General features: G+C 46.9%; 52 protein-coding genes and 1 pseudogene (1 of these 53 running past the window's edge). 39 read left to right on the top strand and 14 right to left on the bottom strand.

Annotation, left to right across the window (positions count from 1 at the left end; translation table 11 throughout):
* Positions 1-162: 162 nt before the first annotated feature.
* Positions 163-1,236, top strand: coding sequence for a DUF4037 domain-containing protein (locus ACFQ88_RS07485; protein ID WP_379453467.1), 1,074 nt, complete (start codon positions 163-165; stop codon positions 1,234-1,236).
* A 124-nt stretch (positions 1,237-1,360) separates the two neighbouring features.
* Positions 1,361-1,675 carry a hypothetical protein gene (locus ACFQ88_RS07480; RefSeq protein ID WP_379453465.1) on the top strand — a complete coding sequence of 105 codons (315 nt, stop codon included), beginning with the start codon at positions 1,361-1,363 and terminating at the stop codon, positions 1,673-1,675.
* Positions 1,676-1,829: 154 nt separating this feature from the next.
* Here ACFQ88_RS07480 and ACFQ88_RS07475 read toward each other — a convergent pair whose 3' ends face one another.
* Complete coding sequence (locus tag ACFQ88_RS07475) at positions 1,830-3,146, bottom strand: ABC transporter substrate-binding protein (protein ID WP_379453463.1); 1,317 nt, start codon at positions 3,144-3,146, stop codon at positions 1,830-1,832.
* A gap of 181 nt (positions 3,147-3,327) precedes the next feature.
* On the opposite strand from ACFQ88_RS07475, the gene ACFQ88_RS07470 reads away from it, so the two are divergent.
* The 4 genes from ACFQ88_RS07470 to ACFQ88_RS07455 all read left to right on the top strand — a co-directional run bounded on the left by ACFQ88_RS07470 (position 3,328) and on the right by ACFQ88_RS07455 (position 6,929).
* The gene (locus ACFQ88_RS07470) at positions 3,328-4,191 is read left to right on the top strand and encodes a helix-turn-helix domain-containing protein (RefSeq protein WP_379453461.1); all 864 of its coding nucleotides are present in this window, start codon (positions 3,328-3,330) and stop codon (positions 4,189-4,191) included.
* A 208-nt stretch (positions 4,192-4,399) separates the two neighbouring features.
* Positions 4,400-5,710 (top strand): extracellular solute-binding protein, encoded by a 1,311-nt coding sequence (locus ACFQ88_RS07465; RefSeq protein ID WP_379453459.1) that lies wholly within the window; start codon positions 4,400-4,402, stop codon positions 5,708-5,710.
* A 165-nt stretch (positions 5,711-5,875) separates the two neighbouring features.
* Positions 5,876-6,298, top strand: coding sequence for a DUF4259 domain-containing protein (locus tag ACFQ88_RS07460; protein ID WP_379453457.1), 423 nt, complete (start codon positions 5,876-5,878; stop codon positions 6,296-6,298).
* A gap of 292 nt (positions 6,299-6,590) precedes the next feature.
* Positions 6,591-6,929: a hypothetical protein gene (locus ACFQ88_RS07455; protein ID WP_239625126.1), complete on the top strand. Its 339-nt coding sequence runs from the start codon at positions 6,591-6,593 to the stop codon at positions 6,927-6,929.
* A gap of 121 nt (positions 6,930-7,050) precedes the next feature.
* Here ACFQ88_RS07455 and ACFQ88_RS07450 read toward each other — a convergent pair whose 3' ends face one another.
* Positions 7,051-7,827 carry a helix-turn-helix domain-containing protein gene (locus ACFQ88_RS07450; RefSeq protein WP_379453455.1) on the bottom strand — a complete coding sequence of 259 codons (777 nt, stop codon included), beginning with the start codon at positions 7,825-7,827 and terminating at the stop codon, positions 7,051-7,053.
* A 157-nt stretch (positions 7,828-7,984) separates the two neighbouring features.
* On the opposite strand from ACFQ88_RS07450, the gene ACFQ88_RS07445 reads away from it, so the two are divergent.
* Entirely contained in the window at positions 7,985-8,755 is a 771-nt protein-coding gene (locus tag ACFQ88_RS07445) for a phytanoyl-CoA dioxygenase family protein (protein WP_379453453.1), read from the top strand.
* Between the two features lie 95 nt (positions 8,756-8,850).
* Here ACFQ88_RS07445 and ACFQ88_RS07440 read toward each other — a convergent pair whose 3' ends face one another.
* On the bottom strand, positions 8,851-9,069 hold the full coding sequence (locus ACFQ88_RS07440; protein WP_379453451.1) for a helix-turn-helix domain-containing protein: 219 nt from the start codon (positions 9,067-9,069) through the stop codon (positions 8,851-8,853).
* Between the two features lie 33 nt (positions 9,070-9,102).
* Between ACFQ88_RS07440 and ACFQ88_RS07435 the strand changes: the two genes are divergently transcribed.
* A complete protein-coding gene (locus ACFQ88_RS07435) occupies positions 9,103-9,576 on the top strand; it encodes a type 2 periplasmic-binding domain-containing protein (RefSeq protein ID WP_379453449.1) in 474 nt (157 codons plus the stop codon).
* Between the two features lie 190 nt (positions 9,577-9,766).
* On the opposite strand, the gene ACFQ88_RS07430 is transcribed toward ACFQ88_RS07435, so the two are convergent.
* Both ACFQ88_RS07430 and ACFQ88_RS07425 read right to left on the bottom strand, forming a co-directional pair.
* Positions 9,767-11,641 (bottom strand): FAD-dependent oxidoreductase, encoded by a 1,875-nt coding sequence (locus tag ACFQ88_RS07430; RefSeq protein ID WP_379453447.1) that lies wholly within the window; start codon positions 11,639-11,641, stop codon positions 9,767-9,769.
* Positions 11,619-12,494: a hypothetical protein gene (locus ACFQ88_RS07425; RefSeq protein WP_379453445.1), complete on the bottom strand. Its 876-nt coding sequence runs from the start codon at positions 12,492-12,494 to the stop codon at positions 11,619-11,621. Before ACFQ88_RS07425 ends, ACFQ88_RS07430 begins: the two co-directional genes overlap by 23 nt.
* A 334-nt stretch (positions 12,495-12,828) precedes the next feature.
* Here ACFQ88_RS07425 and ACFQ88_RS07420 point away from each other — a divergent pair, with 334 nt between their 5' ends.
* The 7 genes from ACFQ88_RS07420 to ACFQ88_RS07390 all read left to right on the top strand — a co-directional run bounded on the left by ACFQ88_RS07420 (position 12,829) and on the right by ACFQ88_RS07390 (position 20,959).
* Positions 12,829-14,994: a hypothetical protein gene (locus ACFQ88_RS07420; RefSeq protein ID WP_379453443.1), complete on the top strand. Its 2,166-nt coding sequence runs from the start codon at positions 12,829-12,831 to the stop codon at positions 14,992-14,994.
* A 76-nt stretch (positions 14,995-15,070) separates the two neighbouring features.
* Positions 15,071-16,228, top strand: a complete 1,158-nt coding sequence (locus tag ACFQ88_RS07415; protein ID WP_379453441.1) for an alginate lyase family protein — start codon at positions 15,071-15,073, stop codon at positions 16,226-16,228.
* Between the two features lie 296 nt (positions 16,229-16,524).
* Positions 16,525-17,841, top strand: a complete 1,317-nt coding sequence (locus tag ACFQ88_RS07410) for an ABC transporter substrate-binding protein (RefSeq protein WP_379453439.1) — start codon at positions 16,525-16,527, stop codon at positions 17,839-17,841.
* Between the two features lie 42 nt (positions 17,842-17,883).
* A complete protein-coding gene (locus ACFQ88_RS07405) occupies positions 17,884-18,786 on the top strand; it encodes a helix-turn-helix domain-containing protein (protein WP_379453437.1) in 903 nt (300 codons plus the stop codon).
* A gap of 42 nt (positions 18,787-18,828) precedes the next feature.
* Positions 18,829-19,176, top strand: a complete 348-nt coding sequence (locus tag ACFQ88_RS07400; RefSeq protein WP_239625098.1) for a VOC family protein — start codon at positions 18,829-18,831, stop codon at positions 19,174-19,176.
* A gap of 204 nt (positions 19,177-19,380) precedes the next feature.
* Entirely contained in the window at positions 19,381-19,728 is a 348-nt protein-coding gene (locus tag ACFQ88_RS07395) for a YciI family protein (RefSeq protein ID WP_239625096.1), read from the top strand.
* 7 nt (positions 19,729-19,735) lie between these two features.
* Positions 19,736-20,959: an RNA polymerase sigma factor gene (locus ACFQ88_RS07390; protein WP_379453418.1), complete on the top strand. Its 1,224-nt coding sequence runs from the start codon at positions 19,736-19,738 to the stop codon at positions 20,957-20,959.
* A 158-nt stretch (positions 20,960-21,117) separates the two neighbouring features.
* Here ACFQ88_RS07390 and ACFQ88_RS07385 read toward each other — a convergent pair whose 3' ends face one another.
* Positions 21,118-21,486, bottom strand: a complete 369-nt coding sequence (locus ACFQ88_RS07385) for a winged helix-turn-helix transcriptional regulator (protein WP_239625092.1) — start codon at positions 21,484-21,486, stop codon at positions 21,118-21,120.
* Positions 21,487-21,629: 143 nt separating this feature from the next.
* Here ACFQ88_RS07385 and ACFQ88_RS07380 point away from each other — a divergent pair, with 143 nt between their 5' ends.
* A complete protein-coding gene (locus ACFQ88_RS07380; protein ID WP_379453415.1) occupies positions 21,630-22,307 on the top strand; it encodes an NAD(P)H-dependent oxidoreductase in 678 nt (225 codons plus the stop codon).
* Positions 22,308-22,431: 124 nt separating this feature from the next.
* On the opposite strand, the gene ACFQ88_RS07375 is transcribed toward ACFQ88_RS07380, so the two are convergent.
* Entirely contained in the window at positions 22,432-24,159 is a 1,728-nt protein-coding gene (locus ACFQ88_RS07375) for a SulP family inorganic anion transporter (RefSeq protein ID WP_239625088.1), read from the bottom strand.
* A 175-nt stretch (positions 24,160-24,334) separates the two neighbouring features.
* Positions 24,335-24,664: an ArsR/SmtB family transcription factor gene (locus tag ACFQ88_RS07370; RefSeq protein WP_239625085.1), complete on the bottom strand. Its 330-nt coding sequence runs from the start codon at positions 24,662-24,664 to the stop codon at positions 24,335-24,337.
* Between the two features lie 211 nt (positions 24,665-24,875).
* On the opposite strand from ACFQ88_RS07370, the gene ACFQ88_RS07365 reads away from it, so the two are divergent.
* Positions 24,876-25,460, top strand: a complete 585-nt coding sequence (locus tag ACFQ88_RS07365) for a DUF2269 domain-containing protein (protein ID WP_379453412.1) — start codon at positions 24,876-24,878, stop codon at positions 25,458-25,460.
* A gap of 152 nt (positions 25,461-25,612) precedes the next feature.
* A complete protein-coding gene (locus ACFQ88_RS07360) occupies positions 25,613-26,983 on the top strand; it encodes a flavin monoamine oxidase family protein (RefSeq protein WP_379453394.1) in 1,371 nt (456 codons plus the stop codon).
* 22 nt (positions 26,984-27,005) lie between these two features.
* Here ACFQ88_RS07360 and ACFQ88_RS07355 read toward each other — a convergent pair.
* A pseudogene (locus ACFQ88_RS07355) lies at positions 27,006-27,134 on the bottom strand (IS110 family transposase); the annotation flags it as partial.
* A 190-nt stretch (positions 27,135-27,324) separates the two neighbouring features.
* On the opposite strand from ACFQ88_RS07355, the gene ACFQ88_RS07350 reads away from it, so the two are divergent.
* The 5 genes from ACFQ88_RS07350 to ACFQ88_RS07330 all read left to right on the top strand — a co-directional run bounded on the left by ACFQ88_RS07350 (position 27,325) and on the right by ACFQ88_RS07330 (position 31,558).
* On the top strand, positions 27,325-27,657 hold the full coding sequence (locus ACFQ88_RS07350) for an ArsR/SmtB family transcription factor (RefSeq protein WP_239625079.1): 333 nt from the start codon (positions 27,325-27,327) through the stop codon (positions 27,655-27,657).
* Between the two features lie 106 nt (positions 27,658-27,763).
* Entirely contained in the window at positions 27,764-28,876 is a 1,113-nt protein-coding gene (locus ACFQ88_RS07345) for an NADH:flavin oxidoreductase (RefSeq protein ID WP_379453391.1), read from the top strand.
* A gap of 538 nt (positions 28,877-29,414) precedes the next feature.
* Positions 29,415-29,981: a DUF4871 domain-containing protein gene (locus tag ACFQ88_RS07340; RefSeq protein WP_379453389.1), complete on the top strand. Its 567-nt coding sequence runs from the start codon at positions 29,415-29,417 to the stop codon at positions 29,979-29,981.
* Positions 29,982-30,223: 242 nt separating this feature from the next.
* Positions 30,224-30,487: a hypothetical protein gene (locus ACFQ88_RS07335; RefSeq protein WP_379453387.1), complete on the top strand. Its 264-nt coding sequence runs from the start codon at positions 30,224-30,226 to the stop codon at positions 30,485-30,487.
* 510 nt (positions 30,488-30,997) lie between these two features.
* On the top strand, positions 30,998-31,558 hold the full coding sequence (locus tag ACFQ88_RS07330) for a hypothetical protein (protein WP_379453385.1): 561 nt from the start codon (positions 30,998-31,000) through the stop codon (positions 31,556-31,558).
* A 224-nt stretch (positions 31,559-31,782) separates the two neighbouring features.
* Here the strand turns inward: ACFQ88_RS07330 and ACFQ88_RS07325 are convergent, their stop codons facing one another.
* The 3 genes from ACFQ88_RS07325 to ACFQ88_RS07315 form a co-directional block, all read right to left on the bottom strand.
* The gene (locus tag ACFQ88_RS07325; protein ID WP_379453383.1) at positions 31,783-33,138 is read right to left on the bottom strand and encodes a sedoheptulokinase; all 1,356 of its coding nucleotides are present in this window, start codon (positions 33,136-33,138) and stop codon (positions 31,783-31,785) included.
* Between the two features lie 29 nt (positions 33,139-33,167).
* Positions 33,168-34,373: an ATP-binding protein gene (locus tag ACFQ88_RS07320; RefSeq protein WP_379453381.1), complete on the bottom strand. Its 1,206-nt coding sequence runs from the start codon at positions 34,371-34,373 to the stop codon at positions 33,168-33,170.
* A 474-nt stretch (positions 34,374-34,847) separates the two neighbouring features.
* Positions 34,848-35,021 (bottom strand): DUF3973 domain-containing protein, encoded by a 174-nt coding sequence (locus ACFQ88_RS07315; RefSeq protein WP_379453379.1) that lies wholly within the window; start codon positions 35,019-35,021, stop codon positions 34,848-34,850.
* A gap of 842 nt (positions 35,022-35,863) precedes the next feature.
* On the opposite strand from ACFQ88_RS07315, the gene ACFQ88_RS07310 reads away from it, so the two are divergent.
* The 4 genes from ACFQ88_RS07310 (at position 35,864) to ACFQ88_RS07295 (ending at position 42,289) form a co-directional block, all read left to right on the top strand.
* The gene (locus ACFQ88_RS07310) at positions 35,864-36,043 is read left to right on the top strand and encodes a hypothetical protein (protein ID WP_239625059.1); all 180 of its coding nucleotides are present in this window, start codon (positions 35,864-35,866) and stop codon (positions 36,041-36,043) included.
* A gap of 356 nt (positions 36,044-36,399) precedes the next feature.
* Positions 36,400-37,860 carry a DNA-3-methyladenine glycosylase 2 family protein gene (locus ACFQ88_RS07305; RefSeq protein ID WP_379453377.1) on the top strand — a complete coding sequence of 487 codons (1,461 nt, stop codon included), beginning with the start codon at positions 36,400-36,402 and terminating at the stop codon, positions 37,858-37,860.
* Positions 37,861-37,872: 12 nt separating this feature from the next.
* Positions 37,873-38,412 (top strand): methylated-DNA--[protein]-cysteine S-methyltransferase, encoded by a 540-nt coding sequence (locus tag ACFQ88_RS07300; protein WP_379453375.1) that lies wholly within the window; start codon positions 37,873-37,875, stop codon positions 38,410-38,412.
* 361 nt (positions 38,413-38,773) lie between these two features.
* On the top strand, positions 38,774-42,289 hold the full coding sequence (locus tag ACFQ88_RS07295) for an OmpL47-type beta-barrel domain-containing protein (protein WP_483875128.1): 3,516 nt from the start codon (positions 38,774-38,776) through the stop codon (positions 42,287-42,289).
* A 212-nt stretch (positions 42,290-42,501) separates the two neighbouring features.
* On the opposite strand, the gene ACFQ88_RS07290 is transcribed toward ACFQ88_RS07295, so the two are convergent.
* Positions 42,502-43,737 (bottom strand): multidrug effflux MFS transporter, encoded by a 1,236-nt coding sequence (locus ACFQ88_RS07290; protein ID WP_379453371.1) that lies wholly within the window; start codon positions 43,735-43,737, stop codon positions 42,502-42,504.
* Between the two features lie 223 nt (positions 43,738-43,960).
* Between ACFQ88_RS07290 and ACFQ88_RS07285 the strand changes: the two genes are divergently transcribed.
* The 11 genes from ACFQ88_RS07285 to ACFQ88_RS07235 all read left to right on the top strand — a co-directional run bounded on the left by ACFQ88_RS07285 (position 43,961) and on the right by ACFQ88_RS07235 (position 55,172).
* A complete protein-coding gene (locus ACFQ88_RS07285; RefSeq protein WP_239625053.1) occupies positions 43,961-44,518 on the top strand; it encodes a helix-turn-helix domain-containing protein in 558 nt (185 codons plus the stop codon).
* 311 nt (positions 44,519-44,829) lie between these two features.
* Complete coding sequence (locus tag ACFQ88_RS07280; RefSeq protein ID WP_239625052.1) at positions 44,830-45,831, top strand: Gfo/Idh/MocA family protein; 1,002 nt, start codon at positions 44,830-44,832, stop codon at positions 45,829-45,831.
* Between the two features lie 45 nt (positions 45,832-45,876).
* The gene (locus ACFQ88_RS07275) at positions 45,877-46,845 is read left to right on the top strand and encodes an ABC transporter permease (RefSeq protein WP_239625050.1); all 969 of its coding nucleotides are present in this window, start codon (positions 45,877-45,879) and stop codon (positions 46,843-46,845) included.
* The gene (locus ACFQ88_RS07270) at positions 46,845-47,726 is read left to right on the top strand and encodes a carbohydrate ABC transporter permease (RefSeq protein WP_239625048.1); all 882 of its coding nucleotides are present in this window, start codon (positions 46,845-46,847) and stop codon (positions 47,724-47,726) included. The genes ACFQ88_RS07275 and ACFQ88_RS07270 overlap by 1 nt, the downstream gene beginning before the upstream one ends.
* A gap of 31 nt (positions 47,727-47,757) precedes the next feature.
* A complete protein-coding gene (locus tag ACFQ88_RS07265; RefSeq protein ID WP_379453367.1) occupies positions 47,758-49,266 on the top strand; it encodes an extracellular solute-binding protein in 1,509 nt (502 codons plus the stop codon).
* A 24-nt stretch (positions 49,267-49,290) separates the two neighbouring features.
* Positions 49,291-49,653 (top strand): cupin domain-containing protein, encoded by a 363-nt coding sequence (locus ACFQ88_RS07260; RefSeq protein WP_239625044.1) that lies wholly within the window; start codon positions 49,291-49,293, stop codon positions 49,651-49,653.
* 64 nt (positions 49,654-49,717) lie between these two features.
* Positions 49,718-50,485 carry a sugar phosphate isomerase/epimerase family protein gene (locus tag ACFQ88_RS07255; protein WP_379453365.1) on the top strand — a complete coding sequence of 256 codons (768 nt, stop codon included), beginning with the start codon at positions 49,718-49,720 and terminating at the stop codon, positions 50,483-50,485.
* Between the two features lie 46 nt (positions 50,486-50,531).
* Positions 50,532-51,773, top strand: coding sequence for a Tm-1-like ATP-binding domain-containing protein (locus tag ACFQ88_RS07250; RefSeq protein ID WP_379453363.1), 1,242 nt, complete (start codon positions 50,532-50,534; stop codon positions 51,771-51,773).
* 36 nt (positions 51,774-51,809) lie between these two features.
* Positions 51,810-52,631, top strand: coding sequence for a phosphoenolpyruvate hydrolase family protein (locus ACFQ88_RS07245; protein ID WP_379453361.1), 822 nt, complete (start codon positions 51,810-51,812; stop codon positions 52,629-52,631).
* A 55-nt stretch (positions 52,632-52,686) separates the two neighbouring features.
* Positions 52,687-53,433 (top strand): sulfite exporter TauE/SafE family protein, encoded by a 747-nt coding sequence (locus ACFQ88_RS07240; protein WP_379453359.1) that lies wholly within the window; start codon positions 52,687-52,689, stop codon positions 53,431-53,433.
* Between the two features lie 410 nt (positions 53,434-53,843).
* Positions 53,844-55,172 carry an ABC transporter substrate-binding protein gene (locus ACFQ88_RS07235; RefSeq protein WP_379453357.1) on the top strand — a complete coding sequence of 443 codons (1,329 nt, stop codon included), beginning with the start codon at positions 53,844-53,846 and terminating at the stop codon, positions 55,170-55,172.
* Between the two features lie 49 nt (positions 55,173-55,221).
* Here ACFQ88_RS07235 and ACFQ88_RS07230 read toward each other — a convergent pair whose 3' ends face one another.
* A complete protein-coding gene (locus ACFQ88_RS07230) occupies positions 55,222-56,106 on the bottom strand; it encodes an AraC family transcriptional regulator (RefSeq protein WP_379453354.1) in 885 nt (294 codons plus the stop codon).
* Between the two features lie 161 nt (positions 56,107-56,267).
* Here ACFQ88_RS07230 and ACFQ88_RS07225 point away from each other — a divergent pair, with 161 nt between their 5' ends.
* Positions 56,268-57,671: the 5' portion of a family 78 glycoside hydrolase catalytic domain gene (locus ACFQ88_RS07225; protein ID WP_379453352.1), read on the top strand. Its footprint extends 780 nt past the window's final position; only the first 1,404 of its 2,184 coding nucleotides appear in the window; its start codon is at positions 56,268-56,270; its stop codon lies beyond the right edge, outside the window.

The raw sequence follows: 57,671 nt of genomic DNA, 5'->3' as shown, positions 1-57,671 counted from the left end.
GATATTCAAAACTTTTGCTTTGTCTTTAGTGTATAACGTTTTAGAATAATTTGTAGCATTGTAGTATAACCAGGATCCATTTGGCTGGCAAGGGTGTGTACAGGGGCATGCTCTCCGACCTGTTCGCTTGATGTCAGCCTCTATTAGAGAGGAGACTCATCCATGAATGACCATATTCCTGGAGTCCAGTTAAGCCGCTGTTTCCATGAAAATTATATCGAGCCACGTCTTTCTTCGAGGATGCCGGCGCTTTCGTTCGCTTCTGCGCTAATCGGTCCCGGCAGCGAAGTGCTTGGATTTGATACACCGATGTCCCGAGACCACGACTGGGGACCACGTGTGCTGATCTTTATACGTGAGTCCGACATATCACAGCGGGAAGCTATTGTTGCAGCTCTTCAACACGAAGCTCCAGCGTCGTTTTTAGGTTATTCTGTCGATATCGGAAAAACGATCGTTACAACCGTACCCGCTTATTTGGGCAGTCGACTCGGTATCAAACTCATCGGAAAGTTCGAAGGTTTGGATCTGATTGACTGGCTGACGATCCCTTCGCAGACATTGGCGGAGCTAACCAGCGGAGCCGTCTACCGGGACGATATCGGCGAGTTGACGGTCGCTCGGGAAGGGCTGCGTTTTTATCCGCAGGATGTATGGCTGTTCCTCATGGCATCAGTATGGAACCGGATCGGACAAGAAGAGCATTTGATGCCGCGAGCAGGCTTCGTGGGAGATGAGCTTGGGTCAGGACTAATCGCATCCCGTTTAATACGAGATATCATGTATTTATGTTTCCTAATAGAGCGGCGTTACGCCCCTTATCCCAAATGGTTCGGCACGGCTTTTCGACAGCTCGCTTGTGCGCCCGAAATGATGCCCCACCTGATAGCGGGACAACATGCAAAAGAGTGGAAAGAACGTGAGCAAGCGTTGGCGCATGCTTATCGGATTGTCTCACGGATGCATAACGAATTGCAGCTGACCGATTCGCTTGAGGAGGAGACGAAGCTTTTCTTCGAACGACCGTTTACAGTAATCGGCGGCGACCGATTTGCGAAAGCATTAATGAGTAAGGTCGAAAACCCTACGCTGCGCAAACTTGCCGACTTTCGGTTCGGCGGCATCGATCAAATAAGCGACAACACTGATTTTCGCGCGATACAGCAACGTTTTCAATCTCTTTCTGGACAGAACAGCCCGCTACGCTCGTTTTTCGAACGTTTGGCGCAAGAGTGATCCATGAGGGATGCAGTTGGCAACCTGATAATGGGGCGCTAGAGGCGGTCTCTAAAGTATAAAAGCTTATAGATGAAGGAATAATGTAAGCTGATTATGGCAGCGAAAGAGGAGGGAAACCTTAATGTTCGATTTATCAAAGCTTGAGCATATTCATGCGGATATCCAAGCGGTGCACGAAATCGTCTCATCGTTTAAAGGTCGCATTGACGGTAAACAAATTGGAATTCGAATTCTAAGAAACCGGATGGACAATTACTTTTTTGAGCTCAGCCACTATTATCGGGGAGCGGACCAGGCTGACCCGGAGTTTTCCGAGGAAAACCGCTTTTCTACTGTAGAAGCTGCGGTAGAAGGGGCCCTTCGATCGGCAACGATGTTCTACAGGAGTACCGACGAAGGAGGGGCCTGGGTAACCAACGACTCCTACATTCATTAATAGCATTAGTGCGCTTAGATCAGGACCTCATTCGGTCCTTCTAAGCTTTTTTATTTTCACAAAGATTCTCACAAGGTTCGAGATTCATACTTAAACTAGAAAAAATCCCCGGGAAATGTTCCCGAGGATAGGAAGCGCGGGTAGTCGCGCTCGATTAGCTTCCGGTTTGCGAACGAACGTAATTATTAATTTCCTCCTCGGCTTCACGAAGCGCCGTATTCGTATCTTTTGCTCCGTCAACATATTGCCTGAAGTGACTTTCCAGAATACTTACAGCTTTGGAATAGTAGATGGATAGCCTTGGCGCAGACGCAGGCTTACTCTTGAAGATCCCCTCCAGATGTTTTCCTTTCAAAATAGGCATATCCGCACCGTAAGCCTGCTGGAATTTCGGATCGTTCAGCAGCGAAATGCGACCGGTCTTTTTCGTAGCGATCATTTGCACTTCATCCGAGAACAGAACTTCGAGTACTTTCATCGCCTCTTCTTTGTGTTGGCTTGTTTTGCTGATAGACATGATATGTAAGTCGTACATCCCGGCAACATTAGGTTTATCCTTGTAGCTCGGATACTGGACAACATCCCAATTGTATTCGGGGACTTGCGCGATGTAAGGGAACATATTGACGGTTGCGGTCATGGCGACGGTTTTGTCTTTGATAAAAGAGTCATATGTGCTGGTTCCCCATTTAGGCGGTTTGTTCTCTGGTAAAGCGTATACGTCCTTGCCCAATTCAAACAGCTTTTTATAAGTTTCGTAGTTAGCGCTTATGGTTGTTTTATGGGTATTGGCGTCCACTATATTTAAGGACAAAGGAAAACTCATTCTTTGAATGCTTTCTGGATCCAGTCCACGATAAGCAACGCCGTTTTCCGTCCTTGTTAACTTTTTGGACAGCTGGATCACATCTTCCCAGGTCATGCCGTCCTTCGGATATTCGACTCCGAATTTATCAAAAATGTCCTTATTGTAGTAAAGAGCGTTAAACTGCCGGTTGTAAGGCAGGCCGTACAGCGTCCCGTCGTTGGAAATGTTTTTGATGGTTTCGAGCGCTTGCTGGTCGAACCGGCTTAGGTCAAAACTATTTGCTTTCGCCAGCGGCGTCAGATCCTCGAATACTTTCAGGTCCATTGCCGCAGACATGCTGCCGTTCCAGGTTGTGATCAGATCCAACTGACTTCCTGAAGCTACATGATTTTGCAAATCATTTTTGGTCCTGTCTATCAACTCAACGGTAATATAAGGATATTTTCGGTGGAGCGGTTCATTAATCATAAGCTCCAAGTCTTCCGGTGTGATCATTTGGCCCGGGTGCAGCTTTAACGTCACAGGTTCATGATGTTCTTCGGTTTTCCCTGCACTGGGGACCGGAGAAGCGTCGGAATCCGAGCTGCCTGAGCTGCAACCCGCCAACAGACTAGTTACAAGAACAACCGATAATGCAGGTCCCACTTTCAACTTCGCTATCATTCGCTTCAAATCCCTTCAATCAAGTTTTACAAAACTTTAATAAAGTGGAGAAAATTGCAGTGAAGTTTAAAGATTTCCATTATGTATTGTGTTGTACAAATTGAATATTATAATAGATTCATATGGACCTCAATGGTAATGAATTATCATGAATAGGTAAAAAATTGCAAGGGGATGCGATATGAGCGTTTACGGTTTTCAATTCAAAGACGGTCCGTCTACTGCATTTTCTGAAATCGTTTATGTAGGCTGGGAAAAGCGGAATAGGATCTACGATTGGGATGGGCTACAGAGGGCTACCAACAATCAATGCATTTTCCAATATACGCTTGCCGGAAGGGGGGAAATTCGCATCGGGACCCAAACATACCCGCTCGAACAACATTCTGCCTTTCTAGTCGTAACTGGAACCGACCACCGATATTACCTTCCTAAAGACAGCGAATTTTGGGAATTTATCTTTATTACCTTAATTGGGCCGGAATCCTTGGAATGCTGGTCCACTGTTCAAAATCATTCTGGCCCCGTGGTTCGTTTTTCACCCGATTCGCCGGTGATTCGCACACTGGAACACGTTTACCTAGAAGCGAGCAAAAAGCACATCACCAATGGCTACAAAGCATCGGGATTAGCAGCCCAGTTTGTAATGGAGGTTTACCAGTCCATTAAGTATAATCAGGCTTCGCCGGATACTTGGCCCGAAGCTGTTATAAAAGCGCTAAAGCTGATTCATGAGAATTACGCTGTCATCAACAGCATTGAGGAACTAAGCTGGTCGCTTGGTATCTCCAAGTACAAATTCTCGAGATTGTTTCACTCAACATGCGGCATGACCGCTATGCAGTATTTAACAAAAATCCGCATAGAAAAAGCGATGGAGCTGCTTCGCCAAACCAAACTCAATTTGGGTGAAATTGCACGTCGTACCGGGTATTCGGATGAGAATTACTTTAATAAAGTGTTCCGCAAGTCGACAGGTATATCCCCAGGCAAATTTCGCTCAAGCAAACAGACGATACGTGTCGATCATATTTCGTTCAATTAAAGGGCAGAATATTGCTGGAAAAAATGACAAATGGTAAGCGCTTTCCACAAAGACAAACACATTTCCTGCTAGTAATATGAAAGATAGCAATCGATTAGGGAGTGAGTATGGCTTGTACTCTTTCATACAAGCCTATAATTATCATGATTTTTGTAACCGCTTACTTAAGTTTTCGTTTAGTCAGTGACACAATTAGGAGGGGAAAAAGATGAAATTAATTAGATTTGCTTCTTCCATTGTATTGATCACAGCACTTGCGGGTTGCAGCCAAGGAACAGGTGCAAAGGATGACAAAGTAGTGAGTGTTCAACCAAAAGTTACAAACGAACCGATAACTCTTACTCTCTACCAGCACGCGGCGATTAGCAACGAGGAAATCGACAAATTTATAGTACAGCCTGTACAAAAAAAATATCCTAACATTTCGTTTAATATTGTACGTAAAGGGACAGGCACCAATCCGGAGGAACTAGTGGCCGCGGGCATCGTTCCGGATCTGATCTATACGACAGACGCGAATACTCCTCTTTGGCGAGAACTTGATGTGCCTGAAGATCTGAGCACTCTGATTAAGAGCAACAACTTAGATTTGAACCGTTTCGATTCTAATGCCATAGACGCTGTTAAAGTTTACAGTGGTGGAAATGGTGCCATGTACGCTTTACCTGTCGCGCAAAACATCGCAGGGCTTCTGTATAATAAAGATATCTTTGATAAATTCGCCGTCCCGTATCCGAAAGACGGTATGAACTGGGATGAGATCATCCAGTTAGCCCGTAAATTAACCAAAACAGAAAACGGGGTCAGATACATTGGACTCAGTCCCGATACGGTTTCCCGTTTAGGGTATGGACTTTCTTTACCTTACGTTAATCCGGCAACGAACAAAACGACAATTAATAACGATAATTGGAAAAAAGTTCTTACCACAATGAAAGAAATGATCGATATTCCAGGATTTCTTGGAGAGGATAAGAAACTCACTTATGGTACCAATGATTTCTTTAAGAACGGGAATATAGCCATGCTGACCGCCTGGGTTCCCGATATGATAGCAAGCGTTGATCCAAGTATCACGGATAAATTTCAATGGGATTTCGTCTCGCTTCCCAACTACTCTGAAGCCATAGGTACTGGCCGCATCATCACCCCACATACGATCATGCTGAATAAGCAAAGCAAATATAAGAATGAGGCTTTTCAAGTGATGTCTATCTTTACCTCCGATGAGGTGCAAGCAGAAATGAGCAAAAGTGGAAAAATTTCCGCTTTAGCCAAAGCAGATTTTCAAACGCAGTATGGCGCAAATGTACCTTTTATCCAAGGAAAAAACATCAGCGGCATATTTAAGTCAAAAACACGCAAAATTAACGACCCCCTTACTGAATATGACGCTTTAGTTCGTTCGGCGCTTGATGCTGCGTCCAAAGAATTGGCAGCGGGGAAAGATGTTAATACAGTCTTACGAGAAACGGAAGAAAAGGCGAACAAAGCGATTGAGGAAAAATTAAAAAAATAAATCATTCGCTTAACGAAAAAAGTCCATGATATCATGGGCTTTTTCTTTTTTGATGTTTCCTATACTTGTCCTGAAGCGGTATCCGGAGGAAATCATCAATTACATTTGTTTTCCAAGATGTGGTAAGATGTAGGGATTAACAATAAGAGAAAGGCGTGGATAGTAATGGGAGCTTGGGGGAAAATGGCGCTGGAAAGCGACGAAGGGTTGGATGTGCTTGACGCGCTAATAAAATATGCGGCAGACTCCAAATCTATTAAGTTGAAGGACCTGCTGTCACATTACAGAGAGTTGGGTTTTCTCTCGGAGGATCCGGATGAAGAGGATTTCCTGTACGATAATACGGCCATTGCTCTGGCAGAAATCGTATGCGACTATATCGAAAACGGCAAGACGAAATACGAAGAATTAAGCGGTTTGATGGAGATTGCTTGGGAAACAGAGGATCTGTTTGAGTTGAAGCAATTGGTTCAGCAGGTGCTGGAAAACAAAGGTGGAGAACGGGAGCTTTATGAGTTGTGGGATGGGGACGCGGACTGGATTAAACATTTGGAACATGTAGTTCATATTTTGTCGAAGCAATTGTAGTGGCGGCTTGAGGCCATGGTCATGAGCAATGCTGATAGTCGGCCACGAGGGGTCGTAAGTTTTCCGCGTGCAGACCGATTAGTTCTACGCTGTAATGGTTCGAGAGTAAAACTTTGGTCACGGCGACAAATAAGGCGGACAAGATATGGACATATCGGAAGGCATCTTTAATGTAATTGGCTAACTCACTGGTTAACCTATTCCATAGTCTGCATCTATTACTTGTCTGGTGATTCGTTTACTTCATCCAAACTCACAAAGAAATTATAACTAAAAGAAAGGAGGATTTTAATTGGTAGCTAATAAAACAATTATTTGGGGGGCAGCTGTTTTAGCAATCGGTGCTGCTGTTCTTACTGAAGCTATTACAACTAACGTTCAAGTTGGTACTACTACAACTAAGAGTCAAACTTTAGGGGACTCTTCCGAGAGGCTGCCTGATGTTTTGTTAGAGGACTCTAAGCACCCTGATAAGATAATTACGAAAGACGGTTCATATGCTTTGAAGAAAGAACTACCGGACTACAATTTCAGTTCGGATGAAATAGCTTACGACATATATAAAACTAATGCAAAAACAAAGATGCTCCTTAAAGATGGTGATATCTATATCAAAGACGAGAATCGTTAGGCAGCATCAATAAAGATAGCTAGGGGACTGATTGAAGGCGTAACTGCCCTCTACAGTCCTTTTTTGCCGTATAGCCGCCGAATTAAACCGTTAACTATATGCCTAGCTCCAGCAGTCCTCATCATATCTGGTACTTCGTACGATATACAGAAGGGCTCATCTTCATGTGCTGCGTAAATACACGGCTGAAATAAAACGCATTCTGGTAGCCGCATAGCTCGGCAACGACCTCGAGCGTATCCTCCGTTTCCACAAGCAGTCGGCGTGCCTTCGTTAAGCGCAGAGCGGTAGCATACCGCACGGGTGAGACTCCGTAGGCGGCTTGAAAGCGTCTCGTCAGCTGCGGCCCGCTCAAGCCAAGCTGCTCCGCCAGTATTTGTAGTGATATCTCACCAAGCCCTGCGTTCCGTTCGATGTGGGTAGCCGCCTCCCTCATGAGCAGATCGGATTTGGAAGCAACGCGATGCTCTGAGTTTAGACGCTCGCGGCGAGCAATGTAGACGAGATCGCTTACAAGATGCTGTGCATCAGCAACGTCTTTGTCGGTACGCTGCTCATGCCATTCGCGTAAATATGCGAAGGTGGAGCTGAGGCGGGCCAGATCGTGGATGTGCAGCTTACCGGTAGGAAGAGTGCTGCCCTCCGGCAAACGCCATTCTGAGAAGTGAAACGTAATACGTTCGAGCGCTTTCCGCCGCAGTCTTTTTCCGGGAGGACACAAGATTACGTCACCAAAGCCTGCAGTTTCCCAATCTCCCGACACATCCTCCACATGAAATTCAAAGGTTCCCTGTTGTACGGCAAGCAATACCCACCCTTCATAGCAATCCTCGTCGAGCGTAAACTGGTCTCTCTCCAGACTGAAATAATACCTCATTAGCTCTAATGAGATGGACATTAGGAACCCCTCCATTACAAAGACCATTATGCGCAAAAAAGTATATGTAAAATAATAATCCAATGCATGGAACCGATGCAACTTCTTTTGTAATATTGATTCTAAGGAAGTGATCACTCCAGAAGAATGGTAAAAAAGTGAATGAGAGGGGAATTCCATGAAACAATCTCTAAATATTTTGAGCTTCGAGGACATTCAGACGTACAACGAGCAAGGATACCTGGTGATCAGGGGAGCTTTGACCGAGCAGGATGCCAAGGTACTGCAGGAGGAGTGCGACAGATTGCTGACATTAGAGCAATATACGGAGAAAAGCAATATCCGCGCAGGCCACAAATCGTATGCCAATGGCGAAGTAAAAATTGAACGCCTAGATCCTGTTCACGACATTTCGCCGGTGTTCGCAGACCTGGTCCGCGACGAACGGATTTTGGCCCCGCTGCGTGACATTTATTTAGATGAGCCGTTGCTGTTTAAGGATAAGCTGATTTTCAAGCTGCCAGGTGCAAACGGTTACACTATGCATCAAGATGCCGCTTGGTGGCAGGGCTTCCCGATCGAAGGGTTGATCTCCGTGATGGTTGCCATTGATGGAGCGACTTCGGAGAACGGCGGTCTGGAACTGTTTCCAGGCTACCATGACCGGCTCCGTTCAACGCCAGGAGAGCTGCGCAACATGAACGCAGAGGAGATCGCCGAGATCGATGCGGCCAAAGGGGAGATCGTCGAGACGCATCCGGGAGACATGATTTTGTTCCACTCCTTCACACCGCACCAGTCTGGCCCGAACCTGTCCGATCACAGCCGTAAACAGCTGTTCCTGACGTATTCGCCATCCAAAAACGGACAGCTCTACAACGCGCATTATCAGCATTATCGCAGATACAACTTGCGAGGCAAAGACAAGTCAGAGTTTTATTTCTTATAAACCTATCAAGGAGCCGCTCTACGTCACTGGGGAGTGATTGATGCGTACTCTTGGGTCGAAATGACCTGAGGGTACGTTTTTATTTCAACAGACGTCTAAATTTGATTGTTTTTACGAAATTCCGATGCGTTCATCCCCATTTTGGATCGAAATACTCGGCTAAGGTACGAGCCGTTTTCGTAACCGCACATCGAAGCGATGGCATCTAAGGTATAGTTCGTTTCAAGCAGAAGCTTTTTGACCTTTTGACCTCTTGCAGCTTTAAATGCGTGGCGTAATCCATAGTACGTGAGGACCGTGGGCCATGGACACACATATCCAGCAAATCCAAGGATCCGGAATCAGCAATGAAAGTACTTGATTTCTTGATAAGTGAAGATGGCGACCGGCTGACGTGGGCGGGTGTCGAAGGGCAGCAATACACTAGGAAGGACGGAAAATTTGAATGGATTAAACCTTTTGATGATGCCGTTCAATTAAGGAACGTTGGGGGATTTGCGTATAACGGGATCAGTCAGCGTTTGGATGGAATGGAAATCCAGCTCATGAATGAGCAGACTCGCAAAGCGATCGAACTATCGGTTAATAGCCCTATTCCGGATGCTTATATTTTCGGAGTGCCGGAGATCGAGAAAGAGAAGAAGAAAGTGCTTGATGATTTGGAAATTGAGTTCAGGACCGCTGCCATAGTTTCAAAAGGCGGTAATCTGGATAAAATGTACGACGATTTCAAGAAAAAGTACTTGGCCGAGGGTGGAAGCCTATGGATTGAGCAGGCGACAGCTATTTACAATAAGGAACAGACTGAGCTTAAAAAGTAAAGCTGTCTTTAAAAAGTTTCTATCGTGAAGCGTGCATTCATTGCATCACAGTTACTGTAAGCCGGCCATCAAATTTAGAGAAACAACAACTGTATGTATGTCGACATTAGCAAACCCCGCTTCACAAATCGTGAAGCGGGGCTTATGTCTACTTGTCTGCATTTAAGACGCCGGGCTTCGTTTTTGCATCTCAACTAACTTTCGCATTCCATCTCTGCAGCGTCTCCTTAATGACTTTGCGGATTTTATCGTTCATATCACATTTAATGTCTGTACTGCCTTTGAAAGTAACGGATAAATTCAAGCTGCTCCGGCCAAGCAAGGTATGAAAGCCTTCCATAATCTCTTGGCGGCAGTCCGGATGGGAGTCACCAATTCTTGCTAATGCCATAATCGAGAAGGAAACATACTGGAAATAAAGCTCTTGGCTATCCGCCAGAAACTCTTTATTCTCATCCTCATACGTCCATTGTCCGGGCTCATCCATCAGAATTGAAGTCAAATCCGGCACAATCTCACGATCTGCCAACAAGCCAAGCAGGAAGATCGCCGTATAGCCCCTAACTTGATTGTATTTACGGCTCGTTTTCGGTACAAACGGATCCTTCTCCCGCACAATCTCTCTAAGGACTGGAGAGGCAGCTTCATCCCCAAGCAAGGCCAATGCAAAGGCGGCATGCTTGCGAAGATGCTCATTCTCCATTGAAGTACTCCATTTCGTGAGCTGTGCTCGAATGCTGTCTCTTAACAGGAAGGAGGACCATATCGCAAGACCCGGCTTATTCCCGGCTAAACCACGCTTTATTTGTTCAGGATTCGCCAGCCATTGAACAATAGGATTGGTTTCGTCATGAACGGATAACGTTTCCTTGAATCGAATCTCATCCTTTGCTGACAAGCAGCCGGTTTCGTGTAACGCAGCAGCTAATTCGGAGTAGGGGATGTCCCTCAAAGGAAGCTGCAAACGTATTGATAAATACGCAGCATTGGCAGCGGCTTCTCCACATTTCTGCATATCGCGCTTCATTCGCACGCATGCGGCCATATCATGATCAACGGAAAGGCAGCGCCCTGCAACTAGCAGTCCGTCATAGCCTTCAGGAATTAGCGCTCCGAGTGGAATCGGAACGGTAAAATTGTAGCCCCACATGCTGGAGGCCACGGTCCAGCGCTGTTGGAACTCACTTTCGAAAGCAAGGTCTTTACTATGGTTATCCGCATTCGAGTATGCAAAAAACACAGGCTCACTTGAATAACGTTGATTCAGGAAGTTCTCCAGCGTTACGGTTTCTTCTCCATCTATAAATCGGCCTTCTCTGATCCCGAGTAAGGGGGCAATCCGCAGCATCCGGTTGTCTTCCTCATAGATTGGTCTTAAGTGTGTATGCAGGGTAGCCGATGAAACTACAGCCTCTGATATGCTGGCAGCATCTCTCGGATCTACATAACCTGAATCGGTATATCGGAAGTTGACCTTGCCTTGATCCAAATAGACATAAACATTCGAGTAGGGCTGAGCCTGGCTGTCAAAATCACGACCGCCCCGAAGCTCGCAGCCGGCCATTGCGCATACATCAGCATCGCCGGTCGCATCAATGATAACAGAGCATCCTGCCGTGAACCTGCCTTCCGGAGAGAACCACTCAATACCCCGCAGCGTCATCCCCTCAAGCAGCACGCCGGTCACTGTACTATCATAACGAAGAACGGCTCCGGCTTCCAATGCTTCTTGTTCAAGCACATACTTTTTGGCCTCGGCGTTAATGCCTCGGGAGGGTGTATAGATATGCTGCTTTTCCAAAGCTAACGACCTGTCATCTATCGATTCGAACAGTCCGCCCTTATTACCGAAGTAATAGCCCAGAACGGCCCCCGCTGTACCCGTGCCGCCCATGCAGGTTAATTTCTCGATTCCTAGCACCCGCAATCCTTTTTGCGCTGCGGCGATAGCGGCTACAGCACCTGCTGTTCCCAATCCTACTACTATGCAGTCAAATTGGAAGTTGGTCTGTCCGGTAAATGGCTTACGTACAGCCTGCCCGTTATACAGTCTTGCGATTTCCATCGTTAACGACCTCCTCCGACTGAAGCTGAAGAAACCGGTAGCCTTGGCGGAACGATTGCAATGGGTGAGGGCTGGATTCCGATGGAAGCCATATCCACTGCGCTGCAAGCTCTATCGGTCCTTGCGGAACCTGCAGGCCGAATGTACTGGCAACGGCTGCAATCGTCCATAAGGCAAGGCTGGCAGGACGTGCCCGCCAATATTCCTGCAAGCTGTGCCGGGCGGCCGGCCAATCTGCACGGGCATCCACGGCAAGTGCCAGGATGCGTTCTGAAGGAAATCTGCCTGGGAGGATTTGTGCCTGTTCATCTAACGGCTGAACGATTGGTGCGGTTTCGTTACCAGATATCCCGGCTGACAAATGCGCTCTTATGATTTTACGGTTAACCGTCGCATAAGATGGGTCGGGCTGTGAAAATCGGCGGCTGGTCGTATCTAGAATACGGTCCACCCGTATCGTTTGAAAGCCGGAGACGTTGTATAGTGTCACCTCGAAGCCTTCCCCGGTAGCGGTTACTTCAATAATCTCGGTTAAAAAAAGCACCTTCAAGCCGGCGTCTTGAACGCGTTTGCACAGCACGGAATGAACGCCTGGCAAATGGACGGGGCCTCCTTCGGGCTCCATCAAATTCCTTTCAATCAGCTCTGCATGCAGCGATTGTTCCAATGGACTAAACTGAAGATCATCCATGGCTTCGAAGCTGCCTGGATTAAATGTCTCGATAAACTCCTGTCCGACACCTGCCGATCTTTCCACTACAATGACGGGTAGTTTAGCAGCTAATGCTGCGCCTAGTCCGGCAAAGGTTGCTCCGCAAACGAGCAGCTGATAATGGGCTGCTTCAGCTGTCATATCCTATCCCTCTTTTCCTTCATTTTCACAATACCAAATAATGAATGGATAATTAATTAAAAGCATATCCCCATTATATGTTTAGATTTCTTAGAGTAAATGGACGTATTTTTAATATTTATGGATTAATGTTTAAATTTATGGCGTGTGTACAGCTATGACGTTTGCTTAATATCTGATTAGAAAAAATCCCAATGCAGGATCAATTAATTCTCCATATTTTTTTGTTTATCGTCTATGTACATGTCACAGCTTTGTGTTTACATTAAAAGTGAAAGGGGTTTCAAATGCGGGACATTCTTCCCGTTTATTCCATGAATAAAGGAGGATTATGGTGTATCCATCAACCAGTGTAATCAAGAAATCCTTTGTGAAGGTAATGCTTGTTTTTGTAATGCTAAGTGCGGTGTTCGTGCATTATCAAGCTTCTGTTGAAGCGACAGGAGGGACTGAAGAGCTCGTCTATGGAGATAATTTCGATGCTTATGCAAGCAGAAGCGAGATGCCGGCCTCATCAACACAGCCCATATGGTGGCAGTTCAGCGCACCGGCAACGACCACCGTCACGCTTGAACCGCATCCGTCAAACCCGAGTAATAAATATATCCTTATCACCGACTCGGGTACAAGCTCCGCTTATGCAAAAGTCAATTTTCCGAAGCTCAAAGGCGGCTTTGCTTATCTTGAATTCGATATGAAGACGACAGCGGACGCGGATCCGAGCTACAAGCATGACTATTTCGGCGCGACGCTGCTTAGCGACCAGAACGAAAACATTACCCAGGTTCAGAACAGTACGGCCGCTAACGGCTATGTGTACAAAATGCTGCAAAAAAACGAAGCTGGCCAAAACGTCTCCACCAATATGATGCCCGCAAGCTCCTATGTAGATGGGGACTGGTACAAGATTAAGCTGGAGGTTGATTTTGCCCAGAAGAAGGTGAAGGGCTATACCTATGATCAGACGGGCACTACACTCCTCGGAACAGTCGATTACGAAGGGTTTCAAGTCGCAGAAGCAAGCAGTGTCGCTTCACTACGGTTTATTTCCATATCGGCAGGGAGGGGGGCTATCGGCATTGACAACGTGAAAGTGACGGCAATTCCGGATGAGAACAGTTCGGGTCCCCCGTCGAATCAGAACGTTACGGTTAACGTGTATTCCGTACTCAACGATGTAAGCCATTCGCCTATCGGTGTCGTATCCAACCATTTGTTCGACTCCGACTTGTATCATCCGAACCGGCAACAAACACTTTCCCAATCGCTGCAAGCGCTCGGTGCGGGGACGGTTCGATTCGGGGAAGGCGAAGCCAGCGACAGATACCTGTGGACAGGATCACCTTATCCGACAACAGCCAACAGTGCGCTTCAACCGCAGCTATCGTACTATTATTCGACCGAGCGTCCTTTGACTAATGCCGAGAAAGCGCTGATTAACCCGGATGGAACGTACAAAGAGACTCAGGATTTCAATGAGTTCATGGCCGTTGTGAATGAAACCGGCGTACAGCCATTCGTTATTATCGGTCTTGATGCGATGAAAGCGACGGATGCGGATTGGTTCAAGACGAAGGAGCAGTTAAAGGAGGCTGCAGTGGAATGGGTCCGTTATGCTAATGTCATTAACGGATGGGGTGTTAAATATTGGGAAATCGGAAATGAACCGTTCTATTCGTCCCAATCCGGCTACATATGGAGTCCTCAGGAGTACGCCGATGTGTTCAATGAGTTCGCCACGGCAATGAAGGCAGTCGATCCCACAATTCATGTAGGCGTACCTGTCTATGATTCCTTCACATGGAATAGTACGGTGATGCCTGCCGTGTCATCCAAAGCTGATTTCGTTATTGTTCATTTGTACGGGAGTGCCAATGTCAGTCCGCTGAATACGATCGTTAACCATATCAATACATATTTCAAGCCGGAAGACAGGAGTCGGATTCAGATTTCGATAACGGAGACAAGCACGTATTCTTCGGGTGCCCAAATGCCTAACAATATGAGCCGAGCCGCGTTATTCGCAACGAAGATCGGTAAAATATTGCAGTATGACAAAGTCGATTACGTCCATTTCTGGGTCACTCGCAAAGGACTCAACAACAATCCGCGGGATGAAAGATCAGCTATCGATGAGAATGGCAATCTGCTGCCTATGGGTAAGGCGATTCAAGTGTGGAACAAGTTTCTAAGAGATCAGATGGTATCGACGACCGGGGCGACGGATATTTCCGCCTTTGCCAGCTATTCGCCGTCAAGCAGGGAGTTGTCCGTTTTTTTCATTAACTCGAACGCCGATCTGGTACCGGTCCAACTGAACGTGCAAAACTATACAAATAGCGCCGATATCGAAAGATGGGTATTGAAGGGAACGGGCGCAGCCGATACGAATCCTGCTCTGGCTCAAATCGATCCAATCCAGTATGAAGCGGGAGCGGCCAGCTTGTCGCTTGATCCTTATTCCGTCACGGTCATTGCTTTTAAGCCCTTGGTTGAGTAGACCTTAATGGTTCTTCAGTATCGTGGTCCGCTTAAAGCGACTAAGTGAAACGCCCAAAGAGGAGGAAATAACAGTCATGAAACAAACGACGGCACCAACGCTAATTCAACTTGACTATGAGGAATTGGTTCGTATCCGTGATAGGGTGAAAGCAAATGAACCGAGCCTGATGCCAGCTTATTCTGCATTACTCCATGAGGCGGATTCCTACCTTCAAAAAACTCCTGCTTCCGTAGTCAACAAGGGAAATATCCCCCCATCCGGAGATAAACATGATTTTTTCGCTATTGGAAAATACGCTTGGCGCAATCCCGATACGCCTGACGGGATGCCATTCATCCGTCGCGACGGGTATACGAATCCGGCGGCAGCCAGTAACGAGTACGACTTGGGACCTTATTTCAATATGCGCATCAGGGTTAACACTTTGGCGTTGGCGTATTTTTATTCGGGCTCAAGGGCCTACGCTGCAAAAGCAGCCGAGCTGCTGCGAGTTTGGTTCCTGAATCCAGAAACCCGAATGAATCCGAATTTCAAGTATGCCGCCTCACTGCCAGGGGTTAATGATGGAATGGCCATCGGCATTATAGAAGGAGTCCAGCTAATCGGACTCCTGGACTCGGTCAAGCTGTTGGCGCAATCGATAAGCTGGTCACAGGCCGATAATGAGGCGTTACAGCAATGGTTTGCCGCTTATTGCGACTGGTTGTTGGAGAGTCCTGCAGGCAAAGAAGAGTATCGCGCTACCGATAATCATGGGTCCTGGTATACGGCGCAAGTGGCGGCTTTTTCCATCTACAGCGGCAACTTGGAAAGAGCGCGGCAAATGATGGAACGTGCCAAGTGGCAAATCGATGTCCAATTCACACCGGATGGAGGGCTTCATCGCGAGTTGAAACGAAATCGTGCGCTATTTTACTCATTATATGGATTGAGCGCCTTTGTAAGCCTGGCTAGGTGCGCCGATGTGCTAGGAGTCGATTTATGGCGTTATCGGACTGAGGATGGCAGGGGAATTGAGCTTGGGTTTCAGTTTTTGGCTCCTTACTTGGCTAAGGAAACGCCTTGGGCTTGGCAAAATATTGACAACGAGATCAACGGACTGGCCGTCCAGCTTACCAGAAGAGCGGAAAAGGTATACTCATCTCCGAGGCTGATTGAGGTATCGGAGCATTTGACTGCTTTACGGCCTCCCAAAGACTGGTCGTTCTGGCTGATGACCATCCCAAGTTAAGAACACGGATTCTCTCCATTCATCCAGCATTATCGCCTCCCGGGTCGATAGTGCTGGTTTTTACTTTGCTTTCGAATTCAGCCAATTGGCTGTGCACATGCTATCTTTACAAATAAACTATCATCAACTAATAATCCATATCTGTTAAACCGATATCCATTTACATTCATAAATAGAGATTCTATAATTTAAGTATGAATTAACTAATCGTATATGTTTCAGAAATTTAAAGCAAATCTAAAGCAGCAGGAGAAGACATTGGTGGGATTTTAAAAACGTTTTTATAGGGGGCTACGATGAATAACAAAATGATCATTGCTTTCTCGGCAGTCGCGTTGATGCTTACGGCGTGTGCAAGTGGGGGAACACAAGCCGATAATAAGCAAGAGGGGACACAGGCAGACTTAGCGCAGATAGTGAATACGCCTGCCGAAATAAGCTTTTACATGTGGTCTATGTCACAGAGCGAATTTGATTATATTGCCCAGCAAGCCAAGAGCAAATTTCCTAATTACACATTGAAAGCGGTTGCAAGCTCGGGAACAGGCGGTGTCACCATCGATACGCTGGTTGCTTCTGGAGAGATGCCGGATTTGTTCGTCGGACGCGGGGTAGCTACTCCGGATCTGCAAAGGACCGGCTTGCTTTATGATGTAAGCGGGCTGATAAAGAAATACAATTTCGATACGTCGCGCATCGATCCTATGGCATTTGAAATGATGAAGAATGAGACAGGAGGCATTGTTGCAGGGATACCGCTTAGCGGCACGAGCGGAGGGATGATGCATTACAATAAGGATCTGTTCGATAAGTTCGGCGTTCCTTATCCTAAGGACGGAATGACTTGGGATGAGGTTTACGAGCTTGCCAAGCTCATGACCCGAGCCGAAGGAGGCGTTCAATATCGCGGATTTTCCGATCGCTGGATGGAAACCTTTTTCACCCAGAATCCGTTTGGCGAGCCTATTCTCAGTTTGACGGAAGATAAGGCGGCGGTGAATACGGAAGCATGGAAAAAAATCGGCGAAAACTGGAAGCGGTTTTATACTCTCCCTGGTCTGAAATTCGATTCCACAACAATTAATAAAGATGTGGATTGGAAAGAGTTTATAAATGGTCACTCAGCGATGACGACGTTTGTATCCAGGAATTTTATGGATTGGGACTTCAAGTGGGATATCGTCAGCATACCTACATATAAGGAGCTGCCGGGAATTGGGCGGTTATCCGATTACCGCAATATCTATGTAACGAGCAGCAGTAAACATAAGGACGCTGCATTTCAGGTTGCGGCATGGCTGGCTTCAGACGAAATGCAGGCCAAGCTCGCTGCGGATCTGGCTGTATTTCCGGTCCTGAAGAACGATGAAATCAAAAAAATGTTCATGAAAAACGATCCGATGTATAAGGACAAAAATATAAAAGCAGCCTCCTTTAATAAAGTGGGACCGGCAATGCCTGGCCGCAAACCGGGATTAACGAATGTTAAGGCCGAGAACATGTTCATGAAAGAGCTGCAAAAGGCCATCGTGGAAAACAAAGATTTGAATACCGTACTGCGCAGTGCCGAAGAAGTGATCAACAAGGCGATTGCTTCCGAGAAAGCGAAGTAAGCCGGCACGTAGAGCATCTAACAAGAACAGCATTTCCCTGCTATGTGGGGGGATGCTGTTCTATGTTATGATAGCTGTAATAAACTTGCTTCATCTTGGGAGATGAGAAAGGTGCATGATCAGTATTTTGAGCGATTTTTCCCAAAAATGATTGAGGTGCTTCTTCGGGGGGAGGCATTTTGGAAACAAAGAAAGTACAGGTTTGAGCTTAAACAAACCAGCATTTACAATTTTGTTTGCGTCATTGGAGGGAAGGGCACATTTGAAATGAATGGCACCGAATGGACCTTGAATCCCGGTACGATTCTTCATATGGCTCCTGATGAGCATATCGTGTTATCTAGCTCGCAGGAAGATCCTTTGACGTATTATAGCGTCCATTTTCTTTATTATCCCATAGAATGGGAAGGGAACCAGGTCAAGCTGGGCCAGTACGGTGCTCCATTGCCATTCGATCGTGTCTTTCCGTTCTATGCGGATCTGCCAGAACTGGAAAGGCGGCTTAAGCAGCTATATGAGCTGTGGAACAATAAGAGCACGAGCACGGAATGGACCGTCAGACTTCACTTCTTGACACTGCTTAAATGGATGAGCGAAGTGCTGAGCTATAAGCTTCACCATGAAGACGAAACGGCTAGGCTCATAGCTGATTCCATGAAGTACATTCAGGATCATTATCAATCCTCTTTAGAACGCGATAAGCTCGCCAATATGGCGTCACTATCGTCTAGCTACTATTCGATTCTGTTCAAAAAATATTCCGGTTACACGCCGATCGAATTTATTAACAAGGTCAGGCTGGATAAAGCGAAGCAGCTGCTCCGGTCAACCAGTGAGCCCATTTCGAAAATTGCGAGAGATGTGGGCTATCAAGATCCGCTTTATTTCACCAGACTTTTTGCAAGAGAAGTTGGAATGGCTCCACGTATGTACCGTAAATCATAATCGGATAGCCAAAAATTTGATGATAGACAGGAGCTAATTACGATGATAAAAGGTTTTGGAGGAATATTTTGGAGAACTAAGAATCTCGAAGTGATAAAGAAATGGTACAGTGAAGTGTTGAAGATTGAAATAGAAAATTGGAATGGGACTGTGATAAAACCCCAATTAGGAAATGAGACTATCTTTTCTTTCTTTACGGAGAATGACAGTTATTTTCCGACAGAACAACAAGTGATGTTAAATTTCCAAGTACATAATCTAAACGAGACTATTAAGCATCTTGAGCATATTGGTGTACCTCTAGCAAAGAAAAAAGAGAGTAGTGAATTTGGAAAGTTTATTTGGATTGAAGATCCTGATGGTCGACTGATCGAGCTTTGGGAGAAATAACGAGGTGTATTTCATTTGCTATTGAGCTAACGGATACTATAGCTAAAATCAGGACGAAGCTAGATCGTTCGGGGTGAACCGTACCATAAGTAACGGCAAGTTTTTTTATAAAAAAAATTAATTGTAATGTAGAAATCGGAACCTTTGAAACGTCATTATAACGAAACCGAATTTCATACGGTTTAAAAAGGGAGGAGTTTCAGTATGAATTACACATTAATGTTTTACGAAAGTCAGGAGGACTTTGCGGCAAGAACGGATCCAGCAAGGCAACAAGAATACTTAGGAGGCTGGACACACTATGTACATGCTCTGCGGGAAGCTGGAATCGTGGTTTTCGGCTCGGGTCTTTATGCGCCGGAAACAGCTGCCACGATGAAGCGCCGCGGCGGAGAGATGGTAGTTCAGGACGGACCGTTTCCGGAGACGAAAGAGCAGCTCGGCGGGATCTTCGTGATTGATGTGCCAGACCTAGACACCGCATTAGAGTGGGCTGCTCGAGGGCCTGTCGATACGGTTGAGGTCAGACCGAACATTCCCCCGTTGAAGTAGTCATTCTATGGAAACTCATCGAGTCATTGAAGAAACGGCACGCGAGGCTTATGGCCGATTGCTCTCCTATCTGGTCGTAAATTGGCGGGATCTGCAGGTTGTTGAGGATGCCATTGGAGACGCTTTTCTTTCCGCGCTAGAGACTTGGCCGAAGGTCGGCGTTCCGGATAAGCCTGAAGCATGGCTTATTACGGCCGCCCGTAGGCGGCTTATCGACCGAGCCCGACGTGTCCGTATTTCCGAAAGTGCTCTGCCGACACTCCTTGCCATGTCCGAGGATACACAGCGTCTCGCTTCTTCAAACGCTGCTTTTCCGGACGAACGACTGAAAATGATGTTTCTTTGTACTCATCCGGCAATTGATCCTGTGATGCGTACGCCACTTATGCTGCAGACGGTGCTTGGAATCGATGCAGCTCGAATCGCGTCTGCATTCATCATCAAGCCCTCCACCATGAGCCAGCGTCTTACTCGGATAAAAGCAAAAATCCGCACCGAACGCCTCACCTTTGAAATGCCTGATGAGGAAGAAATTCCGGATCGTCTCGATTCCGTTTTAGAAGCCATTTATGCTGCCTACGGCAGCGGGTGGGATGAGGCGGCTATCGTCGATTCGCCTCGCAAGAAATTGGCGGAGGAGGCCCTCTATTTGGGAAGGTTGCTGCTCCCATTCGCTCCCCGCGAGCCGGAAGTTTACGGTCTGCTGGCGCTCATGCTGCACTGCGAGGCGCGTCGCGAGGCTCGACATGATGCAGGGGGGAACTATGTTCCCCTCTCTGAGCAGGAATGTGCACGATGGAATCAGGGATTGATCATGGAGGCGGAACGTTACCTGCACACCGCCTCACAAGCCGGCCGAATCGGTCGCTTTCAACTCATGGCTGCGATTCAATCGGTGCATGCGCAGCGTTTATCAACAGGGCGTATCGAGTGGGCAGCGATTGTCCAGTTATACGAGGGTCTCATTCGTCTACACCCCACACTGGGCGCATTAGTCGGTCGAGCCGCTGCAGTCGCGGAGGCTTATGGACCGGAAAGCGGAGTTACTTTACTGGAAGCTATACCATCTGCAGAAGTGGTTAATTATCAGCCCTATTGGGCGCTAGCTGGCCATTTGTACAAGAGGATGAATCGAGAAGATGATGCCCGTTCTGCTTATAGTCGTGCTATTGGCCTCAGCACAGATGTTTCTGTTCGACAATTTTTAAGCCGCAAGACTTCTACGTTATAAGGCAATACATTAGTGTTACGGCGCCGACCAACAGAATTGTATTAGTATAAAATGAGGGAGTAGCGCTGGGTAAATGTTCCAGCATCATAAGAAAGGGCTGTGTCCCAAAGTCATTGAAGTAGATGACCTTGCGGGAACAGCCCTTTTTGAGCAATCTCTCATTTTTGTAAAGCCTTGCTAGCGTTTTTCATATATTCTTGTCCCCAGTCTCTCATCAATAGAATGATGGGAATCAGCGTCTTTCCGAAATCGCTGAGCGAATATTCTACCTTGGGGGGGACCTGAGGATACACCGTGCGGCAAATAACCCCATCCTCCTCCAGCTCGCGCAGCTGAAGCGTCAGCATACGCTGGGTGATGCCCGGACAGATGCGCCTGAATTCGTTAAACCGCTTGGTGCCGTCCATCAAATGATATAAAAGGACACCTTTCCATTTCCCTCCGATAACATCCAGCGTATATTCTACGGGACATCCTTCGTCGTTCCCTTCGTGACATACTCCAAACCCGCCTTTACGGTCTCGCATGCGATCGCCTCTCTCTAAGTATCATTTTTGTAAGTATGCAACATTAATGTGCGTACTTTTAAAAATGGATGTTGTCTCTTAATATTAGGAGTAGAGCAGGGCGCCCGTCAACAAGAACTCATTCATAAAGGAGTGTTATGGAAATGACAAAGTTTACAGATAAACAACAGGACATTTTATCAGCGTACCGCTTCCGGCACGCGACAAAAGAATTTGACGGCAGTCGGAAGATTACGGATAGCGATTTTGAGTTTATTTTGGAAACCGGCCGCTTGTCACCGAGCTCTTTTGGCTTTGAGCCCTGGAAATTTGTAGTAGTGCAGAATCCCGATCTTCGTGAAAAACTCCGTCAGCACGCTTGGGGAGCAAGAAAACAATTGCCGACCGCGAGTCATTTCGTGCTGATTCTGTCCCGATTGCCGCAGGATATGGCCGCAGAATCCGGTTACATTCAAGGCATCATGAAGAACGTGCAGCAGCTGCCGGATGAAGTTGTGGAAGGAAAAGGTAAAGCTTATGAAAAATTCCTGACTTCCGACTTTGGCCTCTGGGGCAATAGCCGGGCGATGTTTGAATGGGCTAGCCGGCAAGCTTATATCGCTTTGGGCAATATGATGACAGCCGCCGCACAAATCGGAATCGATTCCTGCCCGATAGAAGGGTTTGAGAAGGCACCGATCGAGCGCATTCTGACGGAAGAGGGGATCATAGACCCCGAGCATTTCGGAGTTTCCTGCATGGTTGCATTCGGGTACCGCGTGCATGAGCCACGCGGCAAAACAAGGCGTTCTGTGGAGCAAGTAGTCGAATGGGTTATCTAAGTCTTTTCTAAATGAAACTCAAAAAGGGTTGATCAGGGGATGTGCCCTGTCGACCCTTTTTAGTCATAGCGTCGGCCTTAGACTGTACATGACGCCGACTTGAAAATAAGGGGCAGATCCTGTGTTACACTTCTTTTTGTAACTCAATGTTCGATAATGAGGTGCACTCACGAAATGCGAAATGTTTACAACCCTGACATTGATTCAAATCAAGTTGTGTAAGTGCGAAATTTAGCGCCTCACCGGTACGCCCAAAAAAATGTTCGGCTCCGATCACGTTATACAATCCTGTTCTCTTCATTACTTCCAAAGGTTGAGATTGAATTCCCGTTATTAGAATGACCCCTCCAAACTTTTCGAAATGCTTTACCAAATGAGCCAGATTGGATTCGCCTGTTGTATCCATAAAAGGCACTTTTCCCATGCGCAGGAGTAACACTTTTGGCCTCAAATGAATCGTATCCATGATGGACTTTTCAAACATGCTCGCCGCGCCAAAGAATAGGGGGCCATCTATGGTATAAATCCCGATTTGCGGGCAATCATGGCCCTCGGTTACCATATGGGCTTTCACTTTTTCATGTTTAGCTGTAGGGTCGGGCAATACCTTGGAAACTAACATGCCGTCGCTCATTCGCTTCACAAACAAAAGAACGGCCAAGATGAGTCCGACTTCAACGGCTGTCGTTAAATTTGTAAAAACCGTTAACAAAAAGGTAATGAGGAGGATAACAGAATCGCTCGTTTTGGATTTTAAGACGTGAGCGAATTCTTTGCGTTCACTCATATTCCAAGCAACAAGCATCAGTATAGGTGCCATACTGGCAAGTGGGATCTCAGACGCATAAGGTGCGAACAAAATGAGCACTAGTAAAACAACAATCCCATGGATGATACCGGACAAAGGTGAAACTGCACCATTTTTGATGTTGGTTGCTGTTCGTGCAATGGCTCCTGTCGCTGGAATCCCCCCAAAGAGAGGGGTAATCATGTTGGCAATACCTTGCCCGACCAGCTCACGATTGCTGTTATGACGGCCGCCTGTCATGCCATCGGCAACAACAGCCGATAACAAGGATTCGATGCCTCCTAGCATGGCAATAATAAAAGCAGGTTGAATTAAAGTCTTAACGCGATCCCAAGTTATCTCAGGAAAATGAAAATAGGGTAGTGTACTTGGAATCGCTCCAAATGACGATCCAATCGTTGCTACATCTCCCTTAAAACATATAGTCGCAACTACAGTAGATAAGACAAGACCTACAATGGAACCTGGAACCCTCGGAAGAAATCTTGGCATATAGAGAATGACGATCAAACAGACAAGCGCTGTGATAACGCTATAAAAATTCGTCGTTGTCAAATGCGTCACAATTTCCTTCATATTTAGAAAAAAGTTCTCGTGTGTTTCGAGACCGCTCAAGCCTAAAAAATTAGAAATTTGTCCGCTGAAGATAATCACTGCAATTCCTGCCGTAAATCCGACGGTTACAGGACGAGGGATAAACTTAATTAATGCGCCTAGCCTAAATACCCCCATCATAACAAGGATAATTCCCGCTAAAAATCCTGCAATCAATAAATTTTCGTATCCATATTGAATAACAATCGCGAAGAGGATCGGAACAAATGCGCCGGTTGGGCCGCCAATTTGAAATCTGGAGCCTCCGAACAAAGAAATACATATACCGGCAACGATGGTAGTATAAATGCCATATTCCGGTTTGACACCGGCAGCAATAGCAAACGCCATCCCTAAAGGAATGGCGATAATGCCAACGATAAGACCTGAAATGAGATCCTTACGGAATGCGTCTGCATGGTATCCTTCAAATCTTCCCGTCCATCTCATCCACAATCGCTTCCATTCTTCATATATTTGAATATTTGAATATATGTAAAATGTTACTCCTGTCAAAGAATATTGTCAATCGTAAAAATCCTGCAGGTCAGCATCTTCTAACTTGATAAATGAAAAACCAAAGGTATCCCTGATGTTACTCAAGAATGCCCTTGGTTTATTTTATTTATGATTCATTTCGAATGACTTCCAGAAGTGAAATGGCATCAACGAGATGATTATCAAAAATCTGCTTTGCGACCGCGAGTAAATCTTTAATCAGCGGGTCACGTAAGGAATATATAACGGAAGTTCCGTCTTTTAAGCTTGTAACCACATTCTTACTGCGCAATACCGACAGCTGCTGCGAAACGGCTGAACCTTCGGAGCCTAAAATACTCTGTATTTCATTTACGTTCTTATCTCCTTCACTCAGAACCTCAAGGATTCGAATTCGCATGGGATGTGCCAGCGCTTTAAAAAAATCAGCCTTAAACTGTTGGATATTTTGATTCATAATTTACGCTCTCCTTAATGACTTACTTTTAAATATATGAATATCATAACACAACAACAAAGAGTTGCATGAATTCATCTCCCAGAACTGGCAGGATACTATTATTGAGATTGTTTTTTAACACTGACATATAGCTGTCAGTTTTCCGCCTGTAAGATGGAACTTGTAGAGCGTTGTAAGTAAAAAATTTATGGGTGAGGGGCCAAATTTCATGATTGCTTTTTTGTGGACATTATTATTGGTTGCATTAATTGCGGGATTAGTCATCTCGATTGGCAAATGGAAGGCTGTCAGATTAGATGCAAAACGTAAAAAATGGTGGGTAATCTTCCATGTTCTCTTTGTGATTATGTATTTTACAGGAGTGTTAGGTAACTTTGTATTAACACTTTTTACACTCAATTTAAAAGATGGTGAATTAATTTATGCAGCTCATTATTTCATCAAATATTTCGACTGGTACTTAATCATTCCAGGGGCTTTAGGAAGTCTGGCAACGGGTCTATGGCTAGCTCTTGGGGCGTGGGGGATCACCACACATTATTGGATTATTGCGAAGTGGGCCGGCAATTTGATGACGATTTTCTTTGGCAGTATTTTTATTGGTACATGGATTGAAAAGGCACTAGATGCGCTTTCTCTTAAAGAGCTTGAACCCATGTACAATCCTGAATACCTACATAGTCAAAAAATGATATTGACCGGAAGCGTAATCGTTTTGGCAATATTAATCTTTTTAACTGGGATCTCATATCTAAAACCATGGGGGAAGAGATTGGTAAGTCATCGACGATAATACTCCTAATAGTGGGGGAGCTTGCTTCAAGCAGCTCCTCTATTGTTTTATTGAACTGACGGACAGCATAGGATAATAAGAAGTGCCAATAAACTAAAGAATTATTACAACGCATGATGTAATAAAAGTAATATTTGGAGGAATCGGACTTTATGGGGATAGGTCGTGTTCCTGAGCGTATTGTTGTTATTGGGGCAGGGATGGCGGGGTTGGTATGCGCATTGGAGCTTATGAAACAAGGATATAACGTGCGTTTATTAGAGGCAAATAGTCTGCCGGGTGGTCGCATATACACAATGCGGGATCAATTTGCCGACGGAATGTTTTGTGAAATGGGAGCCGCCTTCATTGGAGCACATCATTTTCTCACATTGAGTTATGCCCAGCAAGTAGGGGTTCAATTAATCAATTTACCAGTCCCTAATAGAAGTTTGTCATATATCAACGGGAGATTAATCATAGATTCTCCAGATGAACCTGCAGTATGGCCTGTTTCACTTACCGCCGAGGAAAGAATTTTAGGATATGCGGGAATGTTGGAAAAGTATCTTAAGCCGGGGCTGAAGGCAGCGGGAAATCCTTTTTTACCGGGCTGGCCCACAAAACAAGCGATACAGCTCGATTCAATGACAATGGAAGAATATCTTAAAGGTCAAGGAGCATCTTCAGGTGCGATTAAGCTGTTTGAAATGGGATATATGCAGATGTTAGGTGATGGTATTCGCAAAGTATCTGCATTACAGCGACTGCTTGACTTAACAATGGTCAGTTCCGAAAGAAATACACAGACTATAGTAGGTGGAATGGATCAATTACCGAAAAGGCTTGCCCTTACCATTGGCTCTAATATCAGTTATGGATGTACTGTGACGCATATTGAGCATAGTAATAAAGAAGTAACTATCCATTTCAATCATTCTGGTGAAGCTTACACTATGTGCTGTGATCGGGTCATTGTGGCCATTCCCTCTACAGTCCTGCGTACAATTCATTTTTCTCCGCCACTAAGCAAAGAAAAAAATGATGTCATTCAAAATCAACTTTCTACATCCGTTACGCGTACCGTTATCCAAAGCAGAACTAGATTCTGGCACAACTTAAGTTCCTTTACTGCAGTAAACACAGATCTGAACATTGGATGGTTGCTTGATGCTACCTTCACTCAAAAGACATCAAGGAGGGGGTTAATTTGTTCATACTCCTCCGGTGAATCGGCGCGAGAATTATCTAGAGCCGGTAATTATAATTCAGCTGTATCAGAAATCAAACAGGTGCTTCCTGAATTGTCGTATAACTATGAAGGCGGGACGGTCTTTTCTTGGGATCATAATCCTTACTCCCGAGGTGCGTATGCTTGGTATAAGCCGAAACAGATGATTAGAATGCTCCCAACGCTGTCTGCGGCACAAGGTAGAATTTACTTTGCAGGCGATAATACAAGTCTTTTTCCCGGTTGGATTGAAGGTGCGATCTCTTCTGCTTTACGAACCGTAAATCAAATTATTGCCAGTAATACCGTATAGTACGGTGATGTATTAATAACTATGCAATCCATTCGGCATCTTTCACATCTGTTTTCCGTCCGGGAACAGACTTCATGTGTTGGGCATTCACAACAAGAAATTCGATTTCCTCCGCTTCGAGCAAGTTGACAATGGGTTTCCAGAAAACACCACGGGTACGGTTGTGTGATCTGGTCGAATTTCCAAATAGTGTTAGTATGGTAATAATGTATTTTAGAGGGGAACCATTGCAAGATGCGTAATCTACGGCCGAGGAGATCATAATCGTAGTAATTCATTTTCTCATAAAGCGTAACTTTTGGTATACTAGGATCAATCCAACTAGAAATGGGTGTCGAGTAATGAACCACGAAGATATGCTTGCAGTATTGAAGGCTCTGTCTAATGAGACCCGTCTCAACATCCTCTGCTGGCTGCGGGAGCCTGATGCGATGAACGAGAACTTGCCGAACGTTATCAAAGAAGAATTCCCCGGCGGTGTCTGCGTAGGCAGCATTCAGGAAAAATCCGGTCTAACCCAATCGGTTATCTCCTCGTACTTGGCCTCCATGCAGAAAGCCGGACTCCTGGAATCCCGCCGCTATGGCCAATGGACCTATTACAGGCGCAATGAAGAAGCGATTGCCGCTTTTTTGGAAAACTTCGCGGCCGGTCTGCGAGCAAAGAAGCAGTAGCGCCAAAACCTTCTCAGAAAGGATTTGCTTTTTCATCTATTAATCTATATATTTATATTTGTAGATGAATTCAAACCCTTTTTTTTATACAGGAGGAGAGATTACAATGACCCTATCCACAACCGCAGCAGCTCTGTTCAAGCCTTTTGAAGGTGGTCGACTGAAGCTTGCTAATCGAATAGTCATGGCACCGATGACCCGTTCCTTTTCACCTGCAGGCGTTCCAGGCCCCGACGTGGCCGGATATTACCGCAGAAGAGCGGAGAACGGAGTCGGCCTCATCATAACTGAAGGTACCGTCATTAACCATCCAGCAGCTGCGGCTGACCATGGCATTCCGCATTTTTACGGTGATGAAGCATTGGAAGGATGGGCGAGCGTCGTTCGCGAGGTGCATGAAGCCGGCGGAAAGATTGCTCCGCAGATCTGGCATACGGGCACGGCCAGAGAACGTTCTAAGTTCCCGGATTCGAACGTTGACCCGGTTGGGCCGTCAGGCCTAAGTCTGACCGGTACAGCGGTATCGGAGCCGTTGACGGTCGAGGAAATTCGCGGTCTCGTGCAGGCTTATGCCCAGGCTGCTGCTGACGCGAAACGCATCGGCTTTGATGCCGTGGAAATTCACGGCGCGCACGGCTACCTCATCGACCAGTTTTTTTGGGAACTAACCAACAAGCGCACGGATGAGTACGGCGGCGACTTGCTAGGAAGGACCCGATTCGCAGTAGAGATAATTGAAGCGGTACGTGCCGCTGTCGGCCCCGACTTCCCGATTATCTTCCGCTTCTCCCAATGGAAGCCGGTTAACTACGGAGCCAAGCTGGCTGCAAATCCGGAAGAGCTGGAGCGTTTTCTTGCGCCGCTGTCACTGGCAGGCGTCGATATCTTCCATGCCTCTACACGCCGCTTTTGGGAGCCGGAGTTCGAAGGTTCCGACCTCAACTTAGCTGGCTGGACGCACAAGCTGACCGGCAAGCCGGCTATTACCGTCGGTTCCGTTGGTCTGGATTCCGAATTCACCAGCCTATTCGAGGAAGGCAAGGGCGGCCAACCCGCCGGCATCGACAACTTGATCGAACGACTTGAGCGTGGTGAATTCGATCTCGTCGCCGTCGGACGCGCACTGTTAACCGACCCGGCCTGGGCAGCTAAGATCCGCGATGGCCGCATCGAAGAGCTGCAGCCGTTCACGCGCGAAGCTCTTTCCACGCTGAGCTAATCGTTTCCATGCTGCGACTCCCGCAACAGTCGGCTCAAAATGAAAAAAGCCTTTTTGGACCCGGTCCAGAAAGGCTTTTTTCTAATAGCAACTCATTGCTCTTGCTGTTTCACATAACTATTATGCAGATCTCTTGGGTGCCTATATCAAAATGGACAGGCGTCAGGAGGACGCAGCCTAAGCGAAAGCGTTGGAGCGTCCTTTTGTTATTACAGACAGGTTGATAAATGGAATGCAATGCGAGAAGAACTTGTGAATAATAAAGTATTGACACACAAAAAGTCGTTGGAAATCATTTGAATATTTGAGCGGCGACATGAGTCCATAAGCATTCGGCGGACGTTATCCAGATATAGAGTAACGTTCTGCTGACTTAGCCCTACGGATCTAACGGGTACGAGATAGCTGAACGAAAAACAAGGAGCCTTTGCCACGACAGCTGCTCCTTGTTTTTATTTAGCGATTGGGTAGAAAAAAAGAAACAGATTGAAATTTAAGAACGTCTAAACATTATAAAAATCAATTCGGAGGTTAATGAATGACAAAAAAATGTTCTTATTATCTCATTTCTCTTTTAATATTCGCACTTGTCCTAACAAGCTGTTCAACTCAGACATTGCCCGAAAATGAAATGAATGAAAAAAATACTTCTCTAACTGTAAATACTCAGTCAAAAGGATGGGAAATAAGTCCAACATTTACTATTCCAGTTACATTTGGTGATAAAACAAAGGGCGAATATATTCTAGTTGGAACAGAAGGAAAGATAGGTTTTCTTACTGGCGGACATCCAATTGTTGCAGGGAACTCTCAGAAATATATGTGGCACTTTTGGGGTAGTACGCTAGAAGAGACGAAACAATTGTTCGGAAAGAAAATGGAAATTAGAGGAGTCAGCAAGCAAACAGGTAAAGAAATAAGTCTTTTTAAGGGTGGAGTTGGAATTCCAAATCCTAATGTTCAACCTCCTATCCCGAATAGCGATAACGTTGCTAAAGCGCCAACAATGATGTCTCTGCCTTCTGCAGGGATTTGGCGAATAGATGTTTACATTGAAGAAAAGCTTTTTGGCAGCGTTGTAGTTCAAGTATCCGAGCAAAAATAGGATTTTACCCTATAGACCTCGAATACAGGTTCTATTTAACTCACAAATGGAGTACGATAGCCCAATAATCAGAATCACATGCGCTATAAAATAATCGTTGGCTATAATCCCATTATATGTAATTTATAAGTGGTAAGAAAGTCTTTACAGTACCCCTTCCTGATCTGAAAATTATAAGCAATTGAATTCAGCGGATGATGCGTGACAGGTCAGTACTAAAACTAAAACTGGGGGGAAACTATATGTTTGATTATTTGACGCATTATTATAAAAAAGATTCAGTACCTTTTCAGACCTTATCAGCATTAACAAGATCTGAATCTTTAAAAGTAATGAATGAAATGAGCGATGACTCTCCTATATACTCAAGGTTTAATAAACCTAATGAATATATGGATAATAGAAGAAAAGTAGAGGAATGGTTGAAAAATAAATTTATCGAGAAAGGCTGTGAACCAACTGATCTATACCCATTTATACTGTGCTCGGGACTTCTAAGTCGATAGAAGAACATTCGATAAATTATACAAGCAAGGACTGTTTTTAACAAGGGATTTTTGGCTGACGTGGAGAGGACAACATTCCCTGGAGGTGCCATTCCTTATATTGAAGCACAAGTATGGAATCATGACTTTTAAAAGATTATTATTACAAATTAAGTACATAAAAAATGACGGGTACTTTCACCGGTAATTAAATGTTACATAATTGAAATCTTATTTTCACGTGGTATTAATCATTCAATACTATAATAAAATCTGACCCCCTTTTAAAATATAACTCAGACCCTCAGCCCATTGCTGTGGGTCTCTTTTTTGGAATAAACTTCGAATATTTTATTTGCAAATTTTTATTAGGATGCACTTAGCGTATTGTGTTGCTCTTGCCAAGAAAATCAAAAGTGGGAAAATTACTGCAAACAACACAAGTTTGGGAGCGGTACTTATGCAACAATACTAAGCTAGTTTCGTCTAATTACACATGGGGATGTCTACCATTCTGATGAGGTGATAAAAGTGTGGAAAAGGACAACTATGCTTTTACTGATTTATTTGTTAGTATTCGGTACGTGGCTTGTGGTCGAGCCTTTCACTGTCAATGCATGCTCTTGTGCTGGACCCCCAAGCATTGAAGATCAATTGAATCGAAAAACAGCCATTTTTAAGGGCAAAGTATTGAGTTTGACAAAACCTGTTAATGGGATGATTTGGTCTTCAGCAGATCCTGTAAAGGCTCAATTCGAAGTGAAAACGGTATGGAAGGGAGAATTGAGTTCTCAAACGACTGTTTACACAGCATTGAGTTCGGCAAGCTGTGGATATGAAGGATTCGAAGTAAATGAAGAATATATCGTTTTTGCTTACGGTGAGCCAGATCGACTTGAAACAGGACTTTGTGAAGGAACTAAGACTATTGCTTCCGCACAAGGAGAGCTTAAAGCATTGGGGACAGGATATGAACCCTCTAAGATAACAAACCCTCATGAAGATAACCGATCCGTCATAGTTTTAGTTCTAGCAATTTCTCTAACATTATTCATCTTGCTGGTCATATCATTAAGAAGGCGACAACGATAGGCATCTGTTTTTTCAGTCCAAGACTGCCGCTGGCTTATATTATCGGTTTACTTCAACAGTGATAATCTAGGACTTTCGAGCATCTGCAGATTAGCTACTATAAGCTTTATTTTATAACTTGGCATCTGTATTACAGTGGTAAAAATGGGTGCACGGGGGAAACGGTGTTTGGGATTTAGCATTAATTAACCGCGTTGATTCCGCCCTGTGGTTTACCATTCATGCTACGATCTGCCCGGAGAAGACGTGAAGTCTTTATATAGACCGATCCCAACTCCTGCACAGATCGCAGCCCCATAGGAGGCTTCTTCCGCGTACTTCGGCAGCTCAAGGGGCAGCATAAAAGCTTGTGCCAGCCTGCTGCGCAATGCTTCGTTTTGCCGTACGCCGTTGCCGGAACCGACCAAGACTTTGCGGCTTTGTTTCAACGATTCCGGGAGCTTCAAATAATACGCAAACAATTCCTCGGTCATTCCCTCCAAGAAACCGGCAACCAGATGCTGCGGCAAGAAATTATCGGCTGAGATCTGGCTGATCGCTCCACGCTGAGCCGGATCCTCCCTCGTTCCAAAAAAATGTGTATGGACTTGCAGTCCCTCGCCAGGCGGAATCTTTGCCGCTGCCAATGCCAATGCGTTCATTCTTTCGTACAGACTTTCCTCGGAGCCCGCAAATACAGTGCATACCTCCCTAAAAAAACGCTCTAGGAGCGCATAGGACTTCCCGCCACCAAGCGGCGCACCGACGAGAATATACCCGCCTCCCGGGAAAGGACGGGTTTCCAAGCCCTCCAGCTGGAGAAGTTGATTGGAAAATACGGAAATTTGCGAGCCTGTACCTATGTTCACGAGGATGGAATGCTCAATATCCCGAACGGCCCCCAGGAAGCTGGCCTGGTTGTCGCCTGCCGCGCAAGCAACAGGCACTCCATGTTCCGTTTGACCGATCAAGGTACCCGTCGGCTTTATGAGAGGAAGAATGGAAGGGGCAATTCTAGCAGCTCGCAATGCTTCCTGATCGAACTGCCCAGTCTTCAGATCAAAGCATCCCAAGCTGGCCGCTAGCGTAGGATCGATAATGGGTTCCTTGGCACCGCACAGCTTCATTGCAATAAAGTCAGCTATTGTGCACAGCTTCACGGCCTTCTCCGGTATATTCCCTTGTACCGTATTGTAGTAATGCGTAACCATTCCGAACCCAGGGGAAACGGGGCTGGCAGTCAGCAGAGATAAATGCTCTGCGTAGGAGGTGCTTCCGTCGAACGGTAGTGAGCCTCTCTTGTCCAGCCACGTGTAGAGCGGTGAAATAGGGATCCCCTGTACGTCAACATACAGAATTCCATGCATCTGCCCTGTAATGCCGATGCCGCCGATCTCCACATCATCGCTGCTCAATTCGGCAAGCACCTCACGAACCGTATGCCAAATCCACTCGGGATTTTGACAGTGCTCCCATGAATTTGCCGTATTACACTCGGAATGATTATCTTTTATCATCGATTTTCCGATATCGCCGCTGTTTCCATCCACAAGAACACCGCCAATGCTCGTCGTACCGATGTCGAGTCCGATCAAGTACATCCGCATTTTCTCCTTCAGCGTTTCAGATATTAAAGGACATTCAACAATTGCTGACGATCATTGGAGTCTAGAGCCATGTGAATGAGATGGACCACCATCTTTTTCTGTTCCCGGTTCAAGTCGATGAATATCTTTGGTGCCGCTTGATACATCTCGCGGATCACGGATTCGAGCTCTTCTTTTTTGAGCCGATCCTCCGGTATATCCAAAAAGGGAGGAAACGCATCGGCTTCAGCAAAATCCTGAATAACGACATCGGAATAAGTCTTTAGATACGGCTTCCTTTTTTGCTTAATCAATGCACTAACCTCATCGATCATGAACAAATACTCTTCACTTCGTTTGTTTGCGCCGAAACCGAATTCCAGCTGTTCGCTGTCCGGCTCGGTATCAAAATCAAAATGGTCAAAAAACGAACTTTGAATATAAACGCTGTGATAAAAGGAGTCACTTTTATTATTAAAGGTTGTTGGCTGCTTATGCTTCTCTGTTAGCGTTGAATCTATGAAATAGATTTTGGAATGCTCGTGATTGATTCGGTCATTCCACTGAATATATTTCAGATGAAATACCGTTTGGGTCGGTTTATGCACGATTTCGCACCATTCCTTTTCTCTAATAAGGCTGGAATAGTCCAGCGGGCTTCCGTCCACTTTTAAATCGAAGCCCTTGTCCGAATTCAACTCAAGGAACCACCCGAACTCTCTGCACAAATAAGCTATCAGCTCTTCGTAAACGAATTCTTTTATGATGTTGTGGAAGGTTACGGTTGTCCCTGTGCCTTGAACGTCATTCGCCGGAACTGCCCCAGTAGCCTCATAAGAATCCATACGGTCCGAACGAACATGAATCGTGTACGTCTTGTAGGAAGCCCCGTCCTCATACGTAGTGCTCCACAAAGCATCGGAAGCGAAACGATGAAACGTTAAACGGCCGATGCCGTTTTTTCCATGCATGGCTGAGGTTACGCGAAGACGTTTGCCGGGATCGAACTGCTTCTCCGATTCGTAAAAAGGAGTAAACTTGCGCTCCAGCGCGTCACGATCTATACCATATCCGTTATCCGCAATAGTGATTTGGTCGATACCGCCCATCAGGTTTTTTTGAAGCTGAACATCTACAGACGTCGCGAGTGCATCAAATCCGTTCCATATGTATTCGGAAATCGCTTGAAGATAATTAAACTTGCGAAGCGTTTTCTCAATTCCTTTTGAGGTGATCCTAATTCGGTTCAAAAAAAATCCCTCCTTTTAAGTGTTGAGCACAGCGAACAGCAAGCTGAACATACTCCTCAAACCGCTGCTTGACAAGTCCGCTTGTCACATCGCCTTGATGGATGCATCTCGTCCCCGAAATGAACATCAACGTTCACGGCATGCAGCTCCGTGCAAATACCGACAGCTCCTGCTTCCTGGGACAAATTGTGAATACAAACTAATGGACACCTTTTTTTCTCTTATTTACTAGTTTAATGTATTTACTTGTAATTTGTAAGCGGTTTAAATTGTCGAATGCTGTATGGGCAAGCGCAAGCTGGAGGGCGGACATATATAAGTGTTAAAAGAAAATATACCATTAGATTGAGATTTAAAGGGTACAAGTCCTCCATAATGTAACTAAACACAAAGTACAGTTTGACCGAGTATATGAAGAAGAAACCACTCCTGACAATGAAGTGGTTTCTTTGGTTTAAACGATCCAATTTGAACTTAAGCTGTAGCTAATTCCTTTTCGAAAACATTACAGGTACACTCTCTTTCAAGATTACAAACTCCTGCATTATAAAGAGTTGAATCAATGTAATGGAACCCTGAATTAAAAATTAGGATTTGTTCTGATTCAGAACGCAAGTGGAGTTCTTTACACTGGATGCAATAGTACATTGGATCACCTCGTAATATACGCTTCAAAGATGTATACCATACTTCGACAATTTGATTGTCTAACAATAATTTAGGGGCGATGGGACGTTCTCCAATACGTCGAGTCCAATATTTCGGGCGACTTCTATCAGGTCCGTTTCAAGGGAAACTTCAAGCTGTTCTGGAGTGAATTATACACTTAGCTCTACAGTAGTTTTTGTAACATCTTTTATTGGATTATTTAGCTTCTTTCCGCAACTCGAACATGCACCTACATGATAAACATAACCTGAAATGCGCTTGTAATCTGTTTTAAAAAAGTACATCACATTGTCTTCAGGTACAATTCTGCAACATTCACAACAGTAAATACGAGATTGTACAATGGACACAGCATCCCCACCTTCAAAATTTGTGCCCGATGCGAGAAATCTCAACAGTCTTTGTGCTCCTGTTGCTGCGATAATCCGTTTGCGTCAGGTCATACTTTTTGCGAAATAATTTGCGAATTATGACGTACTTTCTGATAGCCTTCCCGTCTGGCGACGTCGGCCACCTTACTACATGGATCGCGCAGCATTTCCTTGGTTCGACGAGTCCTATTATGCAGCTCTCAGCAAAAATTTACAATGTAGGAACTTAAGGATTCTGGTTTGCTTTTTCTTGGAATAGAATTGCTTATCTCAACGAACCTTCAGGTTTGGGATTGGACAGATGACGCGAAAACCGATCCAAAGGTTGCCAACATAGGTCTTCCTCGGTCCATCTGGATGCGGGACATTACTTCCATAAATTCCTGAATAAAAAGTCAATATAAAACGAATAATTGCCTAGTAATGAAATCAACCTTAAGGAGGCTTGAAATGACTGAAAACAACCAGTTTGATGAAGTCGAAGACTTCGCGAGCTTTGAAGCTACGTCGGATATGACTGCGGCTGAGATGCCAGTTGAAAGCGAAAACCCTGATGATCATGATCCGATAAAAGAGAATCAATTCTTATATCCGCCGATTCATGCGCATCCCCGAAATGACTTAGAATAGTGTCATCTGTCAATGTACCCCGACAAATAAGTATCCGATGAAATTTAGTTCTAGTCAAAAAGATACGATAGCTCGATTGAGGCTGCCGACACAGATGCAGCCATTTTTTTGAAACCTCTTGAATATTGTCAATATCTTCTTCATTCATCGGATAATTAATATCCCCGCCAGCCTCTAGGGTCAGCGGGGATTTGTCTCTTCCAAAATGCCACTAAACCTCTGACACTTATGCTTAATAAACAGAACTCATCGGGGCGTTATCGTCAATCTGTCACCTCAAAAACCATGTCCGAAAATGGCCAGACCTTTTCGTACAACATGATATAATAAAACCAGGTCAGGAAAGGAGGTACCAGGTGACAGATAACAAAGATGCTCTGTATGCAGCGTTCAAGGCAAAAGACGCACGGTTCGACGGACGCTTTTTTGTAGGCGTATCGTCTACGGGAATTTATTGCCGTCCTGTGTGCCGGGCTAAGCAACCAAAGCCGGAAAACTGCACTTTTTATGCCACCGCAGCGGCAGCGGAGCAAGCGGGATACCGCCCATGCCTTATATGCAGGCCTGAGCTTGCACCTGGCACTTCAATCACCGACGCTACCGCTAATTTAGTTTATCGAGCAGCAAGAATGTTAGAAGAATGCAGCGGAAGCGGGCAAAGTTTAGAAGAAATAGCCGGGCGACTTGGTTGTACGGACCGACATTTGCGGCGCGTTTTTACAGCAGAGTACCATGTGTCACCGGTTCAGTATTTGCAAACATGCAGATTGCTCCTTGCCAAAAACCTGCTCACAGACACAGATTTGCCGGTACTGGAAGTTGCGATGGCGGCGGGCTTTGGCAGCTTGCGTCGTTTCAACGGCCTTTTTAAGAAACAGTACAAGCTTTCGCCCACGGCCTTACGAAAACGGACTGCTGAAGAAAAAAAGCATAAAGACAACATTACTTTATCATTGAGCTACCGTCCGCCTTATTCTTGGGACGAAATGCTGCATTTTTTGGCCGGACGCACAATAGCAGGAATTGAAGTTGTAAAAAACGGTGAATACATGCGTACCGTGCATGTGGTAAACGCAGATGGAAAGCCTGTATATGGTTGGGTGCGGGTGGGGCATGATCCTAAAAAGTATGCATTAAGCGTTACCGTGAGTGAAACATTACTGCCGGTACTGCCGCAAGTATTAGCACGGATACGACATCTGTTTGACTTATATTGCGACCCGGGTGCGGTGTATGAAACACTTCGGGTAATGAACGATATTCGACCCGGTCTTTGTGTTTTGGGAGCCCGTCTGCCGGGGTGCTTCAATGCGTTCGAAATGGCAGTACGGGCGGTGCTGGGACAGCAAATTACAGTGAAATCGGCAAGCACATTGGCGTCAAGGATTGTCCAAACTTACGGCGCGCCTATACAAACTGCGATTGAGGGCTTGACCCATATCTTTCCTTTACCCGAAGATCTATTGTCTTTAGGCGGAGCGATTGAAAATTGCTTCGGAGTGTTAGGTGTTACCGCTGTACGGTCAAATACGATTTATGAACTGGCACGAGCATTCGTGCAGGGGGAAATTGATTTTGACCTCCCGGCCCAGCCGGAGGAAGAGATGAAAAAGCTGATGGCGATTCGCGGCATCGGAAGCTGGACAGCGCAGTACATTGCTATGCGGGCTATGGAATGGCCGGACGCTTTCCTTGAAACCGATGCGGGCGTCAAAAAAGCATTACAGCCCTACACATCAAAGGAATTACTGAAAATGGCGGAAGCATGGCGGCCGTGGCGCAGTTATGCCACCATCAACCTTTGGAACACGCTTTAAGGAGGCAGGAACATGTATTATCAGACAACCTATCCGTCACCCGTAGGAATCATTACACTTGCAGCTGATGGAAGTGGTCTTGTTGGCGCATGGATTGAGGGGCAAAAGTATCACGGGGCTACTATACCTGAAGATATGATAGAGCGTGGCGACATGCCGTTATTCGATACCGTAAAAAAATGGCTCGACAAATACTTTGCGGGCGAGAAGCCCGACATTTCAGAATTGCCGCTCTGTCCCATTGGCAGCGGGTTCCGTCAAGAGGTATGGAGCATTCTATGTGAAATACCTTACGGCGAGGTGATTACCTATGGCGACATTGCAAAAAAAATGGCGGCAAAGTTGAACAAGGAAAGCATGTCAAGCCAAGCAGTAGGTGGAGCAGTTGGGCATAATCCGATTTCAATCATCATTCCCTGCCATCGAGTTGTAGGTTCAAACGGCAGCTTGACGGGATACGCCGGGGGTGTTCATAAAAAGGTGAAATTGCTTGAATTGGAGGGTGCCGATATGTCGGGGCTGTTTGTGCCTACAAGAGGCACAGCTCTTTGATAGTGAAAAGAAGGTTCAACACGCTGAATGAGGCGTGTTTTTTTTTGCTAGAGCAATGGTCCGTCATTTCGCCGCGCCTTTCGGGGTTTTTTCAATTTGCAGGATACCCGGACCTGGAGACTACACTTCCTATCTATCATTAGACGTTGAAATCAGCCGCGGTTAAGGCAGCACGCTCCTTTAGCACCATTTTTTCGCGTAATCCCTACTAAATGCCTATTTTTTACAAAAAACTATCATTTCTCGAATGATGAAAATGATATGATGAAATAGTTATACGATTGTATATTACATGCACAGGAGGGATTTTGTGGGAAATTTAAAGATATTTAAATCTGTCGTGTTGAAATCGGCGCTTGTATTGTCATTAGTGCTCCCCGTGCAAGCAGGATGGTTCGGAAACGGACCTGCTGCGTTAGCCGAGGGACCGTCGGATCCGTCCCCTTTCATCGATGCGAAGGTCGTAAACGAGAATGCCGGCAAAAAAGTGCTTTTCGACAACACTCATGCTCAGACAGCGGGTGCGGCAGACTGGGTCATTGACGGAGGATTTTCCGATTTCGGCAATGCTCTGGCCAACAACGGCTATTATGTGAAGGAGCTGCGCAAAGCGGCGCCGTTCACCTACGATGATTTGAAGCCCTATGATGTTTTTGTCATTGCGGAACCGAATATTCCTTTCAAGCAAACCGAGCAAGCGGCTATGGAGCAATACGTGAAGGACGGGGGAAGCTTATTTTTCATTGGCGACCACTACAATGCGGACCGTAATAAGAACCGCTGGGACGGCAGCGAAGCGATAAACGGCTATCGGCGCGGAGCTTGGGAAGATCCGGCCAAAAGCATGAGCACTGAGGAAAAAAGCTCCGCGGCAATGCAAGGCATTGTCAGCTCCGACTGGCTAGGCGAGAAGTTCGGCATTCGCTTCCGCTACAATGCGCTGGGCGATATTACGGCCAACCAAATAGTAGCTCCTGACCAGGCATTCGGCATTACGACCGGCGTTTCGAACGTAGCCATGCATGCGGGCTCGACGCTGGCCATTATCGATCCTGCCAAAGCCAAAGGGATCGTATATTTGCCGACTACTCAGGAAGCGTGGCCTAACGCTGTGGATCAGGGCGTATATAACGGCGGAGGCGTTGCCGAAGGACCTTATGCCGCCGTATCCAAGCTGGGCCTGGGCAAAGCTGCGTTTATCGGCGATTCCTCGCCGGTTGAGGACGCCACGCCTAAATATTTGCGTGAGGAAAACGGCGCGAAGAAAACGACCTACGACGGGTTTAAAGAGCAGGACGATGCGATACTGCTAGTGAATATCGTGAACTGGCTATCCAAAAAGGAAAGCTACACAAGCCTGGATCAGGTGAGCGGGCTGCAGCTTGACCAGCCTACGGCGCTCCTTCCATTCGAAAAGCCGGAGTTGTCGACGGAACCTCAGCCGGAGCCGTGGGCGGCGCCTGCAGCCGGCTACAAATGGTGGGACAGCTCGACTTTCAAGCCAGGCTCGTACGGAGGTCCGACAACGAGCGCTAACGCGATTTACAACTTCGTACATCAAGCGCAGCTTCCGAATGTACAGGAGTTTCAGATCCGCGCCGTTGCGGATAATCTCCCGGCCAATGCGACGGTAACCGGCTTTAGCGCAGGCATTTACCTGACGGGCGGCACTCAGGTGGCCATGGTACAAAACGCCGACGGCACATGGCCTACCGCATACGGCTACAGTCAAACGTTCAGTTTGACTGCGAACAGCAAAGGCCATGCTTACAAAGATTTGACAGTTCGAATCAAGCCGGGAACAAGCGGTTCGGCTAACCTCAGATTGAGACAAAACGGCAACAATCTTATCACCAAAACCGTATCGCTCGCGAATGTTCCGGCAGAGCCGCTGCCGAGCGAAGAAGATCCGATCCCTGCGAGAATTTCGATCGCGGAAGCACGCGGCAAAGCGGCAGGCACCGTAGTCACAATTGAGGGCGTCGTGACGACGGAGCCGGGTGCTTTCGGCGGCCAGGCGTTTTATTTGCAGGATCAAACCGGCGGCATCTATGTGTTCCAGAGCCTGAGCGGCTTCCATCAAGGCGATACGATTAAAATAACTGCGCCCTTGGCCTTGTATAACTCCGAGCTGGAGCTGACTGATCCTGTGGCGATCGAGAAGAGGGGAACGGCGCCGCTTCCCGCTCCTGTACAGACATCCGCGGTGAACGATGCGAATCAAGGGCAATTGATCGAGCTGCGAGATGTCACGATTCGCAATATTGTGAGCGCGGCACCCGCAGGCTCTTTCGAATTTGATGCGGTGAAGGATGGGGTAAGCAACCATGTGCGGGTTGACGTTCGCACTGGCATCAAGCTGGAAGACTTTCCTTATCAAGACGGCCAGACCGTTCATATTAAAGGCGTTGCAGCTATTTTCAAAGGCGTCTACCAACTGAAGCCGAGAGGACTAAGCGACTTTTCGCAGCTTGCCGACACTACGCCGCCCGTAACGACGGCTTCGTTGTCCGCCGCTCCAAACGAAACCGGCTGGCATAATCAGGATGTAACGGTAACGCTGACGGCATTGGATGATCGTCCGGGCACGATTGTGACGCAATATTCCACGAACAGCGGGGCTGCAACCGTTTATACGGAGCCTGTTGCCGTCCAGACGGAAGGACTTATTACAATCTCCTATTTTTCCACCGACGCTGCGGGCAATGCGGAGGCCAGCAAGTCGATCCAGGTGAAATTGGATAAAACGGCACCTTCCGTCGTACTGACGCAATCCGGCCAACCGGTTAAAGATGTGACGGAAACCGATACCCTTCTTTTTGCCTTGACCAGTACGGATGCTCTGTCCGGAGTTGCGGTTCAGAAGCTGCTGTTGGATGGAAAGGAAATTGCTATTGGTCAGCCTGTGAAAGCGGCGGACCTTGGCGTAGGCGTTCATACGGTTCAGTATAGCGTCACGGATGCCGCCGGTAACAGCGCAGAGAACAGCGATACGTTCAAAGTCAACGCCAGCGCGTCACTAAGCCAGGTCACGCTTGCCGTATACAAAACGACGCTGAATCCTGCCGAAACAACAACTTCCCAAATCAGCGGCCTTATGAGCAGCGGCGCGCCAGCCGATTTGACCAAAGCGATTGTCGTCTATTCGAGCGATAACGCATCTGTTTCCGTAGATGAGCAAGGCAGTATCAGGGCTGTGCAAGAAGGACGGGCACAAGTGAAAGCGAGCGTGACGCTTGACGGGAAGACGGTCGGCTCCAATTCAGTGACGATCACGGTAACCAAGCCGCTTTCGAACGGAGCTCCAGGGGCGCCGGTATTGTCCGACAACAACGGGCAGGACAACGGATTGAAGGACGGCAGTTATTCCGTCACAATGAACATGTGGTGGGGAAATAACGGCACCGAGTTCAAGCTGTATGAGAACGGCGTTATAATTAACAGCACAACTTTAACCGATGCTTCCCCAGGCGCACAAACGGTCAGGACGGATATTTCCGGAAAATCGAACGGCACTTATACGTATACGTGCGAGCTGATAAACTCTTTTGGCAAAACGTCCTGCCAACCGCTAGTAGTCAAAGTGACCGACGCTATGCCGGGCAAGCCGGTATTGTCCCATGACAACTGGGATAACGACGGGAACTACAAGATTACGATGAATATGTGGTGGGGAACGAACGGCTCCGAGTACCGCCTCTATGAGAACGGAAACCTGATCGAAACGAAAAAGCTGAAAGAAGCGACGCCGAATGCACAGAGCGCGGTGACAGAATTGTCAGGCCGTACGCCAGGCGAATATGTGTACTACGTTGAGCTTCTCAATGCCTCAGGCGTTACAACCAGTGCCAAGCTGACCGTTAAGGTGAGCAAATAACTTGAGAACAAGAATAACCCGGTCTGCTCATCAGGCCGGGTTTTTTATTAGCATAAGCTGCGGAGAAGTTTTCTTAAATGTTATATCTGATGTCGGACCCCGTCTGTCGGTTGTGGCTGTGAGGAATCGACTTGATTCTTGGACATAAGTACAACAAAACAGCCAAACACCTCGATTCAAGGTTTGGCTGTTTCGTTTCATTTATCATTGTTTCAGAATTGCTCCACTACATCTTTACTCAAAGCATCCTGCTTTTTATTCGAACTTCGTTTAACTAAAAGGATGTAGGACAGCATCGCTGCTGCACTTGTTGTCAAAATAATGACACCGAGCGGAACAGCCGTGCTTTCCCCGGCAATGCCGACTAGCGGAGAAACGACCGCACCAAGCAAAAAGGGGATAACGCCCATCAGTGCAGCCGCACTACCAGCCATATGGCCCTGGCTCTCCATCGCAAGAGGAAAAGCTGCCGTGGATGTAATCCCGATGGCCGCTACGAAGAAAACGAGCGGAATTACGAGTGCGTACAGCGGCCCGTGGAACATCGCAACCAATAAGACAGCGATGCTGGCAGCGCCGGCAAGCCATAGACCGAACAGCAGGAAGGTCTGTTCTGACACGCGGGAAGCCATTCGACCGACCAACTGCGAGCCGATAATAAGGGAGATTCCATTTGATCCGAACAACAGAGCAAATACCGTAGGGGAAACTCCGTAAATATTTTGATAAATAAAAGGAGTTCCGGAAACGTACGCGAATACCCCCGCGATCATGATCCCCTGCGCGAGCATATAGCCCGTAAATGAGCGATCACGCAAAAGCGATCCATAGTTTCGCAGTTGCTGAGTAAAATCGCTGGGACTGCGGCGCTCGATAGGCAGCGTCTCTTGGAGACTCCATTTGGTCATGGCAAGGAGGTAAGTTCCCAGCAGCGCCAAAGCGATAAATACGCCGACCCAGCTTGTGAGCGCTAGAACACCGCTTCCCGTTACCGGTGCCACAAGCGGGCCCAAATTCCCGACAAGCAAGAGAAGCGAGAAAAATTTGGTGAGCTCGTGACCACTAAACAAATCGCGAGCAATTGCACGGGAGATGACGATACCCGCCGACGCAACAAACCCCTGCACGAGTCGAGACAGAATCAGCAGCCAAATATTCGGTGAGATCGCACAAGCTAAAGCTGCCACAACATAGATTACCATGGAAATGAGAAGCGGCTTGCGCCTTCCATAGACGTCGCTAAGCGAACCCATGACCAGTTGGCCGATGCCAAGTCCCAATAAACAGGCGGTTAAGCTGAGCTGGACGAGGGAAGCTGTCGTACCGAAACGCTCAACAATTTGAGGAAAAGCGGGCAAATACATATCGATGGTAAAAGGCCCGAGTGTCGAAAATAAACCAAGCAGCAGAGCTAATCTAAAGGTAGTCTGGCTATTCTTGCTAGTCATCGTATCAGTTTCTCCTATTCTTCATTCCATATCCGGAACTCTTCTCTCTATTTTGTATCAACATATCATAACTGTACTCGTTTTGACAACAGTTTTAATCGGACGTTGCCGTGGATGATTTGGAAGGATAATAAAGACCAGGCAGGTTAACTTCTTGACTTATTCAATAGGATGTAGTTATGATAAACGAAGTTGAATTATATTAACCTAGGAGAAAAGGCATATGATGGACCTTGGAAGTAAAATTAAAAAGCTTCGTATTGAACAAAATAGAAGTCTATTAGATATTGCTAATGCCTGCGGATTTTCAAAAAGCTTGTTGTCTAAAATCGAAAATGGCAAAACGATTCCCCCCATCTCCACGTTAGTGAAAATAGCTGAAGCACTTGGAACGAGAGTATCCATATTACTGGATGATCAGGAGCGGACGGGCACTATATACACCCCCAAGGAAATGAGCCATTCCAAGCTTGTCAAAACCGATAAGGGCTACTCCTTTTTTACGTTTGCCGTTGAACGCAGCGAAAAGCTGATGCAGCCGTTTTTATTCGTTTCCCGAAAGTCGGAGCAAGACAATAAAAACGTTTATAGCCACAACGGTGAAGAGTTTATTTTTATCTTAGAAGGTGAGATGAAGTATAAGGTAGGCAATGTAGAATATAGCTTGAAGCCGGGAGACAGCCTCTATTTTGATTCCATTGAGAAGCACGCTTTGTTTCCTATGACAGAAGAGGTCAAGTACATTGCTGTATTTACTCAATCTAGATCTAATAACGGCTAGGGATTAAATTATTAATGAGTAGAGCATTTACATTGAGGTGGAGCAGGTGATACTGTTCCGCTTTTTTTGTTGTTCTTTTCAAAAAAAATGAATTGCAAAATAGGTTAAGCTGATGTAAACTTTTATTCAACAACGTTGAATAATAATCACCTAGTTTAAGTTAAAGAAATATCGTTGAACAAGATTCTGTGTGTAAGGAAGGGATGATGCTTTTGAGATTTCTAGGATAAATATGACAGCGGTTACAACCACGTTATTTGTTTTTTTAGTTGTGAACATAATCCAAGAAACTAAAGGAGCGAAATGTGAAGATGAAAAAGTACAAAGTGGGAATTATCGGAGCGGGCGGCGTCACTGAACTTCATTTCGTAGGGTATAAGGAACATCCTGAGCGCATTGAAATTACAGCGCTTTGCGATCCAAACGAAGAAGCGCTTCACGCCAAAGCGGATAAATACGGAGTGCCGCAGCGATTTACAGAGGTACAGGACTTTATCGAGAACAGCGGGATTGACGTAGCCGTGGTGTGCACGCCGACATCGATCCGCAAGCAAATTCTATTTCCTCTGATTGAGGCTGGCTTACCGGTATTTGTAGAAAAACCGTTCTCCGATACACTTGAGGAAGCAAAGGAAATTACAGAGAAGGCGGAGAAGCATGGCGTGCCCATTTCCGTCAACCAAAACTTCAGACGTCACTTTCCGTTTGAGCTGCTTCAAGGAAAGATTGCGGATGGACTTATCGGTAATGTGACATCGCTCTTGTTTACGAACCTATTCTTCAGACAGGATGCAGGCTGGCGCCTGGATTGTGAACGACATGCCATGTCGGTTATGGGGATCCATTGGTTTGATGGCTTCCGGAAAATTTTGGGCAGTGATGCCTTATCGGTCGTGTGCCAGAACCGTTCCTCTTCAGCCGTTCAATGCAAGGGGGAGACGGATGCGACGGTTCAAGTCGTATATGAGAACGGTGCGGTGGCGACCTATGTTCAGAGCTTTTCTTCAGCCTTCAATCGAGGCGAGCTGATCGTCATCGGTGAAACCGGAACGATTGTCGCCGGACATACTTCCGCGAGTTTATACCGCAAGGGGGAGAAGACACCTGAAGTGACATGGGAAAATCATGTATCTCGCGAGGTGGCGACCTATGAGGGGCTGAACCAATTACTTGTGTCCATCGAGACCGGCACGGAAGCACCGAACAGCTCGAGAGACAACCTGAAGACGATTACCGTTCTCGATGCCGCTTACGTATCAGCTAATGAACAGCGGATTGTCTACCTGAATCAGAAGCAAAGCGTTCAAGTATGACGCTATCAAGCATGAACTAAATAAGTAAAGTGGAAGGTAGTGCATATGGATACACACTCACAATCTACTGCTTTGCAATCATCTATCAATGTTGATCAGAAAAGAAAACCGCGGACGATTTTATCGGATATCAAGCGCGATAAGTACTTGTATTTGCTGGTGCTTCCCGGAATTATCTTTTTCCTGATTTTTAAGTATTTACCCATGTGGGGGATTGTTATCGCCTTCCAGGAATATTCTCCCTACGCGGGGATATGGAAAAGCGAATGGGTCGGGCTTGAGCATTTTGTTCGTTTTTTCTCCAATCCGGACTTTATTATCTTATTTCGCAATACGATGGTCATCAGCTTATTGAACCTTGTCTTCTTCTTTCCGTTACCGATCATCTTGTCTTTAATGCTTAACGAAGTGAGTAATCGGGTGTTTAAAGGGGTTATTCAATCCATCGTATATCTGCCGCACTTTTTGTCGTGGGTTATTATTGTGGGCATTTCGTTTCTGCTGCTGTCGCAGACTTCCGGGGTCGTCAATATGATTTTCAACTGGATGGGCTTTCCCAAATACGACTTTCTCACCAATACCGATACGTTCTGGGGTGTGCTGGTCGCTCAAAATATTTGGAAAGAAACCGGCTGGGGCACGATCATCATTTTAGCGGCAATCACTGCTGTGGATCCACAGCTGTACGAAGCAGCCAAGATAGATGGGGCAAACCGGTGGCTGCAGGTTTGGCATGTCACCTTACCTGGAATCCGGAGTGTCATCCTGGTTCTGCTGATCTTAAGACTGGGTCATATTATGGATGTAGGCTTCGAGCAGGTGTTTCTGATGAATAACGGGGCGGTATCCCAGTATGCGGATGTATTCGAAACTTATGTGTACCGGAATGGGATCCAGAGCGGCCAGTTTAGCTATAGTACCGCAGTCGGCTTATTCAAATCCGTAGTTGGACTGGTGTTAGTCATTTTGGCGAATCGATTGGCTAAACGTATGGGCGAGGAAGGTGTCTACTAATGAAGCTAAGCTTGGGGGATCGGATCTTTAACGGCTTGAATACCGCTGTGCTCCTTATCATCGGCTTACTCACGATCTTTCCTCTCTATTATGTGTTTATCGTTTCGTTCACGGATCCAATAGAATATATGCAGAAAAGCGGGTTTGTGCTGTTTCCGGAAAGCTGGTCGCTTGCAGCCTACAAGTATTTATTGGATACCGATATGTTCAAAAACGCCACACTGGTTAACTTATTTCTGGCTTCTGTCGGAACCGGGCTGAGCTTGATCTTTACTTCCGCCATGGCTTTCGGCATGTCACGCAAACGGCTGCGGGGCAGAAAACTCATGATGCTGATGATCTTATTGACCATTCTGTTCAATCCGGGCATTATTCCCAATTACTTAATTGTCCGTGATCTGGGTATGATCAACAGCGTGTGGTCGCTGATTATTCCAGTGCTGGTCAGCGGGTGGAATGTGATATTAATGAAAAGCTTTTTTGATAGCATTCCCGCCGAGCTGGAGGATGCGGCGATGATCGACGGCTGCAACGATCTAAGCACCTTTTTCCGTATCGTGCTCCCGCTGTCAGCGCCGGCCTTGGCGGCTTTCGGCTTGTTTTATGCCGTCGGCTATTGGAATACGTTTTTCAACGCCATCTTGTTTATTAATGATTACACCAAGGCGCCTCTTCAAGTGGTTTTGAGGATGATGATCGTCGATTCCGAAACATCCACAGGCGGGGCGGCTGCAGCTGAAATGGTGTCGGAGAATCAGCTTCCCAAGCAAACCATTAAAATGGCTGCCGTTGTCATCGCGACGCTCCCCATTCTGGCAGTATATCCGTTTTTACAAAAGCATTTCGCTAAAGGCGTTATGCTTGGCTCGGTCAAAGGCTGACCGCGGTTATTATTAACTAGGGGGTCATGAAATGAACACAGGGTCAAAGAAGCATGGACTCATTGCCACGCTGTCTGTAATGACTTTGCTTGCAACGGCATGCTCGGGTGGAGGTACAGGAAGTGAGCCTCAGCCGGGTGACGGTAAGACGGAAGCGCCGATGGAGCTGAACATTTTCAGTAACTTTTCGATCGCTCAGCCGCCGTCGCCGGATAACCCCGTCACGAAGGAATTTGAGAAACGAACCAATACGAAGCTGAACATCACTTGGGTATCGGATACGGTGTTTGATGATAAGCTTAATGTCCTATTGGCTTCAGGCGATCTCCCGGATATGATCCGTTTACCAAGTATCAATCAAGCCCAATTTCAGACGATGGTGAAGCAAGGGGCATTCTGGGATCTGACCCCTTATTTGAAAGACTATAAGAACCTTATGGATTCACCAAAAAGCATGTGGGATAACCAAAAAATCGGCGGCAAGAACTATGTAGTGCCCATTGTGCGTCCCTTGGAGGGAGGTACCACATTTTTCATCCGTAAAGACTGGGTGGAGAAGCTGGGACTGAAAATGCCAACCACGCTTGACGAGTTATATCAGGTAATGAAGGTGTTCAAAGAGAAGGAGCCGGACGGGAAGAAGGATACGTTCGGTTATACGATGAGGACTCACGACCAGATCGAGTTCATTTATACAGGCTCCAGCAGCAAGTGGAAGGAGAAGGACGGCGGGCTTATCGATATTACCTTTACACCTGAGATGAGAGAATCGATACTATTCCGGAAAAAGCTGTTCGACGAAAAGCTGATACCGCCCGATTTTTCAGTCATGAAAAACGAACAGTGGGTTGATCTGGCAACATCCGGCCGAGTTGGCGTAACGACGGAAACGATCGAAGCCATGTGGCGCTGGACCTATGATCAATGGAAGCGGGATCCGAAGGTGAACTGGGAGCCGATTGTTTCCTTGGAAGCGGGAGCAGGACCCTTCCAGCAGCAGAACAGCGGATTTATCGGAGTCTTCGCCATACCGAAGAAGGTTCCCGAGGCAAAGATGCGCAAGCTTCTGTCCTTGCTTGATTATGGTGCCTCCGCGGAAGGCAGCACTTTATCCCAATATGGCATCGAAGGCGTCCACTATAAGAATGAAGACGGCTTCTTCGTGACTAATGAGCAAGCGGTCAAAGATAACCTGGGAACAGGATCGTTCGGTAAGCTGTTTATGAAGCACGACCCATACATGTATGCGTATGCGCCCGGGATGCCTAAAGAAATTTTCGAGAAAAACAAGAAAATTATCGATGCCAAATCCAAAATCAGCGTACCTATTCGCGATATCGGTCTTGTGTCGGAAACAAATAACAAGCTGGGCGCCGACTATAACAAAAAAATTGCCGATTTAAAAATTCAGGTAATTATGGGTAAGGCGGGTATCGATGCATGGGATAAGTTCGTCGCGGATTTGAAGCAGGATCCCAACTACCAGAAAATTATCCAAGAAATGAACGCCGCATACAAAGAGCGTTTAGCAGCTAAGTAAACATAAAAAAAGGAGAATGAGTGAATGGCAACCATATCCGATTTAAGAAAGCAGCAAGCGGAACGATTACTGAACGAAAGCTGGGGCAAGATTCAATGGCTGTGCGGCCAGGAAATAGATCCTGCCAGCGAAATGACCTTTGGCATGGTGTACATTAATGCCGGTCAATCCAACCCGAGGCACGTGCATCCGAATTGTGAGGAAATCATCTTTGTCCTCTCCGGTGAATGCGACCACACTTTAGGGGATGAAACTTACCATTTGGAGCCGGGCATGATGCTGCGGATCCCCCGCAATGTACCTCACAATGCGACGACTACCAGCTGGGAGCCATGCCGAATGATTATTACTTACTCCGCTCCTGACCGTCAAACCATCGGAGAATAAGGTAGAATGTCACCCGAGGAGGTTCAACGCTTTCTCGGGTTCATTTCAGAAAGGGAGGAAAACCATGGCAATCAAATTAGCGTTTTCAAGACCTACAGCCTCCATTGAGGAACAGACACTGCTGATTCGGAACTATGGCGCAGCAGGCTATGATGGACTTCAGCTGAAGGGTGGACAGTATGCGGCGTATTTGGAGCAGCCGGAGGCATTTAAGGAAATGTGGGGAAATCCGTCTGGACTCGGCTCTGCACTCATAACCGGCGGACGTCTGGATGCGTCCGGAATTGACCAGCTTCGCAGCGTTTTCCGATTTGCCTCCAAGATCGGTACGGAGCGGATTGTTTACTGCCATGGGCTCTCCAGAGCAGCCGTTACAGCGGATGATATCCGGAGGTATGCCGATATTTTGTCTGAGCTCGGATTGGAATCACAGCAGCAGTATGGAGTGAAGCTGTCGCTTCATCACCACTATGATAACCCGGTCATGCACCGGGAAGATTTGGATGTCTTTTTTGAGCAAGCACGCGATCAATCGGTAGGGCTGACCGTGGATACGGCCCATCTGGTGAAGTCCGGCATTCATGATGTGGCCGAGGTGATCCGCAGCTTCGGGCAAATCATCGATAACTTTCATTTAAAGGATTTTGAGCAAGGGGAATGGCGTGTATTAGGTCAAGGCGCTATAGATTTCTCGCCGATCTTCGAAGCAATAAATAATATTGGTTATAACGGTTGGATCTCTGCAGATGAGGAAAGCGGCGGAGAAGTGATGGAAGGGATGCAGGCATGCTGCGCCTTTATCAGGAATGGCTTGCGGCAAGCGGTAAGCTGACCGAGCGCTTGACCTCGCAATAACAGAGCCATAAGGAGCTGAGGATATGAGGAAAAAAGCGATTCTGATCGGAGCCCTGGATACGAAGGGACAGGAGTACCTTTTTGTCAAAACGATGTTGGAAGCTTGCGGTGTAGCAACCTATGTGGTGGACACCGGGATTCTTGGCGAACCGTTGTTGTTCCAACCGGATGTAACGGCCGACGAAGTAGCTAGAGCAGGCGGAGCCTCGATTGAGGAGCTTCGCCGTCTGAATGACCGGGGGACGGCAGTTGCAGTGATGACGCGCGGAGCCGCCGAAGTCGTTACCGTTCTAGAGGCTCAGGGGCTTGTAGGCGGCATCTTAGGAATGGGCGGGACAGCAGGTACGACGGTTGCGGCTTCGGCGATGCAGGCACTGCCTATCGGTGTACCCAAACTGCTGGTTTCGACGGTCGCTTCTGGGAATACAAGACCCTACGTAGGCGTGAAGGATATTATGATGATGTATTCCGTCGTCGATATTGCCGGTATGAATCGATTGTCTCGCCGTATTTTGAGCAATGCGGCTTATGCGCTGGCCGGAATGATTCAGCAGCAGGAGTCGGAACAGGAGCTGGCGGAAAGCGAGAATAAGACAACCATTGGAATCACGATGTTCGGTGTAACGACGCCTTGTGCAACCCGCGTCAGGGAGAAGCTGGAGGCGAATGGCTTTGATCTGCTTGTCTTCCATGCCACGGGAACCGGGGGTCAAGCCATGGAGGAACTGGTCAAGGCCGGCTATATACAAGGAGTCGCAGATATCACGACTACCGAGCTGGCCGACGAACTGGTCGGAGGTATCTTTACAGCAGGATCGAATCGGTTAGAAGCATCTGGTGCTGCAGGAATACCACAGGTAGTATCTGTGGGTGCTCTTGATATGGTTAATTTTGGCCCTCCGGAGACGGTACCGGATCGGTTCAAGGACCGGTTATTTTATCAGCATAATCCTACGACGACTTTGATGAGAACTACGGTTTCGGAGAACTCGGAGTTGGGGCGTATTCTTGCAACCAAGCTAAATGCAGGCAGTGCGCCTACAGTCGTTGTTTTTCCAAAGGCAGGAGTTTCATTATTGGATATGGACTCCAAGCCTTTTGAGGGAAAGGAACAACGCCAAGCCTTATATGATGGCATTAAACAAAATTTACGAAGCGACATCCTGCTGATAGAACTGGAGCACGATATCAACCATCCGGCTGTAGCCGATATCATAGCGGATCAGCTGCTGCAATTGATGCAGCAGCCTGTTAAGGGATCTTGAGCAAATAATTAATTAGGATCAGAAGGGGATTAGACGATGGCCATTGCAAGACAGGACATATTGAAGCGACTGCGTTCCCAAGTGGAGCAAGGGCGATTTATTGTAGGTGCCGGTGCAGGAACCGGTTTATCGGCAAAGTGCGCCGAGGCCGGCGGAGTCGATTTAATTATTATTTATAACTCGGGAAGGTACCGAATGGCAGGCAGAGGCTCTCTGGCCGGTCTGCTGCCATACGGGGATGCCAATCAAATCGTGGTTGATATGGGGTCCGAGGTGCTGCCGATCGTGCGTGATACTCCGGTGCTGGCCGGTGTATGCGGAACAGATCCATTCAGAATCATGGATGTGTATTTAATGCAATTGAAGGCTATGGGCTTCTCCGGGGTCCAAAACTTTCCAACTGTCGGATTGATGGATGGTGTCTTCCGTCAAAATCTCGAGGAAACCGGCATGGGCTATGACCTCGAGGTCGAAATGATACGAAAAGCGCATGAGCTGGATCTGCTGACAACTCCTTATGTCTTTAATGAAGAGGAGGCCATCAAGATGGCCGAAGCCGGGGCGGACGTCCTCGTGGCGCACGTCGGCCTGACAACGAAAGGAAGCATCGGAGCTGCTACTGCACTTACGTTGGACGAATCCGTCGACCTCGTGCAGCGAATTCATGATGCGGGGAAATCGGTAAAGCCGGATATCTTGGTGATCTGTCACGGCGGGCCGATTTCCGAGCCGGAGGATGCCGGGTATGTGCTTAAGCGGACCCGCGGTGTGTCCGGTTTCTTCGGCGCTTCCAGCATCGAGCGGCTGCCTACCGAAATTGCCATTACGGAGCAGGTGCGCAAATTCAAAAGCTTGTAAGTCACAGGTGCCGTTGCGTCTGCAGACAGGGTGACGGGAAGGGCGGGGAGCAGGAGTGCTTGCGCTAAATGGCGGAATGATTGCGCTGTTGATCACGGTCGGTATCTGCGCAGGATTCGCGAAAACCGGAGTGTCCACACTGAACATCTTGAACGTGATGCTTATGAGCCAGGTGCTACCGGCCAAGGATGCCGTCGGTTTATTGCTGCCGATCTTGATACTGGCGGATATCATAGCAGTTACCTATTATCGCAGGGACGTCAAGTGGAGGCTGATGCTCTCGCTGGCGCCTTGGGTGCTGGTAGGGCTTGGAGCAGGGTATGTGGTCTTATTGTTTACGACGGACCGTCATCTTCAGGTACTGCTTGGCACTATCATTGGTGCTCTTATTCTACTGCAGCTGTTTAGAGACAAGTGGGGCTTCAGGTGGGAAGAAAGTCTGCCCCGATCGGTGTGGTTTACTGCCCTGATGGGTGCGGTTGCCGGCTTTGCTACCATGATCGGTAACGTCTCAGGGGTTGTGATGGCGATATATCTCATGGTCAAGAAATTGTCGAAGCAGGAGATTGTCGGGACAGGGGCTTGGTTTTTTCTAGCTGTCAATCTAATTAAGACACCATTATATATTCAGCTAGGCATGATCACTTGGAGCTCCGCCTCTGTCGCTGTATGGGTCATTCCGGCAATCGCGGCCGGGGCTTACCTAGGGATTAAACTCGTGCCGCTCATCCCTCAGAAGTGGTTTCAAATGATCATCCTGCTGCTGGGGGCGGTCGGCGCTTTTCGCCTGATAATAGGCTAAATAGGATTGGATGTTACAACACAAAAGAATGTTGCCGCGTAAATCGCGGCTTTTTTGTTTTATGGGAACAAGTTCTTATCAAAATGCAATGACAAGAACTTGTTCCCATTCCAATGGGCATGTCCCATCATGTGAGGATGCCACAGATATTGCACGGCGAAAAGAGCGATATCCGCGAATCATCATTCCCACCCCGATCTGTAACCATTTCTCAGCATTATTAGGCATCAGCGGAAAAGAGATAAATTTCTCTATGACTCGCTTATCAGAAAACTCAGCAAATTCAAGTAATTATTACACAAGATTGCATAATTTTTTTCTCCTTCTTTAACATACAATGGAAAAACGAACTATCCCTATCCAGTAATGAAAACCCTTACATTCGTTTTTTATTAAGGAGGTCATAGGTTATGAAGAGATACACACTTCCCTTGCTGGGCGCGATGGCGCTGACTGTCATCTTGTCCGCTTGCAGTAACGGTACCGGTACAAGTGCTGGTGAACGCGAACCAAAGCAAGATACCCCCAAGGCGGATAGCAGCAACGACAAGGCAGAGCTGGTCATTTACGGAGCCGCCGGGAATACCGAAGAGGAGTTTAACAACCGATGGGGCGACTACATCAGGAAGAAATTCCCCAATTACCAAATTCAATATATTATGAATCAAAAGGGAAGTTCTCTTCCCGAGCTGATCACGGCAGGCCAGCCGATTGATATCATTTTCGATTCAATTGGCGGAGCGCCCGGCAACCTTGTTCAAAATAATTTCCATTACGACATTTCCGAGCTCGTCAAAAAGCATAATGTTGATTTGAACCGTTTCGAGCCTACTTTTATCGATGCGGCCAAGCAGTTGGGTGGTCTGTACGGTCTTCCGGTCAACGGCGGGGGACTGGTCCTTTATTATAATAAGGATATATTCGATAAGTTCGGCGTTCCCTACCCGAAGGACGGGATGACGTGGGATCAACTGCTGTCTCTCTCCAAGCAAGTGACCAAGAACGATAACGGCAAGCAGTATGCCGGCTTCGCGGCCACCGTAACACACTCGATGCGGATGAACTCTCTATCGTTAAATATCATTGACAAGAAGACGGAGCAAGCAGCCATCGATAACTCGATATGGAAGCCTTACATACAAACAATCATTATCGATCCTATCGTGCAAGACCCTTCCTATAAAGAATTTGTAGCGCAGAAGAAAGGAATGCTGTCTACAAACGATTTTGCCAAGGAGCAGAATCTGGCAATGTATGTCATGAACTTCGGACTGCAGTATGCGGTGAAGGAATTCGAGACATTGAACTGGGATATGGCCGCTCTGCCCACCTTCAGCGACAAGCCCGGAATAGGCTCGCAGCCTTACCCGAACTATTTCTTTATCACCTCCTCCAGCAAGAATAAGGACGCCGCTATGGAAGTGCTGAAATATGTAACATCGGATGAGCATGCCGTCATCGAGTCGAAGAAGGGCAATATTCCGGTGCTGAAAAGTGAAGAGGTCAAGAAAGTGTTCGGACAGGAGTCGGCTTTCAAAAATAAAAATATGAAGAATGCCGTATATCATAACCAATTCGCCGTTCCGCATGAGAAGTCGTTATACGACGACCGGGTCATCAATGCGCTTAACGGCGAGGTGATGAGAGTTATTTTTGGAGAGATCGATCTGAATACGGCATTCCGCACGGCACAAGAGAAGGGCAATAAAGCTATCGAAGAAGCGAAGCTGAAAAAATAAAGAGCAAGCAAAATGTCCCCTCGACCATCCAAGGCATCGAGGGGACCATTTATGTCCGGTGCTTGATCCGGTATTCTCGCGGGGTCATCAGCAAGTGCTGCTTGAACAGGTGATTGAAGTGGCTTACGTCGCGGATGCCTACGCTTTTGGCGATCTCGATGATTTTCTCTTCGGTCTCGCGGAGCGGTTTCAGCGAGGCACGAATCCGCACTTCGTTGCGGTACTCGGTGAATGTTTTGCCGACCATCTGCTTGAATTTGCTTGTGAAAGTCGTCTGGCTCATACCGCACATCCGGCATACCTGCTCCAGCTGGATCGGCTGGGCATAGTGCAGCTCCAGAAATTCACACAGCTGGCGGATCGCTTTGGATTCATTGTTATGGAACACCGGCTTGACGACTCTCTGGTCGTAGCAGCGGCTGAGGTATATGAGCAAGTCAATCAGCTGCGCTTTGATGGAGATCCGGTAGCCGAGCGCTTTCTCGTCGTATTCTTTGAAGATCCGGTCTATGCGCTGCTTCATTTCATGCCCTTCCAGAAGCGAGAGCTTCAAGTGGGAATCGAAATCGAGGTTTTCCCGGAGAAACGGCTCGACATAAAAGAAATCGAGGAAGGGAGTGACCGCTGACAGCGCTTCCAGCTCCGACGTCAGGAAGGACGGCATAAACATGATATTGTACACCTTCAGCGGGACATTGCCGATGACTCGATAGTCGTGCTCAACTCCGGGAGCAATGACGAACGTATCGCCCTTGGAGAGGGGATAGGAATTCCCTTTGTACAGGTGCTCTCCATGCCCCTCGGCTACATACACGAGCTCTATAAAATCATGATAGTGAGGCTGTAAAGCCCTCGTCGGCATGGTCAGGAACGGCAGAATCGCGAATGGAAATTCCTCGCATTCCAAAAACTGCTCTTTTGAATATAAAAACATTTCGGGCAACCCCCTTCATACAGCATCCAACTTTATTGTAGATGGAGCGGCAGATCGGCGTCAATTTCCCTCTAACTTTAGAAAAATAGCCCAAGAATTTGTTTCGCGAATCGGCTAAGATGAAGTCAGGAATAATCGGCAAACTCCTGAGAGAGGGATGGATGGAATTGGAATTGGAAAAGCATTGGGTTGCCCATTGGATTATGGATCAGCGGTTTCAAGAGCTAAGTCCGCTTAACGTGAATCACAAGGAAAACGTTGACAATCCAGGATATGTTCATCTGGCGGAGCTGCAGAATATACATATGCTGGTTAGAAAAACCTTCGAGCTGGATGAATGCGCCGGGGAATGCTATATCGATCTGACAGCCGACGATTATTACAAATTGTATGTCAACGGGCACTTTGTAGGCCAAGGACCTGCCCAAGGAAACTATTATCACTATTTCTACAATCGCTTTGATATCGCACCTTATCTTCAGCAAGGGGAGAATGTCATTGCGGTTCATGTATATTATCACGGACTGATTAGTCGCTCCTACAACAGCGGAGACTACCGGCAGGGACTTATTGCGGAGGTCCGCGTCGATGGGGAGCTTGCAGTGCAGACGGACGCCTCTTGGCGATACCGGCTGGCGGAGGAATATGGCCCGACAAGTGTGATCGGGTACAATACGCAATTTCTTGAAAATATAGACAGCCGCCTTCAGGCGAAGGGCTGGCGCGAGCGCGGCTTCGACGATTCCGCGTGGTTAGGCGTCAGCGTTCGTGAAGACGATGACCATAGGCTCGTCCTGCAGCCAACGCCAGTATTAAGCGTATACAAGAAAGCGCCGGTGATGATTCAGCCTGTCGAAGGCGGAGTGCTGCTTGATTTCGGCACCGAAATTACCGGTCAGTTTACGATGAGAGCACAGGGAAGTGCTGGCCAGACGGTGGAAATACGGTGCGGCGAGGAGCTGACCGATTCGAGAGTGCGCTACAAGATGAGGTGCAACTGCACTTATAACGAGACCTGGACGTTATCGGGAGAAGTAGATGAGCTGGAGCTGTACGATTACAAAGCGTTTCGTTACGTCGAAGTGCTGGCGGAGCCGAGTGTAGCAATACTATCGGACTCTATGGCCGCTGTCGTTCGCCATTACCCGCTGGATGAAGAGGCATGCAGGTTCGAATCGTCCGATCCGCTGCTCAATTCAATCTGGGCGATATGCAAGAACGGGGTAAAATACGGTACTCAGGAAAATTACGTAGATTGCCCATCCAGGGAAAAAGGCCAGTATTTGGGTGACAACACGATCATCACCCATGCCCATGCCTATTTATCAGGAGACTTGGCCATGTTCCGCAAGGCGATTCAGGACTTTGCGATTTTGTCCGCGGCCGTCTGTCCAGGATTCATGGCGGTAGCTCCGGGGCACCTGATGCAAGAGATAGCAGACTTCTCTCTACAATGGCCCATGCAGCTGCTTCAATATTACAAGCAAAGCGGAGACAGGCCGTTTTTGCAGGCAATGTATCCTGTAGCCGAACGATTGATGCTGCATTTTGCACAATATCAAAGA

This window comes from Paenibacillus sp. NPDC056579 (genome assembly GCF_042793215.1).
GTDB lineage: Bacteria > Bacillota > Bacilli > Paenibacillales > NBRC-103111 > Paenibacillus_S.
The sequence above is the reverse complement of the archived record's forward strand: the minus strand, read 5'-3'. Positions and strand labels throughout refer to the sequence as shown.

Bases quoted from the DNA above. Each gene is read 5' to 3' on its own strand.
- ACFQ88_RS07485 (WP_379453467.1), top strand. From the start codon at position 163: ATGAATGACCATATTCCTGGAGTCCAGTTAAGCCGCTGTTTCCATGAA.
- ACFQ88_RS07480 (WP_379453465.1), top strand. From the start codon at position 1,361: ATGTTCGATTTATCAAAGCTTGAGCATATTCATGCGGATATCCAAGCG.
- ACFQ88_RS07475 (WP_379453463.1), bottom strand. From the start codon at position 3,146: ATGATAGCGAAGTTGAAAGTGGGACCTGCATTATCGGTTGTTCTTGTA.
- ACFQ88_RS07470 (WP_379453461.1), top strand. From the start codon at position 3,328: ATGAGCGTTTACGGTTTTCAATTCAAAGACGGTCCGTCTACTGCATTT.
- ACFQ88_RS07465 (WP_379453459.1), top strand. From the start codon at position 4,400: ATGAAATTAATTAGATTTGCTTCTTCCATTGTATTGATCACAGCACTT.
- ACFQ88_RS07460 (WP_379453457.1), top strand. From the start codon at position 5,876: ATGGGAGCTTGGGGGAAAATGGCGCTGGAAAGCGACGAAGGGTTGGAT.
- ACFQ88_RS07450 (WP_379453455.1), bottom strand. From the start codon at position 7,827: ATGTCCATCTCATTAGAGCTAATGAGGTATTATTTCAGTCTGGAGAGA.
- ACFQ88_RS07445 (WP_379453453.1), top strand. From the start codon at position 7,985: ATGAAACAATCTCTAAATATTTTGAGCTTCGAGGACATTCAGACGTAC.
- ACFQ88_RS07435 (WP_379453449.1), top strand. From the start codon at position 9,103: ATGAAAGTACTTGATTTCTTGATAAGTGAAGATGGCGACCGGCTGACG.
- ACFQ88_RS07430 (WP_379453447.1), bottom strand. From the start codon at position 11,641: ATGGAAATCGCAAGACTGTATAACGGGCAGGCTGTACGTAAGCCATTT.
- ACFQ88_RS07425 (WP_379453445.1), bottom strand. From the start codon at position 12,494: ATGACAGCTGAAGCAGCCCATTATCAGCTGCTCGTTTGCGGAGCAACC.
- ACFQ88_RS07415 (WP_379453441.1), top strand. From the start codon at position 15,071: ATGAAACAAACGACGGCACCAACGCTAATTCAACTTGACTATGAGGAA.
- ACFQ88_RS07410 (WP_379453439.1), top strand. From the start codon at position 16,525: ATGAATAACAAAATGATCATTGCTTTCTCGGCAGTCGCGTTGATGCTT.
- ACFQ88_RS07405 (WP_379453437.1), top strand. From the start codon at position 17,884: ATGTGGGGGGATGCTGTTCTATGTTATGATAGCTGTAATAAACTTGCT.
- ACFQ88_RS07400 (WP_239625098.1), top strand. From the start codon at position 18,829: ATGATAAAAGGTTTTGGAGGAATATTTTGGAGAACTAAGAATCTCGAA.
- ACFQ88_RS07395 (WP_239625096.1), top strand. From the start codon at position 19,381: ATGAATTACACATTAATGTTTTACGAAAGTCAGGAGGACTTTGCGGCA.
- ACFQ88_RS07390 (WP_379453418.1), top strand. From the start codon at position 19,736: ATGGAAACTCATCGAGTCATTGAAGAAACGGCACGCGAGGCTTATGGC.
- ACFQ88_RS07385 (WP_239625092.1), bottom strand. From the start codon at position 21,486: ATGCGAGACCGTAAAGGCGGGTTTGGAGTATGTCACGAAGGGAACGAC.
- ACFQ88_RS07380 (WP_379453415.1), top strand. From the start codon at position 21,630: ATGACAAAGTTTACAGATAAACAACAGGACATTTTATCAGCGTACCGC.
- ACFQ88_RS07375 (WP_239625088.1), bottom strand. From the start codon at position 24,159: ATGAGATGGACGGGAAGATTTGAAGGATACCATGCAGACGCATTCCGT.
- ACFQ88_RS07370 (WP_239625085.1), bottom strand. From the start codon at position 24,664: ATGAATCAAAATATCCAACAGTTTAAGGCTGATTTTTTTAAAGCGCTG.
- ACFQ88_RS07365 (WP_379453412.1), top strand. From the start codon at position 24,876: ATGATTGCTTTTTTGTGGACATTATTATTGGTTGCATTAATTGCGGGA.
- ACFQ88_RS07360 (WP_379453394.1), top strand. From the start codon at position 25,613: ATGGGGATAGGTCGTGTTCCTGAGCGTATTGTTGTTATTGGGGCAGGG.
- ACFQ88_RS07350 (WP_239625079.1), top strand. From the start codon at position 27,325: ATGAACCACGAAGATATGCTTGCAGTATTGAAGGCTCTGTCTAATGAG.
- ACFQ88_RS07345 (WP_379453391.1), top strand. From the start codon at position 27,764: ATGACCCTATCCACAACCGCAGCAGCTCTGTTCAAGCCTTTTGAAGGT.
- ACFQ88_RS07340 (WP_379453389.1), top strand. From the start codon at position 29,415: ATGACAAAAAAATGTTCTTATTATCTCATTTCTCTTTTAATATTCGCA.
- ACFQ88_RS07335 (WP_379453387.1), top strand. From the start codon at position 30,224: ATGTTTGATTATTTGACGCATTATTATAAAAAAGATTCAGTACCTTTT.
- ACFQ88_RS07325 (WP_379453383.1), bottom strand. From the start codon at position 33,138: ATGTACTTGATCGGACTCGACATCGGTACGACGAGCATTGGCGGTGTT.
- ACFQ88_RS07315 (WP_379453379.1), bottom strand. From the start codon at position 35,021: ATGTACTATTGCATCCAGTGTAAAGAACTCCACTTGCGTTCTGAATCA.
- ACFQ88_RS07310 (WP_239625059.1), top strand. From the start codon at position 35,864: ATGACTGAAAACAACCAGTTTGATGAAGTCGAAGACTTCGCGAGCTTT.
- ACFQ88_RS07300 (WP_379453375.1), top strand. From the start codon at position 37,873: ATGTATTATCAGACAACCTATCCGTCACCCGTAGGAATCATTACACTT.
- ACFQ88_RS07290 (WP_379453371.1), bottom strand. From the start codon at position 43,737: ATGACTAGCAAGAATAGCCAGACTACCTTTAGATTAGCTCTGCTGCTT.
- ACFQ88_RS07285 (WP_239625053.1), top strand. From the start codon at position 43,961: ATGATGGACCTTGGAAGTAAAATTAAAAAGCTTCGTATTGAACAAAAT.
- ACFQ88_RS07280 (WP_239625052.1), top strand. From the start codon at position 44,830: ATGAAAAAGTACAAAGTGGGAATTATCGGAGCGGGCGGCGTCACTGAA.
- ACFQ88_RS07275 (WP_239625050.1), top strand. From the start codon at position 45,877: ATGGATACACACTCACAATCTACTGCTTTGCAATCATCTATCAATGTT.
- ACFQ88_RS07270 (WP_239625048.1), top strand. From the start codon at position 46,845: ATGAAGCTAAGCTTGGGGGATCGGATCTTTAACGGCTTGAATACCGCT.
- ACFQ88_RS07265 (WP_379453367.1), top strand. From the start codon at position 47,758: ATGAACACAGGGTCAAAGAAGCATGGACTCATTGCCACGCTGTCTGTA.
- ACFQ88_RS07260 (WP_239625044.1), top strand. From the start codon at position 49,291: ATGGCAACCATATCCGATTTAAGAAAGCAGCAAGCGGAACGATTACTG.
- ACFQ88_RS07255 (WP_379453365.1), top strand. From the start codon at position 49,718: ATGGCAATCAAATTAGCGTTTTCAAGACCTACAGCCTCCATTGAGGAA.
- ACFQ88_RS07250 (WP_379453363.1), top strand. From the start codon at position 50,532: ATGAGGAAAAAAGCGATTCTGATCGGAGCCCTGGATACGAAGGGACAG.
- ACFQ88_RS07245 (WP_379453361.1), top strand. From the start codon at position 51,810: ATGGCCATTGCAAGACAGGACATATTGAAGCGACTGCGTTCCCAAGTG.
- ACFQ88_RS07235 (WP_379453357.1), top strand. From the start codon at position 53,844: ATGAAGAGATACACACTTCCCTTGCTGGGCGCGATGGCGCTGACTGTC.
- ACFQ88_RS07230 (WP_379453354.1), bottom strand. From the start codon at position 56,106: ATGTTTTTATATTCAAAAGAGCAGTTTTTGGAATGCGAGGAATTTCCA.